Source organism: Pseudoalteromonas sp. MMG013 (genome assembly GCF_018100885.1).
Lineage (GTDB): Bacteria > Pseudomonadota > Gammaproteobacteria > Enterobacterales > Alteromonadaceae > Pseudoalteromonas > Pseudoalteromonas aurantia.
This window is the reverse complement of the sequence record NZ_JAGJEE010000031.1, coordinates 1-57,671: the sequence shown is the minus strand read 5'-3', so window position 1 is coordinate 57,671 and position 57,671 is coordinate 1. Positions and strand designations below refer to the sequence as shown.

At 40.4% G+C, this 57,671-nt stretch carries 47 protein-coding genes and 1 pseudogene (1 of these 48 running past the window's edge); 27 read left to right on the top strand and 21 right to left on the bottom strand.

Features of this window, described 5'->3' with window-relative positions; translation table 11 throughout:
* The 3 genes from J8L98_RS20165 to J8L98_RS20155 form a co-directional block, all read left to right on the top strand.
* A protein-coding gene (locus tag J8L98_RS20165; RefSeq protein WP_210997915.1) for a YHYH protein crosses the window boundary here: on the top strand, nucleotides 1–413 show its 3' end. Its footprint begins 2,095 nt before the window's first position; the window shows 413 of its 2,508 coding nt (coding positions 2,096–2,508); its start codon lies beyond the left edge, outside the window; its stop codon occupies nucleotides 411–413.
* 318 nt (nucleotides 414–731) lie between these two features.
* Nucleotides 732–2,765 (top strand): bifunctional 2',3'-cyclic-nucleotide 2'-phosphodiesterase/3'-nucleotidase, encoded by a 2,034-nt coding sequence (locus J8L98_RS20160; protein WP_210997914.1) that lies wholly within the window; start codon nucleotides 732–734, stop codon nucleotides 2,763–2,765.
* A gap of 117 nt (nucleotides 2,766–2,882) precedes the next feature.
* Nucleotides 2,883–5,060, top strand: coding sequence for a DUF6359 domain-containing protein (locus J8L98_RS20155; protein WP_247682638.1), 2,178 nt, complete (start codon nucleotides 2,883–2,885; stop codon nucleotides 5,058–5,060).
* A 102-nt stretch (nucleotides 5,061–5,162) separates the two neighbouring features.
* Here the strand turns inward: J8L98_RS20155 and J8L98_RS20150 are convergent, their stop codons facing one another.
* A complete protein-coding gene (locus J8L98_RS20150; RefSeq protein WP_210997912.1) occupies nucleotides 5,163–9,158 on the bottom strand; it encodes a rhombosortase-dependent M36 family metallopeptidase in 3,996 nt (1,331 codons plus the stop codon).
* Nucleotides 9,159–9,256: 98 nt separating this feature from the next.
* Between J8L98_RS20150 and J8L98_RS20145 the strand changes: the two genes are divergently transcribed.
* Nucleotides 9,257–9,775 carry a hypothetical protein gene (locus J8L98_RS20145; RefSeq protein ID WP_210997911.1) on the top strand — a complete coding sequence of 173 codons (519 nt, stop codon included), beginning with the start codon at nucleotides 9,257–9,259 and terminating at the stop codon, nucleotides 9,773–9,775.
* A gap of 155 nt (nucleotides 9,776–9,930) precedes the next feature.
* Here the strand turns inward: J8L98_RS20145 and J8L98_RS20140 are convergent, their stop codons facing one another.
* From J8L98_RS20140 to J8L98_RS20125, 4 genes are all read right to left on the bottom strand, one after another.
* Nucleotides 9,931–10,224, bottom strand: coding sequence for a YciI family protein (locus tag J8L98_RS20140; protein WP_210997910.1), 294 nt, complete (start codon nucleotides 10,222–10,224; stop codon nucleotides 9,931–9,933).
* A gap of 110 nt (nucleotides 10,225–10,334) precedes the next feature.
* Nucleotides 10,335–10,742, bottom strand: coding sequence for an MAPEG family protein (locus J8L98_RS20135; protein ID WP_210997909.1), 408 nt, complete (start codon nucleotides 10,740–10,742; stop codon nucleotides 10,335–10,337).
* An 84-nt stretch (nucleotides 10,743–10,826) separates the two neighbouring features.
* Nucleotides 10,827–11,192: an aldehyde-activating protein gene (locus tag J8L98_RS20130; protein WP_247682637.1), complete on the bottom strand. Its 366-nt coding sequence runs from the start codon at nucleotides 11,190–11,192 to the stop codon at nucleotides 10,827–10,829.
* A gap of 8 nt (nucleotides 11,193–11,200) precedes the next feature.
* Nucleotides 11,201–12,085 carry an NAD(P)-dependent oxidoreductase gene (locus tag J8L98_RS20125; protein WP_210997908.1) on the bottom strand — a complete coding sequence of 295 codons (885 nt, stop codon included), beginning with the start codon at nucleotides 12,083–12,085 and terminating at the stop codon, nucleotides 11,201–11,203.
* A 320-nt stretch (nucleotides 12,086–12,405) separates the two neighbouring features.
* Here J8L98_RS20125 and J8L98_RS20120 point away from each other — a divergent pair, with 320 nt between their 5' ends.
* Together J8L98_RS20120 and J8L98_RS20115 are read left to right on the top strand one after the other, a co-directional pair.
* A complete protein-coding gene (locus tag J8L98_RS20120) occupies nucleotides 12,406–12,888 on the top strand; it encodes a hypothetical protein (protein WP_210997907.1) in 483 nt (160 codons plus the stop codon).
* A gap of 346 nt (nucleotides 12,889–13,234) precedes the next feature.
* Nucleotides 13,235–14,446: a hypothetical protein gene (locus J8L98_RS20115; RefSeq protein ID WP_210997906.1), complete on the top strand. Its 1,212-nt coding sequence runs from the start codon at nucleotides 13,235–13,237 to the stop codon at nucleotides 14,444–14,446.
* Nucleotides 14,447–14,534: 88 nt separating this feature from the next.
* Here J8L98_RS20115 and J8L98_RS20110 read toward each other — a convergent pair.
* Together J8L98_RS20110 and J8L98_RS20105 are read right to left on the bottom strand one after the other, a co-directional pair.
* Nucleotides 14,535–14,711 (bottom strand): annotated as a pseudogene (locus J8L98_RS20110) (2OG-Fe(II) oxygenase); the annotation flags it as partial.
* 166 nt (nucleotides 14,712–14,877) lie between these two features.
* Nucleotides 14,878–15,156 (bottom strand): hypothetical protein, encoded by a 279-nt coding sequence (locus J8L98_RS20105; protein WP_247682636.1) that lies wholly within the window; start codon nucleotides 15,154–15,156, stop codon nucleotides 14,878–14,880.
* Nucleotides 15,157–15,430: 274 nt separating this feature from the next.
* Between J8L98_RS20105 and J8L98_RS20100 the strand changes: the two genes are divergently transcribed.
* Together J8L98_RS20100 and J8L98_RS20095 are read left to right on the top strand one after the other, a co-directional pair.
* Nucleotides 15,431–16,171 (top strand): dienelactone hydrolase family protein, encoded by a 741-nt coding sequence (locus tag J8L98_RS20100; RefSeq protein ID WP_210997904.1) that lies wholly within the window; start codon nucleotides 15,431–15,433, stop codon nucleotides 16,169–16,171.
* Nucleotides 16,172–16,207: 36 nt separating this feature from the next.
* Complete coding sequence (locus tag J8L98_RS20095; protein ID WP_210997903.1) at nucleotides 16,208–16,825, top strand: hypothetical protein; 618 nt, start codon at nucleotides 16,208–16,210, stop codon at nucleotides 16,823–16,825.
* A gap of 70 nt (nucleotides 16,826–16,895) precedes the next feature.
* Here J8L98_RS20095 and J8L98_RS20090 read toward each other — a convergent pair whose 3' ends face one another.
* From J8L98_RS20090 to J8L98_RS20080, 3 genes are read right to left on the bottom strand one after another with little or no spacing between them, the layout of a single operon-like run.
* Nucleotides 16,896–19,994: an efflux RND transporter permease subunit gene (locus J8L98_RS20090; protein ID WP_210997902.1), complete on the bottom strand. Its 3,099-nt coding sequence runs from the start codon at nucleotides 19,992–19,994 to the stop codon at nucleotides 16,896–16,898.
* Nucleotides 19,994–21,100, bottom strand: coding sequence for an efflux RND transporter periplasmic adaptor subunit (locus tag J8L98_RS20085; RefSeq protein ID WP_210997901.1), 1,107 nt, complete (start codon nucleotides 21,098–21,100; stop codon nucleotides 19,994–19,996). The genes J8L98_RS20090 and J8L98_RS20085 overlap by 1 nt, the downstream gene beginning before the upstream one ends.
* Nucleotides 21,097–21,840: a TetR/AcrR family transcriptional regulator gene (locus tag J8L98_RS20080; protein WP_210997900.1), complete on the bottom strand. Its 744-nt coding sequence runs from the start codon at nucleotides 21,838–21,840 to the stop codon at nucleotides 21,097–21,099. Before J8L98_RS20080 ends, J8L98_RS20085 begins: the two co-directional genes overlap by 4 nt.
* Nucleotides 21,841–22,043: 203 nt before the next feature.
* Between J8L98_RS20080 and J8L98_RS20075 the strand changes: the two genes are divergently transcribed.
* Together J8L98_RS20075 and J8L98_RS20070 are read left to right on the top strand one after the other, a co-directional pair.
* Entirely contained in the window at nucleotides 22,044–23,843 is a 1,800-nt protein-coding gene (locus J8L98_RS20075; protein WP_210997899.1) for an FAD-binding oxidoreductase, read from the top strand.
* A gap of 184 nt (nucleotides 23,844–24,027) precedes the next feature.
* Nucleotides 24,028–26,340 (top strand): isoamylase, encoded by a 2,313-nt coding sequence (locus tag J8L98_RS20070; protein WP_210997898.1) that lies wholly within the window; start codon nucleotides 24,028–24,030, stop codon nucleotides 26,338–26,340.
* A 44-nt stretch (nucleotides 26,341–26,384) separates the two neighbouring features.
* On the opposite strand, the gene J8L98_RS20065 is transcribed toward J8L98_RS20070, so the two are convergent.
* Nucleotides 26,385–27,188 carry a DUF2145 domain-containing protein gene (locus J8L98_RS20065; protein WP_210997897.1) on the bottom strand — a complete coding sequence of 268 codons (804 nt, stop codon included), beginning with the start codon at nucleotides 27,186–27,188 and terminating at the stop codon, nucleotides 26,385–26,387.
* 29 nt (nucleotides 27,189–27,217) lie between these two features.
* Nucleotides 27,218–27,565, bottom strand: coding sequence for a hypothetical protein (locus J8L98_RS20060; RefSeq protein ID WP_210997896.1), 348 nt, complete (start codon nucleotides 27,563–27,565; stop codon nucleotides 27,218–27,220).
* A gap of 132 nt (nucleotides 27,566–27,697) precedes the next feature.
* Here J8L98_RS20060 and J8L98_RS20055 point away from each other — a divergent pair, with 132 nt between their 5' ends.
* The 3 genes from J8L98_RS20055 to yiaA all read left to right on the top strand — a co-directional run bounded on the left by J8L98_RS20055 (nucleotide 27,698) and on the right by yiaA (nucleotide 30,366).
* Nucleotides 27,698–28,441 carry a helix-turn-helix transcriptional regulator gene (locus J8L98_RS20055; RefSeq protein ID WP_210997895.1) on the top strand — a complete coding sequence of 248 codons (744 nt, stop codon included), beginning with the start codon at nucleotides 27,698–27,700 and terminating at the stop codon, nucleotides 28,439–28,441.
* Nucleotide 28,442: 1 nt separating this feature from the next.
* Nucleotides 28,443–29,804 carry an alpha/beta fold hydrolase gene (locus tag J8L98_RS20050; RefSeq protein ID WP_210997894.1) on the top strand — a complete coding sequence of 454 codons (1,362 nt, stop codon included), beginning with the start codon at nucleotides 28,443–28,445 and terminating at the stop codon, nucleotides 29,802–29,804.
* A 130-nt stretch (nucleotides 29,805–29,934) separates the two neighbouring features.
* Nucleotides 29,935–30,366 (top strand): inner membrane protein YiaA, encoded by a 432-nt coding sequence (yiaA, locus tag J8L98_RS20045; protein WP_210997893.1) that lies wholly within the window; start codon nucleotides 29,935–29,937, stop codon nucleotides 30,364–30,366.
* A 71-nt stretch (nucleotides 30,367–30,437) separates the two neighbouring features.
* Here the strand turns inward: yiaA and J8L98_RS20040 are convergent, their stop codons facing one another.
* Nucleotides 30,438–31,247, bottom strand: a complete 810-nt coding sequence (locus J8L98_RS20040) for a helix-turn-helix domain-containing protein (RefSeq protein ID WP_210997892.1) — start codon at nucleotides 31,245–31,247, stop codon at nucleotides 30,438–30,440.
* 105 nt (nucleotides 31,248–31,352) lie between these two features.
* Here J8L98_RS20040 and J8L98_RS20035 point away from each other — a divergent pair, with 105 nt between their 5' ends.
* The 14 genes from J8L98_RS20035 (at nucleotide 31,353) to J8L98_RS19970 (ending at nucleotide 42,305) form a co-directional block, all read left to right on the top strand.
* Nucleotides 31,353–31,946 (top strand): class I SAM-dependent methyltransferase, encoded by a 594-nt coding sequence (locus tag J8L98_RS20035; RefSeq protein ID WP_210997891.1) that lies wholly within the window; start codon nucleotides 31,353–31,355, stop codon nucleotides 31,944–31,946.
* Between the two features lie 443 nt (nucleotides 31,947–32,389).
* The gene (locus J8L98_RS20030; RefSeq protein ID WP_192509555.1) at nucleotides 32,390–32,524 is read left to right on the top strand and encodes a bacteriocin; all 135 of its coding nucleotides are present in this window, start codon (nucleotides 32,390–32,392) and stop codon (nucleotides 32,522–32,524) included.
* Between the two features lie 559 nt (nucleotides 32,525–33,083).
* On the top strand, nucleotides 33,084–33,218 hold the full coding sequence (locus J8L98_RS20025) for a bacteriocin (protein ID WP_210997890.1): 135 nt from the start codon (nucleotides 33,084–33,086) through the stop codon (nucleotides 33,216–33,218).
* A gap of 214 nt (nucleotides 33,219–33,432) precedes the next feature.
* Nucleotides 33,433–34,449, top strand: coding sequence for a hypothetical protein (locus tag J8L98_RS20020; RefSeq protein ID WP_210997889.1), 1,017 nt, complete (start codon nucleotides 33,433–33,435; stop codon nucleotides 34,447–34,449).
* Nucleotides 34,449–35,156, top strand: coding sequence for a glycosyltransferase family A protein (locus J8L98_RS20015; RefSeq protein WP_247682640.1), 708 nt, complete (start codon nucleotides 34,449–34,451; stop codon nucleotides 35,154–35,156). Before J8L98_RS20020 ends, J8L98_RS20015 begins: the two co-directional genes overlap by 1 nt.
* Nucleotides 35,156–36,025: a radical SAM/SPASM domain-containing protein gene (locus J8L98_RS20010; RefSeq protein ID WP_210997887.1), complete on the top strand. Its 870-nt coding sequence runs from the start codon at nucleotides 35,156–35,158 to the stop codon at nucleotides 36,023–36,025. The genes J8L98_RS20015 and J8L98_RS20010 overlap by 1 nt, the downstream gene beginning before the upstream one ends.
* A gap of 18 nt (nucleotides 36,026–36,043) precedes the next feature.
* Nucleotides 36,044–36,838, top strand: a complete 795-nt coding sequence (locus J8L98_RS20005) for a glycosyltransferase family A protein (protein ID WP_210997886.1) — start codon at nucleotides 36,044–36,046, stop codon at nucleotides 36,836–36,838.
* A 53-nt stretch (nucleotides 36,839–36,891) separates the two neighbouring features.
* Entirely contained in the window at nucleotides 36,892–37,809 is a 918-nt protein-coding gene (locus J8L98_RS20000; RefSeq protein ID WP_210997885.1) for a polysaccharide deacetylase family protein, read from the top strand.
* 18 nt (nucleotides 37,810–37,827) lie between these two features.
* Complete coding sequence (locus J8L98_RS19995; protein WP_210997884.1) at nucleotides 37,828–38,583, top strand: hypothetical protein; 756 nt, start codon at nucleotides 37,828–37,830, stop codon at nucleotides 38,581–38,583.
* Entirely contained in the window at nucleotides 38,547–39,101 is a 555-nt protein-coding gene (locus J8L98_RS19990; RefSeq protein WP_210997883.1) for a DUF6817 domain-containing protein, read from the top strand. Before J8L98_RS19995 ends, J8L98_RS19990 begins: the two co-directional genes overlap by 37 nt.
* A gap of 38 nt (nucleotides 39,102–39,139) precedes the next feature.
* Nucleotides 39,140–39,610 (top strand): hypothetical protein, encoded by a 471-nt coding sequence (locus J8L98_RS19985; protein ID WP_210997882.1) that lies wholly within the window; start codon nucleotides 39,140–39,142, stop codon nucleotides 39,608–39,610.
* Entirely contained in the window at nucleotides 39,607–41,187 is a 1,581-nt protein-coding gene (locus J8L98_RS19980; protein ID WP_210997881.1) for a hypothetical protein, read from the top strand. Before J8L98_RS19985 ends, J8L98_RS19980 begins: the two co-directional genes overlap by 4 nt.
* Nucleotides 41,177–41,608 (top strand): hypothetical protein, encoded by a 432-nt coding sequence (locus J8L98_RS19975; protein ID WP_210997880.1) that lies wholly within the window; start codon nucleotides 41,177–41,179, stop codon nucleotides 41,606–41,608. The genes J8L98_RS19980 and J8L98_RS19975 overlap by 11 nt, the downstream gene beginning before the upstream one ends.
* Nucleotides 41,609–41,789: 181 nt before the next feature.
* Nucleotides 41,790–42,305: a DUF2141 domain-containing protein gene (locus tag J8L98_RS19970; RefSeq protein ID WP_192509567.1), complete on the top strand. Its 516-nt coding sequence runs from the start codon at nucleotides 41,790–41,792 to the stop codon at nucleotides 42,303–42,305.
* Nucleotides 42,306–42,691: 386 nt separating this feature from the next.
* On the opposite strand, the gene J8L98_RS19965 is transcribed toward J8L98_RS19970, so the two are convergent.
* From J8L98_RS19965 to J8L98_RS19930, 8 genes are all read right to left on the bottom strand, one after another.
* Nucleotides 42,692–43,642, bottom strand: coding sequence for a hypothetical protein (locus tag J8L98_RS19965; protein ID WP_210997879.1), 951 nt, complete (start codon nucleotides 43,640–43,642; stop codon nucleotides 42,692–42,694).
* A 92-nt stretch (nucleotides 43,643–43,734) separates the two neighbouring features.
* On the bottom strand, nucleotides 43,735–44,754 hold the full coding sequence (locus tag J8L98_RS19960) for a hypothetical protein (protein WP_210997878.1): 1,020 nt from the start codon (nucleotides 44,752–44,754) through the stop codon (nucleotides 43,735–43,737).
* 136 nt (nucleotides 44,755–44,890) lie between these two features.
* On the bottom strand, nucleotides 44,891–45,847 hold the full coding sequence (locus J8L98_RS19955) for a hypothetical protein (protein ID WP_210997877.1): 957 nt from the start codon (nucleotides 45,845–45,847) through the stop codon (nucleotides 44,891–44,893).
* 46 nt (nucleotides 45,848–45,893) lie between these two features.
* On the bottom strand, nucleotides 45,894–46,817 hold the full coding sequence (locus J8L98_RS19950) for a hypothetical protein (protein WP_192509571.1): 924 nt from the start codon (nucleotides 46,815–46,817) through the stop codon (nucleotides 45,894–45,896).
* Between the two features lie 31 nt (nucleotides 46,818–46,848).
* The gene (locus J8L98_RS19945; RefSeq protein ID WP_210997876.1) at nucleotides 46,849–47,901 is read right to left on the bottom strand and encodes a hypothetical protein; all 1,053 of its coding nucleotides are present in this window, start codon (nucleotides 47,899–47,901) and stop codon (nucleotides 46,849–46,851) included.
* A 57-nt stretch (nucleotides 47,902–47,958) separates the two neighbouring features.
* A complete protein-coding gene (locus J8L98_RS19940; protein ID WP_192509573.1) occupies nucleotides 47,959–49,020 on the bottom strand; it encodes a hypothetical protein in 1,062 nt (353 codons plus the stop codon).
* A 215-nt stretch (nucleotides 49,021–49,235) separates the two neighbouring features.
* The gene (locus tag J8L98_RS19935; RefSeq protein ID WP_192509574.1) at nucleotides 49,236–50,483 is read right to left on the bottom strand and encodes an NAD(P)/FAD-dependent oxidoreductase; all 1,248 of its coding nucleotides are present in this window, start codon (nucleotides 50,481–50,483) and stop codon (nucleotides 49,236–49,238) included.
* A 140-nt stretch (nucleotides 50,484–50,623) separates the two neighbouring features.
* The gene (locus J8L98_RS19930; protein ID WP_348771919.1) at nucleotides 50,624–57,667 is read right to left on the bottom strand and encodes an amino acid adenylation domain-containing protein; all 7,044 of its coding nucleotides are present in this window, start codon (nucleotides 57,665–57,667) and stop codon (nucleotides 50,624–50,626) included.
* Between the last annotated feature and the right edge of the window lie 4 nt (nucleotides 57,668–57,671).

Below are 57,671 nucleotides of genomic sequence, written 5' to 3'. Positions count from 1 at the left end.
CATCAGCAGTAATTGGGTTTGCAGCAGATGGTTATCCAATATACGGTAGCTGTTTCAAAGACCCGGCTACCGGCAATATTCGAAAAGCAACGTCTAGTTATGTTTTAAAAAATAGTGGTGGGGTACGTCAAGCCGTGACTGGCTATACGACTCCTGTCGGTGGCACAGGTGCCGTCTCGAGTAATAATTACGATGGGCAATTTAGAGGTGATTGGGAGTATCAAGTAAATGCGGGTGATCTTGATGAGTGTAACGGTATGAGTATTGATGGGCAGTATGGTTACTATGTGACCAATGCATTCCCATGGGTGCTGGGTTGCTTCAAGGGCAGTTTAGACAGCAGTTTTACAAGGCCTCAAAATTTAGAGAGGCGCAGTCATAGCCATGATGACAGTGCTGAACATCACCATTAGATCATTGCGCTAAACAATGGAGCTGGTGCAACAGATATGCGCAGTTGCACCAGTCTATTTTTGTACCGTTTTTATATATTGCACAAAATAGTGCCATGACTAGATCAATGACGCAATCACGTGGGTCATAGCACACTTTTCTCGCTACTTTAGCTTCGTTATCGAAGGTGTTATTGTAATGTAAATCAAGTGTTGTGCACATCATCGAGCACTATCATTTGTCATAAATCTGGCACCAATTTGCCACGATTTATTAGCCTAATTGTCTTTTTTTCCTTCTATAGTGGTGTCTCTAAAACCGATAAAAGAGAAGGGATTATGAAAACAAAACTACTGCAATTGGCTGTTTTATGCGGTACTTCTGTATTATTTACAGGGTGTTCAGGCTCAGATAATAACCATGAAATAAATGCACCAGTGCCAACCCCAGTACAAGGCACGCAAATAGAGCTGCGTTTATTAGAAACCACGGACTTACACGCGAATTTACTTAACTATAATTACTTTGCGGACAAGCAAGACGATAAAGTAGGTTTGGTAAAAACGGCTGCTTTAATTCATCAAGCCCGGGAGCAGGCGACCAACTCGGTATTGGTTGATAACGGCGATTTAATTCAGGGTAGTCCGCTTGGCGATTATATGGCGAAGGTTAAAAGCTTGCAGGCAGGTGATGTGCACCCTGTCTATAAAGCGATGAACACGTTAAATTATGACGTGGCTAATATTGGTAATCATGAATTCAATTTTGGCATCGACTTTTTAAAAGAAGCAATCAATGATGCTAATTTTCCCTATATTTCCGCCAATGTTTTTATCGATGACGGTGATGCTGACGAGCACAATGACGAGCCACTTTTCTCCCCTTATTTAATTCAAGAAAAAACATTTAAAGATACTGAGGGTAATAGTCACACTGTCAATGTTGGTTTTATTGGGTTTGTACCGCCACAGATCATGCAGTGGGATAAAGCAAATCTAGAAGGTAAAGTGATTGCCAAAGATATTGTTGCGATGGCCAATAAGTATGTACCTCAAATGAAGTTAGAGGGGGCAGACATTGTGATTGCCATTCCACATTCAGGTTTGGATATCGCCGAGCATAAAACCATGGAAGAAAATGCCAGTTATCACTTATCTAAGGTGGCAGGTATTGACGCAATATTATTTGGTCATGCACATGCCAATTTCCCAGGTAGCCGTTATGAGGGGATGAGTGACAAAGGCATAGATATAGAAAAAGGGACTGTGAATGGTGTTGCAGCGGTTATGCCTGGGTTTTGGGGTAATCACCTTGGCGTAATAGATTTGACGTTGCAATATGATGATGGTCAATGGCAAGTGAGTGATTCACAGTCATCACTTAAAGCGATTTATGAGACAGATGATAATCGTCAAACTATCGCATTGGTTGAGAATGATCCTGAAGTTGAAGCCGCAGTGACTCACGAACACGCCGAAACTCGAAGCTGGGTTAATGAACCATTTGCCAAAGTAACGGGACCTGTAAATAGTTTTTTTGCATTAGTAAACGATGATCCATCAATACAAATTGTAACGGATGCGCAGACTTGGTACACACAAAAAATAGTTCAGGGCACAGAGCTTGCCGAATTACCGATTTTATCGGCAGGAGCGCCGTTTCGAGCTGGGCGTGGTGGCGCAGACGACTATACATCCATTGCCCAAGGGGACATTGCATATCGCAATGTTGCAGACCTATATATTTATCCAAATGTGCTTAAGGTACTGAAGCTTAGCGGCCAAGAAGTTAAAGAATGGCTGGAAATGTCGGCCGGACAATTTAATCAAATTGATGTGCACAGTACCACGACACAAGTATTGATTAACCCAGCGTTTCCCTCGTATAACTTTGATGTGATCGATGGGGTAACTTATAAAATTGATGTTGCACAACCCGCTAGATATAACAGCAAAGGAGTGAAAGTATCCGATGGTGAGCGTATTGTGTCGTTACAATATCAAGGCAAACCAGTAACCGCTACGCAGCAGTTTTTGGTCGCAACAAATAACTACAGAGCCTCTGGTGGCGGTAATTTCCCTAATATTGCGGCTAATAAAATTGTCATTGATTCACCCAATGAAAACCGTCAGGTTGTTGCTGATTATATTGCTTACCAGAGTCAGAAGAATGCTGGAAAAGGACTTGACCCATCGGCGGATATGAACTGGGAGTTTGCCCCAAACAGCCACAGTGACATTCAGTTTTTTAGTTCAAACAGTTTAGATGCAAAAGCTTATAGTAATCAATTTGGGCATATTCAAGCTTTGAATGAGACCAATGAAGACGGCTTTGCACTTTATAAACTTGATTTAACCCAACCTAATAATTAGTCCTTATTTTAAGAGCAGATTCAGTGTCTGCTCTTACTTTAATCGTACCGGATGAAGCCGGTATGACAGATATTTTCATTACATAACACACTCAACGGGAATTGAAGAATGATTAGTATGAATAAAACGACGTTGGCGATGATGTTGACTGTAGGTTTGTTTTCATCAATGAGCAGCGTACAGGCAGCAGCATATGACTGGAACAAAACAGCACCAGTAAAAACACCATCCGCGCAGACCAATAATGGTAAAACCATATATTTCGATGTATCTCATGGCGGCGTTGAAGGCAACGCAGACTGGGTGATTGATGGGGCTTTTTCTGACTTTGCAGACGCATTAGTGCAGCAAGGCTATACCGTTAAAGAGTATCGTGGCATCGATTTAAATAATGATGGTGTGATCCGCTTTCATGATGATAGAAGTAATAATAATACGCAAAATGAGGCGGTTATTACTTTTGACGCAATAAAAAATTCTGATGTGTTCGTTTTAGCAGAAACCAATAGACCATTTACTATGGCTGAGCAAGCAGCACTAGAGCAATATGTGGCTGCGGGTAAAGGTGTGTTTTTTGTTGCGGATCATTACGATGCAGATCGTAACCTTAATACATGGGATGCAACAGAGGTTTTCAATGGTTACAACCGCTCTGATTTAAGCAAATATAACTTGGGTGGAGAATATGGTGATTGGCGTAACCCTAAATCAGCAAATGCGGGTTGGTTAGTTGAAAACTTTGGGATCCGGTTTCGATTTAATGGCGTCGACTACAAGCAAGGTGTCAGTGGTGTTGAGCCAAGTACACAAACAGAGGGGATCACACAAGGAGTGCAACCTATTCTAATGGCGGCTGGGGCTACATTGGCGGTTGTTGATCCACAAAAAGCGAAGGGGTTGGTGTATTTCTCAGAATCAGATAATCCAGTTAAATGGAGACATGCAAAGGATCAAGGGTTGTACTTTGGTGGTAAAGCGGAAGGTCCTTACGTCGCCATTGCGAAATCGGGGGCGGGTAAAGCAGCGTTCATTGGAGATTCGTCTCCTATCGAAGATGCAAGCCCGAAATACCGTCGCCAGGATACTGGCAATAGTAAAAAGACCTACCCAGGTTGGACGGATGCAGGTAATGCAGCGACACTTGCTGTGAATATTATTAATTGGTTAGCAACACCTGAAAGTTACCAATATTTTGATAATAATAATGGCCATAATAGTGGCTTTGTAACACCAACCCCAATGGCATCGCAAGAAATGGCGGATCCAAATAATGGCCAGCCATGGGGGACGCCTGCTAGTGGGTTTAATCCTTGGAATACTGATACCTATAAATATAATTCGTTTAATGCACCTAATGGTGATTCACAAACGAACCCAGACCCTGATCCAGATCCGACACCAACCCCAGGTGGCACCCTATCGGTAGTTGAAGCATTAGCCGCAACGCAAGGTGAAGCATTGGTTGTGATGGGTAAAGTAACGGCAGCTGTAAATGGTATTTATGGGTTAGAGCTTAGTGATGTAAATTCACCTTCTAAACATATTTTTGTGAAGCTTGAAAGTAGCCAACGCGCTGATTTCAACCCTCAGTTAAATCCTGCGATTTTGAATAAGAATATTATCGTTACGGGCAAACGCAATAGTTATATGGGTGAAGCGGGAGTTCGCTATGTCAGTGATATTCAAATTGCACCTACAGCTTTATCAATCGAACAAGCATTGAATACCGCGCAGGGGGAGTCTTTTGAGATAATAGGTCGTGTTAAGTCTGGCCTAAATGGTATTTATGCATTGGTGTTAGAGGACATTAATGATGCCAGCTTTACCATTAATGTGAAGTTAGAAAGTGACCAGCGAAACCAGTTTAGTCCACAATTAAATCCGGAGTTGCTTAATGCAATTATGGTTGTTAACGGTGTGCGCGACAGCTATATGAGTCAAGCGGGTGTACGTCAAGTTTCTAAATTACGTATCACCGATGATGCGGGTAGTGACCCTGTAAGCGGTTCTGGTATGTCTGTGAGTGAGGTTTTAGCGTTGGCCAATGGTGAGCCTGTCACTGTGGAAGGTAAAATAACACGTGGCGTCAATGGCAAGTATGCACTTGAGCTGACAGATGACACTAACAATAGTGAATCGTTGTACATCAAACTAGAATCATCCCAACGCACTATGTATAGCCCATTACTCAATGTAGCTTTAATCGGAAAACGGTTACGTGTTGAGGGGATTAAGAACAACTATATGAGTCACCCAGGTGTTCGTAACGTAAGTCAGTTGATGTTAATCGACTAACGATACCCATATGTAAAGGGTTTAGTGTAAACCTTATTGTGAAACAAAAGACAGAGCTGTAATGGGCTCTGTCTTTTTATTTGGTAAATGAATTAAATTTACTTATTTACGGCGTCTAATAAGTCCAGCTGCGGCAAACAATAATGCAAACCAACCCATGGAACCTGAGCTATTACTACTATTATTCGGTAGTGTAGGTGGTGTTACTACAGGCGTCTCATTGGTAACATTCACAACTGTTTCAGCCTTCACGTGCGTTGAACCATCACTCACGGTCAATTCAAATTTTAACATTGTGTCTTCAGTTATGCTCGGTGGTGTTACTGAAAGCGTTGCTGAATCATGCCCACTTAGCGTCGCTTCAGGACCTTCAGTTTGAACCCAAGCGTAAGTCAGTGATTCTGTATCTCTATCTGTTACAGTTGCAGCGATAGTGGCTGTTGCAGTTTCATTTACATCGACAGATGCAGGTGTACTGACAATCGGTGCTACGTTGTCACATGCATTTGCATCGCCCGCCACAGTTGAATGAAACTGTGAAGATGACACATTGTCAAATTTTACTTGGTCAATGAACCAACCTGTTTCGGCTGCGCCACCATCTGCGGAAATGCGGAATCTAAATTTTACCGTTTGGCCATTTAAGTGGTCACCAAAACTCACTTTTTCCATATTTCCTGTGCTTTCTGCTGTGAAGTTTGAGCCAGTAAATGCAGGACGGTCCTGTAGTGCTTGTTGTGGGTTTTCAATCAACGCGGCGGTGTTATAGCCTGTATCGAAAGTCCCACCTGCAATCTCAGATGTCACATCCACCCAATTTCCATTGTTAATGCTGATTTCAAGTACACCACCATCCCAATTGTCTTCTAATAGATATAAGTGCCAGAAGCTGATGGAGAAATCATTACCGAAACCGACTTCAAAGTTTTTAGTTTCAACAGCAACATCTGACTCGAACCCATTATTACGAAGGAACATCGTTTGTTCGCCAAACTCGACACCAGGGTTACCTGCTGAGAAGAGTGCCGTATTGCTTGCGTTGAAGTTTTGCGTGCCTTTCGCTAAGTCACCGCCTGTCATTACATGTTCTTTAAAGTCAGCAAAGAGATTGTAACCTTCCATATCGACTGATGCCGACGTTCCTTGATGTGCTTTGACTTTAAAGTCGTAGTTGACCGTAGATGAAATTTCCATCTTGGTTTCGCCGACAACCTCTTCACCTTCAAAAGTGACTTCAAATGTTAGGTTCTCAGCGGTGCCAGCCTCATTGAGTGTCACCATCAATGGCACACTTGTGGCCGAGGTAAATGGTGCTAAAGCATCAAACGTGATCATACCGTCATTTTCAAGTGTTACGTTGTGACCACTTGTCACGACCACTTTAGCTGAAATACTATTTAATGTGGCATCACCTGCATTCTTAACTGACACGGATAGAGTCCCAGTTTCACCTTTATCCAGGATCTCGTCATTTGAACAGTAACCTAGTTCAACGCCATTATAGTTTGTATTCAAGGATACAGAGGTTGCTTGGAAAGCTGATAATGTTGTTTTGTTCGATTCAATAACACCTGAATTATCATCGCTGTTACGCGGGGGCGCAATGGCTCCTAAACCAAGTCCTCGGTCTGCGAACGCTTTTAAGGCAATGGTGAAATCTTCCATATCTGTGGCATACACCGATGCTAAGATTGCATCACGTGCTTCAACATAAGTTGGAGAAATTGGGGTTGCCTTATAACCTGATATTAAATATGTCGCCATTCTGTCTTGTGCTTCTTGGAAGCCATGCTTGTTTATCAAGCCAACATATACGTTCCATAGCATGTTTGCCCATACTTCACCTGCTGCGTGAGGTGAACCGCCATTTGTTGGTGGGAGGCCATCTACTTCAGCCCCACTGGTAATGTGCTTAAATGTAAGTGGGTTAACCGACATATCTGTAGAATACGGTGCACGACGAATACCGGTTGTGAAGTTCTCAACAAACGTGCCTGTCGCATAAGGTAATTGGAACTGATCGTTGCCTGCAATGGTTAAATCAGACTCTAGAGCAATGAACATTAAGGAATGGAAGTCCCCCCAGCCTTCACCCATCGCACGGCCTTGGAAGTTATTTAAACCAGCACCATTACCTACAAGACGATTCGAAATATAGTGACCCCATTCATGCGCAATAATACCATTATCAAACGTGGAGTCTTTTAACGGGAAGGTGCTCATTAAGTTTACGGTGACCATTTCACCGCTGTCCATTAGGTCGTAAATTTTCTTTCCGTCTTGGAAGCTTAAGCCCATAGATACAACGGTTACGCTGTCATCGGTGCCACCCATAGGTGCCGGTGTGCCGTCATCCACATTATTGATGATGATAACGCCTATTGCTCCAGCTTCTTGTGCGTGTTTAGCTTTCGCTGTAAATGCACATCCTCCTCGATCTATTAAAGCGATTTTTCCAGCGAGTTCAGCACCATTGGTTGCAGGTTCACAGCCATCTGTTGCGGTATCAGTACTATCATTCAGTCTTACTGTCATACCTGACAAGTCATATTGTACAGGTCCAAATGAAGCAACTTTTGAAGATTGCAGTAGTCCTACTTGCGAGTGAGATGTAACAGTCACCGCAAAATCAGTACCGACAATAGCATCTTTGCTATTCCATAAATATTGTTGCATACGTGGGCTTCTGCCGTCAGCAGGGGTAGACATATTCGCGTTGTTTAAGCCGGAATAATCTTGTGCCTGTACATGCAAAGGGTCATTTTCTTCCCCGCCTCGTCCATAATTAGATAATTGCGCATTACCAGAAGCTTCATCAAACCCATAATCATAGAAAAAGTCGTGTAAGAAGTTATTCATGTAAAACAAATTGACGATCGCTGACTTGCGATTATTCAAGCTTGTTGGAGATTGGCTAACTTCATATGGGTAATCGAAGGTATTTGCAGATGTAAGCTCTGCACTGAAATCACCTTCGGTAAAACCATCCGGTGCAACAACATCAGCATAAGCAAATACATTGTTTCCTGATGTCATGGTTGCATCTTCAGCAAGCCATGGGTCTTGTGTGCTGATTTTTGAATAATGCGAAAGGGTAACGAGCGGCGCAGCTTCAATTTCAGTTTTGTCAGGGCCTGTATCTAGTTTTGGGAGCACATCGCCATGTGGACCTTCCATGGGATAGCCGTTTTGGTTTGCATACACGCGATACGTATAATCATTACTATGCGCGATTAAGTTGTTTTTGAATAATACTTTGCCGGAGTTTGATGCTATCACATACCCAAAGGCCTCGGACTCAACACTATTTTTTGGCGCGACTTCTACCTCAACATAGTATGCAGCGACTAATTGTGTTCCATCGTCAAAGAATACTTTTTTAGCACGAGGCGAAAATGCATTGACAGTACCCGAGGCATCTTGCGCTGTAAATGACGTGAATTGACCTTCGAGCTTCTCGTTACTTAGTTGCAGGTCGTTGGTCTCTGCACCAATATTTTTAGCGGCAATACCAATTGCTTTTGCAGCACTACCAAATTGAGTGAAAGCGGGGTTGGTTGAATTGGCAGCTTTAGCATGTGATACAAAACCTGATGAAGCGACAAGATTGTACTCTTTGTCTATCATCACGTTGTACTCACGATTGAAGACTTCTATGCCCCCAACAAGCTGTTTATACTTTGCTATAGCAGGGCCGCGCTTTGATTCGTGTAAGTTTGTTAATTGCGCCCCATCTAAAATAGCTGACTTACTGGTTTTTAATCCTGTCAGCTGTTGTAAGTAATGATCAGCTACAAATTCATTTCGCTGTTCAACGGCAATGTTTGTTAGGTTAGGCGTTGTATGTGCTTTGCTAGCCCACACAAAGGTGGCTTTACCTAGTTCTTTGTCATAGTGGCTAGCCATACCTGAAACAGTGGCCTGTGCTGCAAGAGCTTGTTGTTGCGCTTTTACCTGGTCAGCTTGACTGCTGGTATTGATTTGCGCTTGATCTATTAGCCCTGACTGTGCATTGTAAGTTAATGCAGAAGCCGTATTGGTACCTAAAATTGTAACCATCGAGGCTGCAATTAAAGTTATTTTTGGTATGTTATTCATTATTTACCCTGTTTTATTGTTATAAAGACGTTTATTAAAATGAATCCTTTTTAACGTTATTTCAAAGTTTTTTTACTTTTAAGGTGGTTTTTTAGCTTATGAGCATTTATTCCAATACTTTATTACTTACTTTATTGTTTATGTTGATGCTTGTGTCGGGATGTTCAGCGTTTGTTTATGATCAACCTGCGGAGGTAAAAGTCAGGCAAGAAAAGTCCAATGATTTGGCGAAGCAATCGCACATTGAAGGCGATGCTTACAGTGCAAAAATTAAAAATAGTGAGAGCACTTTGGTACGTCATGTCCAAGTTACGCCGTCAGATAGAATCAAGCTTAAAGGGCATACAATTAAAAAGGGTGATCGAGTTTACAATGTTACAACGGGTCAAATCGGTACTGTCACGGGGGAATTTGTGGTTGAGCTATACGGTTCACAACAAGCACCAGACATAAAGCAATTCGTTAAGCAGCCAGTGACAGGTGTTATCGTACGCTATAAAGTGATATCAACAGACGTTGATTTATTAAGTCGGCTTGAATCACTTCGAGGTTCTGAGGCGATTAAAAGTGTTGAACTACAAATCTTTTACAATGGCAAAGTTAATAGTGAGTATTAGTCTATAAACGTGGCGAGTTAGCAGAAATAGCCATGTGTGGCGGGGTTATAAATATCACTGTTTTGGTATAACAGTTAAAGAGCGCCGTTGATGCTTTGTGGTGCTCTTTAATGATGTTCTTTAACGACTTTATTTAAGGTAGGTGGTGAACGCGATTATGGTATTTGCTGTAAGAAATTTAACTTATGAGTCGTTTTCGAAGGGATGAATTCAGTGACCTCGTAGGTCGCCAATTTGTGCTGCTGGAATGGATCGTCTTTTAACGCTTCTTCTATCTCTATCGTTTGGGTTGTATTAGCAATAATAATGCCCCCCGTTCTTGGTTGTTTTCTACCAGAGATGAGAAATAGACCGCTTTCATAGTATTTATCTAAAAATAGTAAGTGTGCCGCTAAGTGTTTTTCAACTTCATGCAATGGGACTAAATAAGTCATCGAAATAATAAACATCGTGATCCTTATGAATAGTTAAAACATTATATTAACTATAAATATGCGATTTTTAATAGCGCTTTTGTACATTACGGTTGCGTATTAAAGTAATCGTAAACCGTGTTAAGTTATACCCACGCAGTGAGTCCTGTTATTAACATACTAAGTAGTCCAACTAACCCTAATCCGAATGCACAACTGCGCGCAAGTTGCAGGTTCATATAATAGAAACTCATATGTGCAAGCCGAGCAATGCCATAAAGTCCAGATGAAAAAGCCAACCAATCGGGGGCGCTTTGTGATAGAAGTCCGAAAAGTAGCAGTAGTATATAAATGGCGATACTTTCATTGGTATTTGCATGTGCTCTGGTTGCACGAAATACAAAGCTTTGATGATCTGATTCAATAGGATGACCCGCTTGGTGCTTGTTAAAAAACAACACTATGTCGGCAATGATCAACTGCAATAAAAAAAGTGTTGCTATCAATCCGCAAATTAAAATTGAAGTGTGATAGGTGATAAATATATCTGCCATAATACAAAAAACTCCTGTTATCTTGGTCTATGTCGAGTGCTATTTATCCTACCAATATGGCAATAGATTGCTATCTATTTATCGTTATTCATCAATAAATTGCCATGTATTCGCACCATCGAAGTGACGTACTCTAATTTGCTTTAAAAGCTCAGGTTTTATCATTTTGAAATTCATGGCCATGCGTTGTGTATTTCCCATATGGGTTGGTGTGTAATGGGTTGTGCACCCACATAAAGCACAGTGATGAAATTCAATACACTGATCCCCGTGGCAATAGCTGATAGGCGCTGAGCGGTGAAAACTGACAGACACATTGTTGGGGTGGGTGTATCCCCACAGAGCACCAAGTCTATGACAAATACTGCAATTGCAGCTCGTAAGCGAATCAATTGAAGCATCAAATGTAACGTTAATATTACCGCAATGACAGCTTGCTGAAAAAGTCATGGTGTTCCTTACTTTGAGAGGTTAATGACGGGCAACACTTCGGGTAACTCGTTATCGAGCATGGTCAACACGCTTTGGTAACCATGCATTGGTTGCCACTGTAACTCAGTTTGCGCCAATGCTGAATCATAGACCCTGTCGAGTGAACAAGGCATAGACCACTGACGTCGTCTAAACTCTGTTGCTAAGTCGGGCATTTTTTCATGAATAAGAGTGCCTGGATCCGTATAGAGCATTACACAATCTTTCGGCGTAAAGGGAGTTGAACCCGATATAATGTATGTTTTAAAACCCGGTAGGCGCAATTCAACGGCACAGGCATGCGCTTGTGCAACATCCCGTACGTCTATGCCACGAGTTGATCTGTATATACTCATTAAGTCTGCTGTCTCGGGGAAGCATCGAGACATTCTCAGCACAGTAACCGGTAGGTTAAATAAATGAGAGAGTTGCGCTAATTTTTTTTCAGCGGCTATTTTTGAAGTATGGTAGATGCTTTTCGGTTGCGCAGTAATGGTTTCGTCAATCCAACTCGCTTGATTCTCTTTGGTTGAAGCAAAGCCATATAATGCGGTGGTGCTGGTAAAGATAAAGTGCCGTAGGCCTTGTTTTATACCTTCCAAAGCTAATTGCTCAGTTGCCATAATATTAATAGAATTAAAATCTTCATCAGCAGCAATATTCACATGTGGAGCATGTAAGGCCGCACAATGTATCACCACATCAATATTGATTAATGCATGGCGAATCCGTGCCAAATCACGGATATCAGCAACTATATCAACCGTCGAACACGGTGTGATATCTACTCCAATAACATGGTGCAGCTGCATCAGTTTAATGTAAATAGCACGCCCAACGCGTCCAGCAGAACCCGTGATGAGTATTTTCAAGTTATCTCCTAAATATGAGTGCAAAGCATAATATGAATGAAGCAAGGTTTTTTACCTGTACAGCATATTGAAGCTTACACCGTGAAATTTGAAGGCATTATATGCTGTCAGTCAGCATCGTACTATGTATTCCATCAACTCCCCTTCGACGAAAAAGTAAATTTCGGTGTATTTTCTTGTGCTTTGTCTCTTTACTCAAAACGGCGTCTTAGAAGTTTTTAGTGTTACGGAGAATGTATTTCTCACTGTTTTAAAATCATAATTATTATTCGTAATATGTACTGTGGCGACTATTCTTTAATGAAAAAAGGAGCAAAGTTATGAATTGGTATGTGATTGCTTTTAGTTTTTTTATGAGTGCGCAAGTATATGCAAAGTGTGTCAGCGAAGCGTATCGACATTTTGATTTTTGGGTCGGTGATTGGCAAGTAAAGACGCCGGATGGGAAAATTGCAGGACGTAATGTAATCACGATTGACTATGAGGGATGTGTGATTAAAGAGCGCTATAAGGGGTTGTCGGGATATCGTGGGGAAAGTGTGAGTTTGTATGATGTTACGCGCAATTTTTGGCACCAGACTTGGGTTGATAACACGGGACTATTGCTTCAACTAGGAGGAGGCTTGCAAGGCAATAAAATGGTACTTACAGGAACTTCTTTTGATAGAGAAGGTAACTTGCTAGATGAAAGGATAACATGGACCCCTAATGCAGACGGAACAGTACGTCAGGTATGGCGTACCAGATCGCAAGATCAAAAATGGCAAACCATATTTGATGGTTTATATATTAAGAAAAAATAGCACTTTGCCACTAATCTTTTGTTTTATATTTGCTTTTAATACGAGATAGTTGACGAAAACCCATACTGTATATTGGTGATGATGCAATTAGATATCGTAAACCCCCTTTACAATAATTCAGTGGTGAATGTGTGGGTAATCGCGACAAAAAAGAGTAAGGCTGGTTGTGTCTGTGGCATTTTTTAGCGTTTATTGATATGAGCCCCAACCTAGCCTCTAAGTTACGTGTTTTATTAAACTCAATATCTTTAATTAACGGTGAAACACTCAATAATTTAAAAACTTATATATTTTGGGATACTGTGAAATACTGATAGTCTGCAGTGTTTTTAAATGTGTATCGGATATGATAGAAAACGTATTGAGATTATGGACTCGATGTATCGGTGTAAGCTGTGTGTTGTGTACCGTGCTTGTTGAAGCCAGAACCGTGGATATGAGCGCTTCATTTCCTTCATTACATATCTCTCAACAAGCTACTAATAATCAGCATGGTGTATCGGGCTTAGATAATCCTCGGAAAATTGCAACCTCTCGCGATAAGAAATCCATCTTTGTAGTGAGTGGAGATGATGATGCATTATCTGTATTCCAGTTAGACAGTGATGATCAGCTGTATTTCAAACAAACATTTAAAAATATTGATAATAATAGATATAAATTGGCAGGGGCATCTGACGTTATTGCACTTGATAATGGCAAGTGGTTAATCACTGCTAGTTTTTACGATGGCGCACTGTCACTTTTTAGCAAAGTTGAGCAAGGTGGTTATCAATTTGTTCATTCATTAAGTGATGATTTATCAGCAAAACGCGTATTCAAAGACCCGACGCCCGTTGGTGGGCTGGATAACTTAAAGCTACTTGCACCATGGAGTATACTTAAGCTTGATGAGCAGCATTTTGTGGTAGCCAGTTACAAAAGTGACGCAGTACGTTTCTTTAAGTTATCCAATGGACGAATTGTAACGAATGAACCCGCCAATAAAGGGGTCAATAAGCAACAGTTCGGTTCACCCGTCGCTGTGCAACCAATAATGAACAAAGAGACAGGACAGAAGAAGCTCATTGTGGCTGGTTTTAACGACTCTACACTGACCTTATTAGATAAAGGTGATACACAATATTATGCTGTGAGCCAGCGTATAAGTTTAAAAGAGTATGGATGTTTAAATCCTCAAGCAATGCAAGCTGTAGAGGTAATAAATAAATTATATGTAGCCTGTTCAGGTAGCGATAAAATTTTAGTGTTGCAAGAATCACAACGCAATCAATTTAAAGTGATTCAGGTTGTGGCCCATCCGCATTTGCAAGGCGTTAATAGTTTAGCTATGGCGCGCGATGGAAGATGGGGCTATGCGGCTTCCGAAAAAAGCAATGGTGTGATTGTTTTACAAAATAAACCATTAACGGGTTTATCAGTATCAACTGTAGTATTGGATAACACGCCAGTCGTTTCATCTATTTCATCACTGACATTAACACGTCCAGATTTATTAGTTGTGACTTCAGCGAAACAAGATACGCTATATTTATTGAATGTCACTGCACCACATTAGCTATAGCTTGTCCTGATGTATGGATAAGCTCAGTTCCTCACGTATCATAAGGACATATGTTTCCGTGACTTTGTAGCGAGGGCGCGTGCTATTTTGCAGATTTAACCCAGCCGATACTCAATACATAGCGTGTACCTTGCTCTACTTTTGACACCGCATGCTCACATAAATCGGGTCGAAATAACTTAATTCTAGACGTGTTAACTAAAGGGTGTTTGCAAATAAAGTGACCACCTTTTATCGACTTTTTTAGTATGATATTTAGGGGCTGTTGATCTTTTAGGTTCATTTTTGCAGCAGTTTGATTGGCTTTTATACAAGGCAGAGGCTGCGTAGCATGGTTATTCCATGTGAGTCAGCCGATAACATAGTAGAAAAGCCAATCAAGCGCTGCCTACCGGTTCTTTTGAGCATCCCTTTCTCTTTGTTGCTTAATATTCGCTTAGATTACTAGGCCACATATTAAGCGCCGCGATAAAAGCATGCTCAAAGAGAACAAAAATAGAACAGCAAAGTTCAACAGCCCCTAGTCTGTAATGCTTGCCTTTTTCAACTTTATCCGTATGTGGTGGTATGACACTGCCTTTGGGGAATTTGAGTAAGTACACATCAAACTTTATTGGCCAATACGCACCACATAGTAGCATTTTATGGTAACCAGACTGCTGACGACCTTGCTGCCAACGAAAAATAGGTGAGATTATTTTCATCTTATCCTCAATAAAAAACGCAGTACATAAGCTTGGAATATTGCGAGGGAGTACGTGTTCAGTAAAAAGTAACACATTGGTTAACAACTACTTTATTTATATTCCTTTGAGTTAGAGCAGTTGTACAACTGCGCATTTTATTTATATAACCTTAAACTAGATAAAGAGCATATCGTAAAGCGTCATAGTGAGCCATGTTGAGCACAAATAATGTTACTTTTTGTGCCTAAATACATTACTCTACTCCATAATTTTTTTGAACTGTGACTTTATTATGGTAATTACACACCAGACTCACGATATTAAAACGCCTACGGGTGTCATGCGCACGTATCATTATCAGCCCGCCGAGCAAGGCAGTTATCCGTGCATTATTTTTTATTCAGAAATCTTTCAACAAACAGCGCCGATTGCGCGCTCAGCCGCCATTTTAGCTAGCCATGGCTTTCACGTGTTGGTACCTGAAGTGTTTCATGAGTTGAATCCGATTGGTACGGTACTCGCTTATGACGATGAAGGGAAAGATAAAGGCAATGAAGATAAATGGACTAAGCAATTGGAACATCATGATAGTGATACACAGGCCCTCGTCGATTTTGCCGAACAATTAACTGGATGCAATGGACATGTTGGCGCGATGGGCGTGTGTATTGGTGGCCATCTAGCATATCGAGCGGCATTAAACCCCGCTATTAAAGCTGCATTTTGTTTATATGCAACAGACATACACAGTGATTCTCTCCCCAGTGAGATTGGTAACGGATCATTGGAAAGAATGAAAGATATTCAAGGTGAAGTGCATTTCGTATGGGGGAAACAAGATCCGCATGTGCCAATGGAAGGTCGGTTACGGATATACACGTCATGTCAGCGTACGGGCATTAATTTCCAATGGCAAGAAGTCAATGCACAACATGCATTTATGCGAGATGAGGGCGATAGATATGATGCGGCATTGGCTATGTCTATGTATCAAGACGCTGTGGCACTCTTTTCACGATGCTTAACACTGTAAAACGTATTTTCGAGCGTCTGTGGGGGCGATTAAGAAATGGATCGGATTGTAGTGCCAGCTAAACATATCGGGCTTAAGCCAAGACGCCAAGGGTGTCCTACCAAGACGCGTGTTATTGCGATATCAGGGGCATCAGGTGCAGGTAAAACATCGGTTATAAAAAAGCTTGCGCAACAATTTGACGCGCCCTACCTGCTCTTTGACAGCTATGTGGATAATGACACGTATCCAGCAAATATGAAGCGTTGGTTTGCTGACGGTGCGAATGTATCTTTAATACATACACCGAAATTTACGCTAGCACTGAAGCACCTTGCTGAAACGGGGCGCCACCGTTATATTTTTATTGAAGAACCTTTTGGCAGGCAACGATGTGTTATGGATGAGCTAATCGAATCGGTGGTATTGCTCGATACACCATTAGAGTTGTGTTTATCTCGGGTTGTTCGACGCCATACGTCTGCTCAAAGTATAGATTCACTGGCGGCCTATTTAGATAAATATGAAGACTATTTTAGAGATATTTACTGTGCGGTCGTTGAACAGGTTAGGAGTAATAGTGATTTGGTAATGAATGACGTGCAATCGCTTGATATAACAGTTAATCGGGTGCGTAATTGGCTGTTAAGTGTTGACACTAAAATTAGTATCTAACGGGGATTTTCTTGTCGTTTATTGGTTGAGAATGAGGAAGGCAGTACACTTGTACCGCCTTCTCACGTATTTACAGTGCCGTAGGAACTGGGGTCGTGGTTAGTGCGTGCTCAGACTCCACTTCACCACGATGGTCTTTTGCTATGAGTTGATATAATAACGGCAAGATAATCAAGGTAAAGAAAGTACCAATTAGCATACCTGCAACGAGAATGATGCCGATACTGTTCCGTGCTTCAGCGCCAGCACCAGTTACCAGCACCAAAGGAAAATGACCTAACACAGTTGCGCCTGTTGTCATCAATATTGGACGTAAACGGGTACTTGCTGCACCTTTTACAGCATCAAGCTTTGATTTACCTTCTAATTGTAGGTGATTGGCGAATTCGACGATTAAAATTCCATTTTTAGCAATTAATCCAATCAATGTGATTAACCCGATTTGGCTGTAAATATTGATGGTTGTTAATGACAAAAATGGCAACATTAATGCGCCCGATAACGCCAGAGGGGCACAGCCCAACAACACGACGAGCGGGTCTCTAAAGCTATTAAATTGAATGGCGAGTACAAAATATACAATGATCATGGAGACAAACAGCACCCCAACCATGGTATTACCTTCTTTACGCAACTGTCGAGACTCACCTGCATAATCAATTGAATAGTTGGTCGGTAATAAATCATTCGCAATGGCTTCAATATTGGCAAGACCCTGCTCCTTGGTGATATGGGGTAGAACACCCGCAAAAATTCTAAATGATGCTTGCTGGTTGAAAGACCCGAGCACTCTCGGACTCGTGAACGTATCAAGACTTGCAAATGACGAAACGGGTATGAGTTCACCATCTGCTGTGCGAATTTTCATATTTAAGATACTTTCAGGGTTATAACGCTCCCCACTGTCAACAACGGGGATAACGCGAAACGCCTTACCTTCTTTATTAAAGTAGTTAACAAAATTATTGGACATCAAGACACTGAGTTGCTCATTAACTGACGCCAAATTCAGCCCTAAATCGGCCACTAATTCACGGTCTATTTTTAGTTCGGCTTGTGGAAGGTCGAGTTTCAAATCTGTGTTAACAAAGAGAAAGCTGCCACTGGCGTTCGCTTTTGCGATGATCTCATCGGCATACTTTTTCATCGTAATGGCATCGTCATTGGCACGCACCACCATTTCAACATCAAATTGGCCTGCAGTTGGCAATGATGCAGGTAAAATTGGGAATAAACTCAGGCCTGTCACGCTGCCTAGGCGGCCATATAAATCGAATAATAAATCATGAACAGAGTGTTCTCTCTCCTCAAAAGGAGCAAGTTCTACGCCACCAAATCCAGCTGCCGCAGTGATTATTTGCCAAGTGAACTTTCCACCTTCGGTGTTATTCATAACCTCAGCTGTGTCATTCATTTTGCTCGCAGTGTAGGCTTGAGATGATTCAGGCGGCGCCTCAACGACCACTTGAATCGAACTTTGATCTTCAATTGGCGCAAGCTCTTTTTGAGACAATAGATAAAAAGGCACAGCTAATAACGAGAGTATCACGGCAATAAAAATAAGTTGTGGACGCATACTGAACAATGTGTCAAAAAGCTTGAAGTACGCATTTTGTAAGCGGTCAAAATAGCTATTTACTAATCGTGTTAACCGACCTTCCTTACCTCCTTCAGGGCTGACATAGGCACTCATTATTGGAGATAAAGTGACAGCAACGACACCAGAAATTAACACGGCAATTGCCAAAGTAAATGCAAACTCCCTGAATAAGAAACCAGTTAACCCTGTCAGGAAGCCAATAGGTGCATAGACGGCGGCAAGTGTTAAAGTCATTGCGATCACAGGAACTAGCAATTGGCGTGAGCTAATTAAAGCAGCTTGCAACCGAGGTTTACCTTCACGCATGTGACGAGCAACATTTTCAACCACCACAATAGCATCATCAACCACAAGGCCAACAGACAATACGATTGCTAATATAGTGAGAAGATTCAGAGAAAAACCAATCAATGAGATAACAGCAACAGCGCCAAAAATAGAGATAGGAATAGTGATTAGTGGCACGAGCGCAGTTCTAAATGATCCCATCATAGCCACTACGACAATCCCAACCAGCAGCACAGTTTCAGCTAATGTGGTGAATATTTCTTTAATCGAATCACGCATGTATAATGTGCCATCATACCCAATGGTAATTTGCATGCCATGCGGCAATTGCTGATTCAGTTCATCTAGCTTAGTGTAAAGCACATCACCAATGTCAATTTCATTGGCTCCAGGTAGCGGCCAAATAGCGAGGAATACTGTGTCATCATAGTCAAGTCGAGCCGTTACCATCCCTTGTGCTTCACCGATCTCTACATTTGCAACTGTACCGAGTCGTAATTGGCTGCCATTTACTTCTTTAATTATAAGGTTATTAAAGTCAGCGACACTTTTTAAGCTGGTATTGGCCAGCAAATCGATACGTTGACGCTTGTTTTCGCTATAGCCTAAGGTTGCGATGGTGTTGTTAGCTTGTAATGCGGCAAAAATATCATTGGCACTTAGGTCATAAATAGCGAGTTTGTCGTTGTCTAACCAAATACGCATCGCAGGATTACGTCCCCCTTCGAGCGTGACTTTTTGGACGCCTTTGATATCGGTCAGTCCCGGTACCACATTTCTGGTTAAGTAGTCACTTACTTCGCCACGAGGTAAAGATTGAGACTCTACATTGAGATAAAAAACAGCATAAGGGCTGTCAGCTCGAACAATCTCAATCGCAGGGTCTTCGGCGCCAGTAGGCAGCTCAAACTTAATTTGTCCAAGGCGAGTACTCATTTCAGCCAATGCATCGGTGGTATTATGGTTGAGTTGAAGCCATGCTGTGACTTTACTTAAGCCCGATGTAGTTACTGAGTCGACATAATCAACGCCTGGTACTGAGGAGACAACCCGCTCAATAGGTTCAGTGACATAGCCTTTGACGACATCAGCCGAAGCACCGGTATAAACGGTATTAATGACCAGAGAAGCACTTTCTATTTTTGGATATTGTTGTATTGATATTTTATTGGCGGCATTGAGTCCTGCCATAATGATGAGTAACGATAGAACTATCGAAAGAACCGGACGGTTAACAAAAATATCCATAAATGAGGGTTTGTTTTCATGTAGTGCACTCATTACTCCCCCTTAAGCGATGTGTCAGCTGGAACTTGGGTATAAACAAGCAGTTGGTCTTTGAGTTTAAATGCCCCTTCGGTTGCTATAAATTCGTGACCTGCTAAGCCGTTGGTGATGATTTGTAAATCCCCTTGGCGTTCACCGAGTTCAACTTGAATCGATTTAGCGCGCCAATTTTTGGTGTCATCTTGGCTTAATGTAAAGACGAAAGCACCGAGGTGGTTCCGTGCGATAGCATTGGATGGCACAGCAAGAACTTGGTTACTTGGTGTAGAAACGACCACTGATACCATTTGATTATGATGCAGTTTTTGTTGACTATTTTTAAGTTCAGCTCGATAAGCAAGTTGCCTTGCTGATACATCAATCGTGGCGCTCTTAGCGATAACTTTTGCCGTGAGTAATTCAGACTCACTAATGTTTGTCGATACGATACGGATATTAACCTCATCCCCTACAATTAATTGAGGGAGTGTTTGTGGTAATTTAAAGTCGACCCATATCGTGTTATCAAGTGCTACGAGCGATGTGAGCAGTGTATTTACATCTAGAAGTTGCCCAGGTTGATATTGCGTCAATCCGATTTGTCCATTAAACGGTGCTCGGATGGTTTTCTTATCGATAACCGCGGTTAAATTCGCTATTTCAGCTTTGGCTATCGTGACATCAGCGTCTGCTTGGTCAACTTGGTCTGGGCTAACGCGTTTTTGTGCTAATAGTTTAGCAAGGCGTGTTTGCGTCGATTTTGCTAATGTTAATCTTGCATTGGCGGCTGCAAGATTCGCGCGTTCAATACTGGTATCTAGCTCAAACAAGATTTGATCCTGCATCACAAAATCACCCGGTTGATAGTTTATTTTTACAATTAAGCCGGCATACTCATTGCGAATATCTAAGGTGCGTTTTGCTTGTAGTTGGCCAATGACTTTACTTTTTTTACTGTATTCGATGCGTTCCACGTAACTTGATTTTACCGATGCTGACGGCTCAGGGAATGACTCGCCAAAGGCTATCGCAGCTTGTATCTGAGTAAATTTCATAAAGCCTAATGAGGCGATAATAACACCCAAAATGAGTACCGATATTAGCCAACGTTTAATGTTCATAATGCCCCCTTAGGGTCGCGTAAGTGAATGTTTTCCAAACTGGTTTGTATGGTTTTTATGGATTCTTGGGTCAGTGGCTGTTGCCAAGGGTAACTGTTGAGAAATCGCATGGAACTGCGAATAATAGGGTCATTCTCAGACAGCGGTTCAAGTAGGGAATCTGTGCCTTCACCGATTTGCCTAAATTGCTTAACGCGTTGAACTTGTTGATAGCCAACAGACAGAGACCATGAGCCTATCATTATTTCTTCAATGGTCTGCGACAAATTAAGCTCAGTGGTGAGCTCTCCGGAGTTAATACCATCTGTTAAAGCTAACTTAAATAATTGCTCACAGGCGGTATTGGCCATGATCATTTTTTCTGTCCATGTTGTGGAAGCGCGGCTGATCACGGCTTCATTGGTCGCATAAGAAAGCAGATCGTTATCGAACCCAAAGCGCTGCATTTTTTTGGGATCAATAAACTCGATTGCAAGGATTTTCTCTGGTGTGGAAATGGGTAAAGACAAGACTTGATTGAAAATACCGCTGACATGTAAGAATGCTCGGTGAGCGAGCGCAAGCACAATGTCTTCCTTACTTTGCACATGCTTATAAACAGACCCCATAGATAAACCAGCTGTTCTAGCGATTTTAGCCATAGTGAAATCGGTCACGGATGATTCGTTAATGCATTCTTCCGCGGCATTTAAAATCATTTCAAGTTGCTTTTCATGACTGTACTTGGGAGCTGGTGCCATATATACCTCGAAGTTAAATTGCTAAGTAACATCATTCGAATGATATTCGAATGATGTTATTGTAAATTTTACATCCTTAAAGTCAAGCTTTCTTAAATGCACAATTCGAACTAATGTAAGACTGTGTAATATTATTTCAGTTATAAATTTTGAATACTAAAAGAAAAGAACACTGACTATTTAGCCTATAAGGAATTGAAGCCATGCAGAGTGAACAAGATAGAATACAAAAGCTTGTCGATACATTGAGTAACCATTTAGCGCGTTCTGGTACATCAGAAAATCCGGATCCTCAACAGCAACGAAACGCGATTCAAGGTGTATTTGCTACGACGGTAAATAATTTTAACTTGTTTTATCAGTCAGCCATTGAAGGTGGGTTTTCAGCAAAGCGTCTTTTAACTCAAAAGCTAAATGGGCTGAGTGATGTTGCGGGTTTAAACAATTATCAAACAGAAGCTATGGTGTTTAATACGCGTTTCCAAGCTCATCCATTTGCCATTGCATTGTGTGAGACCACACTTGAAGTGCAATTTATTTATAAACTCGCTATTGAATATAACTTACCGATTAGAGTGCGCTCAGGAGGTCATGATCATGAAGGGGAATGTAGTGGCAGCAATACTATTTTGATTGATGTCAGTCGAATTAAGCAATTTTGTTACGATGAAAAAACGGAAGTTGCGACGATTGGCGCAGGTTATCGTTTCTACCAATTAACTCCATTGCTTGCTGCTGAAGGCAGAATGATTGCTCATGGTACGTGTGCAACGGTTGGTTTAACTGGGTTTATTCAAGGGGGAGGTTGGGGACCTTGGACCCGAAAATACGGTATGTGTTGTGAATACCTTGTTGGCGCAACCGTGGTATTGGGCAATGGTGAAGTGGTTGAAGTCTCAGAGGCTTGTCATAGCGATATTTTGTGGGCATTACGTGGTGGCGGCGGTATGAGTTGGGGGATTATTACCGAGCTAAAAGTAAAAACATTTGTGTTGCCAGATGAAATCCATCGATTTGAAATTGTTTGGAATCAGTTCATGAAACCAGATCCGGCGATTGAAGTATGTGTGCCGTTAGAAGATTGTCCAACGATTGATATACTCAAAGCGTGGGAAGCAACGATCCAGTCACAAAAAACGGCAAACTTGTTGGGTACCAATTTAAAAATTAATGCTATTGCAAAAGTATCCCATTCAAACATTAATGAGCTATATCATCCATGCACCATGTTTGGATATTGGGAAGGCACAAAGGAAGCATTGGACAAGTATATCAACGATACCTTCGTTAATCCGATGCACGGTAGGCCTCGTGTTAGTACATCCAAAGTGGGCGGCAAGCGATTGATTCTTAGTCAAAACAATAAGCAACAATACGATTATGATCATGCATTACTCAGCCATTGGGCACGCGAAAGTATTGCCGATTATAATACATTATTACATTCAATTTTAGGGCGGCATCAGCACGCGTTTACCCCTGATTATGATGCGCCTGCACCACATAAAATTACTTCAAAGTTGGTTAAACCCGAAGGTTTAACACAGCGTGGTTATGAACAATTGCTAAGCACGTTGACCTCAGAATTAGTGAAGAGTGAAAATAGTGGGTTAGGGTTGTTTAGCTATGTCACATTAGGGGCGATTGTTGGAGATTTTTATCAGCAATTAGATCAAAATAAGTCACAACTTGGAGTGTCATTTCCGTATCAACATTGTTTATATACGATTCAATATCAAACATGGTGGAACGAAGAGTTAAAGAATAAAGTTGAGCAGCAAAATAATGCTGTTTATGTTGATACAAATAGAGCTATGGACTGGATCTCCGCCAGTAGAAGTGCAGATATTGAGGGAGCATATGGTGCGTTTATTAGTTTCAAAGATGCCTCAATACCGACATCTGAATATTTTCAGCAGAATTATGGAACACTTGTAGAAATTAAAAAATGTTATATTAATGATCAATACAATCACTTGCGCACTCGAAAAACCATTATTTAATTGTTAACAATGTTCACGCCAAGCACGGTTTTGGCGTGAGCACATTCGGTGCATGACCCCATCCTACGTGCGGTTTAATTTACTGCTCTCACCTCTTATGAATACGTATGTAATCCATTGCTTTGTTGTTTTGTTATTCGTTACTGTTGTCGCCTGTCTAAATATTAACCAGGAAGTTAAAGTAATGATTATCAAAGCCCAGTCTCGGTTCTACATTCAGTGTCTACTGTTGTGTTGTAGTATTGTGACTTCTTACTCGGTGTCAGCTGCAATCAACCAACATCAGTTGGGGGTTACCCATCAAGAAAGCAATAACACGTTAACCTTTCGAATATACTCTTCCAGAGCCACTCGAATGGCCGTTTATCTTTATGCTAATGCAACTGGCAGCCATGAGATAGATCACTATGCCTTGACAAAAAACAGTGATGATATTTGGTCTGTCACGTTAGATAAAGCGCGTTTAGATGGTCGTTTACAGGGAACAGTTTATTATGGCTACAGAGCATGGGGGCCTAATTGGCCGTATCACCCTTCGTGGCAAAAAGGGAGCAATATTGGCTTTATTAAAGATGTCGATAGGTATGGCAATCGCTTTAATCCAAATAAACTACTGATTGACCCATATGCAAAGGAGTTGAGCCATGATCATTTAACGCCACAGTGGGATAGTGGCAATATCTATGCTTCGGGCAATCGTTTTCGGAATCTGGATAGTGCGTTAAAAGCGCCTAAAGGCATTGTCGTTGCACATTCACATCAGTCTACCGGAGTGAAACCGACTGGTGCGTTAAAAGATGACGTCATTTATGAGGTTCATGTTCGCGGGTTGACTAAAAATGATGAGAGTATTCCTGCTAATTTGCGAGGAACTTACCAAGGGGCGGCGTTAAAAGCTGGATATTTAGCTGATTTAGGCATTACCGCGGTTGAGTTCTTGCCTGTACAAGAAACACAAAATGATACCAATGACGTTGTAGCATCCACTGAGGGTGACAATTACTGGGGTTATATGACGTTGAATTATTTTGCACCAGATAGACGTTATGCGGCTGATAAGTCTCCTGGAGGTCCGACAAAAGAGTTCAAAAGTATGGTTAAAGCTTTCCATGACAAAGGGATCAAAGTATTCATTGATGTTGTTTACAACCATACTGGAGAGGGAGGTGCATGGAAGCAAGGTGACGCATCAACGTATAACCTATACTCTTGGCGCGGATTAGATAATCCAACGTATTATTCATTAACAGCAGACAGACAACATAATTGGGATAACACGGGTGTTGGAGGGAATTACAACACCTTAAATCCGATTGCTCAGAATTTGATAATAGACTCTTTAGATTATTGGCAATCAGAAATGGGCGTTGATGGTTTTCGCTTTGATTTAGCGTCTGTGTTGGGTAACAGTTGTGAGCATGGCTGTTTTCACTTTGATAAAACACTGAAAAATAATGCACTTAATCGCATCATTGATGAGTTTACGGAACGACCGGCATTGGGAGGGCAAGGCACTGATTTTATTGCTGAGTCATGGGCTATAGGTGGTAATTCATATCAAGTAGGCGGGTTCCCTAAAGGGTGGTCGGAATGGAATGGAAAATATAGAGACACCATTCGCAAAGACCAAAACCAAATGGGGCAAGAGTCAGTCAGTTTAGGACAGTTGGCGAACTTTTTTACAGGCTCTGCGAATTTGTACCAAGATGATGGTAGAGCCCCCTGGAATTCCGTTAATTTTATTGTGGCCCATGACGGTTTCACGCTAAAAGATTTATATTCTTGCAATGAAAAAAACAATCAGCACCTTTGGCCTTTAGGACCATCTGATGGCGGTGAAAATAGCAATCATAGCTGGGCACAAGGGTGGCATAATCAAGCGCAAGAACAGCGTAAAGCGGCGCGAAATGGTTTTGCACTATTAATGCTCAGTGCTGGTACACCGATGATGACGGGGGGAGATGAGTATTTAAGATCGTTAAAGTGTAATAATAACCCATATAACTTAGATTCATCTGCAAACTGGTTGAGTTATCGTTGGAATACGCAACAGCATCACTTTAATGCCTTTGCAAAAGGGATGATTGCATTTCGAAAAGCGCACCCTGCTTTACGTCCAGCTCACTTTTATTCAGATAAAGATAACAATGCGAATGTAATGGAGCAATTACGATGGTTTAAAAGTGATGGTTCAGTTGCAGATATTGGCTACTTTAATGATGCAAATAATCATGCAATAGCTTATCGAATTGATAGCAGCGAGTTTTCTGAGTCAACAGCGGCAATCTACATCGCATACAATGGGTGGTCAGATCAAGTTGAATTTACGCTTCCTTGGCCTGGACAAGGCAAGAACTGGTACCGAGTCACGGATACCGCGAACTGGAATGAAGGGGCTAATTCGGTTAACTCCCCAGGTAATGAAGAGTATATTGGCGGCGAGTATACTCAGTATGGGTTAGCAGGTCGTGCAGTATTAGTGTTGATAGCAAAGTAGTGAGGTGTAGGGCGGGCTTTTTATTTAGCCCGCTTAACAAAATGTTAATTAAACAAAGGCACGGCGCCTTTTTTGTGCTCAAAAATCACGGCGTTTTTAAGCAAACCAAACTCTTGTAAGTATTGAGCAATGCTCGTAAAGCTAGCTGTCTGTATTATTTTGTCGTGATCTTTAGTGGTAACTCCGTCGGCAAACCAATTTCCTAATGCTAATTTGATACGACTGACCTTCACTGGGGTTGCTTGAAAGTATGCTTTTGCATTCGCTTTTAAGCGCGGCATATTATCTGTTTGATATAGCGCTGCATTAATGACATTTAGCGTATGTTCAGTACAGTTTTGATATGCGTTATTAAATGGATTAGCAATCAAAGAGTAATGAGGGTTATGAAGCGACTTATTTACCCCAGATTGAATGGCTGCTATTAGTCGGGTTTGCAATTCAATGGTTGGGATAGCAATACCGGCTGTTAATGAATCAGCTCCCCAAAAAAAATCAACAGGGTAATCCGTAACTAATAAACTTTTGTTTGCATCTGTTTGTTCTTGATAGAGGTTGTGTATTGCATAACCTTTAACGCTTTCTCCGCTGTCTAACTGTATTTGTGAATAAACTGCAATTGCGGTATGAGTAAATTGAAAGCCTGCTGGTAACTTATTTTTTGGCTGTCCACGCCGAGCTATAATGAATGAGCGAGCACCATTTTTTGCCGCGTATTTTTCAACATCTTTTGCAAACAAAGCGATGGTGTTAGCATCAAAGCGAGTTTGCTTGGTTTGCGTGCTGCCTGCATATGTTGAACCGTGATAGAGAAGTATTAAGAACGTTATAGCAAGTCGTGTAGTCATATTACCGCCTTTCATTTTAGTCGCTCGATTTAGTTTTGATTTTTAATCGCTTCATTCGGTGCCCTATCAACCGTAATGGTAATTTCAGTTATTTCTAAAGGTGTATCTTGAGGCGCGTGAGAATGGCGATGAGTGCCACTTGCAGCGTCAATGAGTTTAGTACCGACTGCATGTGACGCTGAAGCTGTGCTGCCAGCAATGAGCAATGGCACAGCAACGATGCCACTGGCAACCTGTCCTGCAGATACAGTGCTATGACCTAATGCTAATGCAGCATGTTTGCTTGCTGTACTGGCATGTTCAGAGGCAGACTCCGCAGCGCAAACAAATGAGGATAGGATATATAATGTGCTGAATAAAAGAGTTGATGTTTTCATGGTAGCTTCCCTGTGATTAAGTTGCACCTAACTTAAATGATGGTATTCATTAGGTAAACCATATTGCTTGATGTATTAGAATAAACGACTTAAAGTATTGTAATAGTATTCTTTTCTGATTTTGGGTGACTGATGAGTCAAATTTCGTTGGTGAGTGACACATTAAAAATGCTGTTGAAACAGCGTAAGATGACCTACAAAGATATTGCAGGTGAGTTAGATATGAGTGAAGCGAATATCAAACGCATTTTTGCAAACCAGAGCTTTACGTTGCAACGCTTAGAACAGATTTGTAATCTATTGCAGATCAGCTTATCCGATTTATTTTCTATTACTCAGAAGCAACAAAGTCAGTTAACTGAGCTGACATTTGAACAAGAACAAGAATTAATCGATAACCCAAAATTGTTATTGGTTGCGGTATGTGTAAGAGATGCGTGGGATTTTCAAGAGATCATAGCGCATTATGAAATTGATAAATTTGAATTGATCCAACTTTTTGCGCGTTTAGATAAAATAAAGTTAATACAGCTACTCCCTAACAATCACTATAAGCTATTGATAGCCCAAGATTTCAGGTGGTTAAAAAATGGGCCGTTAGAGCGGTTCATGGAACAAGAAGTATTACATCGTTTTATGGCGAGTAAGTTTGATGAGCCGAATAGTTTTAGGTTTTATTTGCGTGGTCGATATTCACAATCCTCGATTGAAGTTATTCAACGCAAACTTAATCAATTAACTAAAGAGTCAGCTATTTTGAACCAAGAAGACGCCAGTTTACCATTATCAACAAGGGAACATATGGGATTATTATTTGCTATGCGTCCTTGGGAACCTTCATTGTTTGAACAATTCAGAAGAAAGAAGGATATATAATATGAAGAATACGCTATTTTTTGGGTTCGCTTTACTGTTGTTGAGTTCAGGCGAGTCGCACGCTCAAGCCCATATTGTGGATTGCGTGTCACTTAATACCAATATGAAGCATATTGAGTCTCTGGCTGATTCTGGGCAGTATCGGCAAACATTAGAGCCTGAAAAAAAGCCGTTTTTTGATTTTTCTAAGCAAGGGCCGTTTTCAGATTATTTAGAGTATGAACGCAATAGAATTCTTGCTGAAAATCCTAAAGGTCGCTTGCCTTGCCCGATAGCAACATCGGTTAGCACGCATTTGTATGGCGACAAGTCGCTACAGGTGGTGGACTTAATTTCGCCTTTTCAGCTCAATGCACCGAAAAATAAGTCAGAGCCAACGCATAGGGGTGTCTTGTTGATACATGGTTTAACCGATTCACCTTATTTGTTTCATGATTTAGCTGAACAGTTTTTTCAGCAAGGGATCACTGTACGTACATTGTTACTGCCAGGACACGGTACCGCACCTTCAGCATTGGTGGATGTGTCACAGCAGCAATGGCGTATTGCAACACGCTATGCCGTTGCAGCGATGTTAGAAGATTTTGACACTGTGTATTTGGGGGGATTCTCTACCGGCGGTGCATTACTCATCGATTATCTTAACCAGCACGACTTGACTGTGGCCGAAGAAGCGAAAATTAAGGGGGTGATGTTGTGGTCGCCTGCCAGTCGTGCAAAATCGAGTATGGCGTGGGCGGCGCAATATATGGCATGGTTTAAAGACTATATGGAAAGCAGCGGCGATATTGACTTTGCAAAGTATGAGTCTTTTCCATTTAACGCAGCTGCGCAAGTGCATAATTTAATGCAGCGCATTCAGCCCGAAAAACTTGCTTATGTGCCAGATATACCGCTATTTTTGGTTGCTGCGCAGGCTGATCAGACTATCGATACGCAAAGCACATTGTCATTGTTGACGCATTGGCACCTCAGTGGTGCACGTAAAAGCAAAGAGCAAGATACGCTGATATACTATGGTGAAAACGCTCGGCTTAAATCATTATCCAGAAGTATAACAGTGTATAACCCCACAGAATGTCGAGGTGACGATTATTGTGGTTCTATAAAAGGTATATCTCACACCGCAACGACCAACGCACCAACCAATCCACATTATGGCTGGGGTGGAACATATCGTAGCTGTGAGCATTTAATGGGGACTGATAACTACAGAGTCTGTAAACAAACAGACACGCCAATATTGGGTGAAACTACGGTGGAAACACTGCATGACACCCCCCAATTACAGCGACTGACCTTTAACCCTTACTTTGAACAAATGACTGACGCGCTAACACAGTTTATTAAAACCACGCAATGAAGGTATTACATTAATATACTTAAAGTCGAAAAATATTGACCTTTCTTTAAAGAGGTTTACTTATATGCAGATGTTATCAATACTGACTCTATCGTTTTACAGGGCGTACAATTTAATAACGGAGTAAGTGATGATTATAAGTAAACCAACCAAAGCATTTAGATTGGCATCAATTTTTGCATTATTAGCGGGTGTATTCGGATTCTTAATTGGCCTGATGAATGCCCAAATGCAATTGAACGAAAAAGGCTATTATTTTGCAATTTTGTTATTTGGGCTATTTTCATTTGTGTCCTTACAAAAAACGGTGCGAGATAAACTTGAGGGGCAGACTATTTCTAAGCCCTACCTTTTAATGTGTTGGGTAGCTGTGGGCGCAGCAATTGCTATGCTGGGCGCCGGGCTATATCACGCAGAACTATTATTGAGTGAAAAAGGGTTCTATGCCATGGCGTTTCTATTGAGTGGTTTTTCAGCAATTACCGTACAAAAAAATGTTCGAGATACGATGGTACTGGAAGAATCCCAAGCACCGAGCGTGCTGGTGGAAGAGGCTAAGTAAGGCCATGATAGAACGATACTTACCCGCTAAGTACCGTTCTGAGTAAGTTGAAGCGTTGTTGTGTCAAACGTTTAATCGTGCGTTTGACTTTTATTAGTACGGCGCCATGCAGAAGGGGTTTGCTGATACTGCTTTTTGAACTGTCTTATAAAGTGTGTCACATCTCGCCAACCAGCTTGATAGCCAATAAGTTCTACCTTCTCATCGGTATTTAGCAACAACTCCACTGCCATCTTTAACCGATATTTTAAGATCCACTGACCTACCGAGTACCCCGTAGCTTGCTTCATTTTACTCGCAAGATGGGCCGAGTTGATATGCAGAGCATGCGCAACGTCTTTTAATGAGAGCCCTTCACAGCTATGTGCTTGTATGTAGCGCATCGCTTTATCAATTTTTGTGTGGCCATTGATTTCAATTGCGGTTAATTCTGATGCTTTGTTGGCTTCATTGAGCACGAGATAAATTAAGCTCTCTAATACTTTATGCGATTTGCCTGTGGCGAGCTCCGTTTGGATTTCCAAAAATAGTGAAGTGACATAACTTACCCGCTCTTCAGCAAGTTTGCAAATAGGCAACGCGCCATCCCTTATAGCTGTAAATGATCGCATAAACTCATTTTTTTCATCTAACTGGAAAAAGCGGCCAGAGAAACTTAGCCAATGCACTTGCATGTTTTTTCCTTCTAGTAGCGCGTGCGGCATACCCGCAGGCACGAGCGTCAGCATACCAGGGGTAATGTTGACGCACTGCTTGCCCTTTAGTTTGACATAGCCTGCGACCATGAGAGTGACGATATAATCTTCATGGGCATGATGTTCATCATGACTTAACTCTGATATATCAGAGAAGCCAGAATCTATGTGTATGTATGAGGTCAAAATCAAAAACCAAAAATAAGCCGATTTAAACCAAAGTTTAGCACTATATCGAAAAGGAGAACTAAGCGAAACTTCAGTTACACAAAATGAATTGAGGTTTATCAGATGAGTCACTGGAATAATGAACACGCGTTATCTTATGATGAAAAATGGGGGGAGCTTGCATTTCATACAGAAATACCGACCTTAGCTGGGGTGGCTGACAACTTTCACATTGCTGAAATTGGGTGTGGTGGTGGGTATCTAAGTATGTGTTTAGCACAAAGCGCAGAGGGGGTTCAGGTGCTGGCACTTGATCCAACCGATACGATGATTGAACGGGCAAAAAACAGACAAAAAAAATCTGATTTACGTTTTCCACAACTTCAATTTATTAAAGCAGGTGCTGAAGAGTTGCAGGTAAACACAGGCTCTTTAGATTTGGTTATTGCGGCATTTTCGATACATCATTGGCAAAATGCTGAGTTGGCGTTGTCATTAATTTTTCAAGGACTAAAACGAGGCGGTCGAATTTGGTTATGTGAGGATGTTAATGCGCCTAGTTCGGGGGATTTGATGGTTGACGTAAATTTGAAGACTTTTTCTGGGGTTAAAGAGCGGCTGCAAAGTGTCGGTTTTGAGAGTATTGTGAAAAATGTCCATGTATCAAGTGAAGGAGAGTTTTTGATCATTGAAGCACTCAAACGTACAGACAAATAGGTGGCGCAATGTAAAGTCATAATAGTGCTTTATCGAACCCAAATTTTGGGGTGACGCTAATTTAATGTTTTTTGTTAGGTTAATTCATTATTTGGCTCATGCGAAATTAGCGATATAGAGTGCGAGAAAAATCACTGTATTAAACGATATAGAAGATGGGGTTTTTTAATAAATACGTTCTAAGTGATTATATTTTACTATAAATGTTATTAGCTTACATAAACCTCTGCTTGATACGCTTATTACTATTTATTTTAACTTTTTACTCCAAGCATCACGTCGTTTAACGGGGGGGATGTAGTAACAACGAGATGCTGGTTCAATCTATATATGTGACAGTTATGTAACAAATTAGTGTAAGTAATATTAAGGCGCAAAGTGTTTGACCCTATCTGCTTTTATTGATAATGTTTAGTTTCAATTGTGTAAACAAGGAAAGCAAAATGAAAAAGAATATTGCGTTAAAAGTAAAAAAGCTAACTGCTAAAGAGCTAAAAAGTGTTGTTGGTGGCGATGCAAGAGATGTTCAATACCGTATTGCTGGCGCAGATGGTCAGGAAGGCATGGCTTTTCATTAAGCTAAAGTAACGAATAAGAGGTTTGAACTTTCGTTTAGACTTCTTTTTTAATTAACCGGTATTTTATATTTTGTAATAGTTAACGCACAGTTATTTTGTATAAATATCTTGAATGTGGTTTAGCTTATTTTTCTTATAAGCTTCTGTTAACTCTTATAGAGAGTACTCCTTTGAATTTACCAATGAAGTTGACTGGTTAGTATTTGTTGTTGTATTTCCATTCGAAATTATTTTAATTGTAATTAGATGCTTTTTATATTGTTAACCTTTTCTGTTTTTTTAATTAGTGAAAGTAAGTTTATTTAATTACCTTTCTAACCTCCCAAGCGCAACTAGTATGAGTATGAATCTCTTATGCTGTGTAATCATTAGCGTTTTCATTTTTTATGTATGCTATTTTTTGTAGATGCGAGAGTTTCGTATTTATGAACTATTTATGTGCTTATATATCATTGGACCAAGTCGATTAAATTATCAGTTATTTATGAAGCTATACATTTGACTGAGTATGTTTTTATTGGTAGAGTTTAGTTTCTATTTTGTTAAGAAGGAAACTGGAATGAAAAAAAATATCTCGTTAAAAGTAAAAAAACTAAACTTAAAAGAACTTAAAAGTGTTGTTGGTGGCGATGCAAAAAATGCGCAATATCGCGCTGTAGCCGTAGAAGCCAGTGAATATAACGCTGTTTACTAAGTTGATATAGAACATGGTAGGTTTAAGCTTTGGCTTGAGCCTATTTTTAAACTGTAATATTCCTAATACGAACCCCGCAATTGTAAATTTATAACCAATTAAGCCATTGGCGTTTTGTGGTTTTTTAAGTGGATGATTTTTAAAAATTGAAGTGGAGTGTGCTTCATTTGTTTTTTGACTGAGAGTTTTATTAGGTTTTTTACATGGATTTAAAATGAAAATCTACTTTTATATTACTGGTAACCTAGCTGCTGAAACACTGATGCTTGCATCTGATACTTTAAGAAAAGAGCGAGCAGATTTAGATGTTTATTTGATGACAGATGGAGTGTTACCAACCGTATCAGATGAACATATCTTATCCACCTTGTTAATACATGATTTTGACAATAAAAAGATAGGGCTTTCCCGCGGCGACTTAGTGATTACAGGCATGATGTGGCCAGGTAATACAGAACGAAAAATTTTTAATGAAGCGCAGCAGGTCGGCGCTTTATCTATCGTGATATTGCCGGATATTGCTGGCGATGCTCAGAAGTTTTTTTATAACGATAGATTGTATCTCCCTAATTATATATGTGTTTCAGATAAACTTACTTACAATAATTTACAAGAAATAGGTGTTCCCACCAATATTATCATATCAATCGGTAGCCTCTACTTAGATAATTTATTTAAGAATTGCATTCTTGTGAACGAAAATAAAAAAAGCTTATGTATTGGTTACCTTTCAGTTCCTAATAGAAATGATTTTATTAATTGGGGGCATGATTATGGCTTTAATGAAGTTGAAATTGCAGAGGACCTTATTGAAGTTGGTGTCCAATTAGGCATGAATTTATTAATCAGAAAACACCCTAAAGAACTTCATTCGAAAAAATATGATTTTCTTCAATCAGAGCAATGTGTTGTTTCTAGCCATGATATGGCCTCTATAATAGACTTTATTGAAAAGTGTGATGTCGTAGTAAGCACCTATTCTACTTCTTTAATTGTAGCAAAGAGGATGGGCAGAAAAGCAATATGTTATCAGCCATATTGTAAGCACCCTTTTAGAGCTGATATATATGAAAATATAGGCATACCGATTGTGAAATATCCAGAGCTGTTGCGTGACGCGATAAGCGAGTCTGGCCCAATTTTATTAGATAATAAAATAAGTGATTTATTATATAACTCAAATAACTCTAATGATATGTTTGTTGATTTTATTAATGGTGTGACTTTGTGATGGATATTATAATTCCTGCAACGAATAAACCAGAATTGGAGAAAACGCTTTTACACTTAACCTCCCTCGGTGAACGTATTGGAAATGTTATTGTTGTTGATTTTGATAAAGAAACCCCTTCATTGTCAGAACATAAAATAGAGATGCTTAGAAAGCTTGTAGATATTAAATATATATTTGTTAATGGGTTGGAATATTTTAATAAATCTATCGCTATCAATGTAGGATTTGATTTTGTGAGTAGCGAATATATATTGTTGTGTGATGCAGATGTTTTACTTGATAAGAGTTTTTTTACAATTTCTAAATGCTATTGGCAAGCGTTAGATGCAAAGCCCGCTGTTTTTTCTCCGCAATATGTTGTGGAATCAGATAATGGACAGATTAGAAAAGGGCCTGGTATTTGCTTTTTAAAGTATGAACACTTTAAGGCTATAGAGGGTTACTCAGCAGACTTTACAGGGTGGGGAATGGAAGATGTTGATTTTTTGCAAAGGCTTGAGTATGCGGGTGTGGAGAAAAAACTAATTTCACATGCAATACATTTAAGTCATTCAGATGATGCTAGAACCAGAAATTACCACTCTAAATCAGTTCAAGAGATGCGACTAAAAAATCGCGCGCTGTATAAAATTAAACATGAAAAAAAGCAAATATATGGGTCACTGCGTCATGACATATCATGTATTTCTCGAGAGGAAGCGTAGTGTTAGATAAATTCGAAGAGATTAGAATAGAGAACACGAATCAATGCGGATATAAGTGTTTTTTTTGTCCCAGAGAAGAACTAACCAGAGATAAAGGGTATATGAGTACACAAGATCTTGAGTTAATTCTAGAAAAAATGGACATGTATGACGGAAAAGTTGATTTACATGGGTTTGGTGAGCCACTACTAGATAAAGATCTTGCTGATAAAGCAAGGGTGATAAAAAAAAGGTGGCCACTGTCTTCGTCAAGGATAATCTCGACACTTGGTGTGCCTTTAACGGATAGCTTTATTGATGCTTTAGTACAAAGTGGTTTAGGGACTATAGAAGTTAGCTTTTACGGGGTCGACGCGCAGTCCTATAAAGCAGCGCATGGCGTTAATAAATTTGATCGTGTAAAAAAAAATATTCAAAGGATCATGCACAGAGTTAGTGAGTTAGATTCGGAATTAGAGTTGGTAATTAGAGAGTTTCCAACACATGATGATGTGACTCAGCCAGGCTATGTACAAGATAAAAAAGAACGACTCGCACAGTGGTTACATGATCAAGGGGTCAAAGTATTTAGACAAAATGTTATTCATAACTACGGTGGAGGTCGTGCTTATAATAAACCTGAGACCAAAGGCGTTTGTTCGGTCGCGTGGGGGTTTAGAAAGCGGATCTTACAAATCACTTGGGACCTAGATGTGATCCCATGTTGCTTTGATTCTAATTCAACAGTTAAATTTGGGAATTTAAAAAGCCAAAGTCTTCAAGATATTTTTGAATCACAACAATACAAGCGCTTTATTGACGCGCATATAAATAATGAAATAGCGGATTATGACGTGTGTGTTAAGTGTGAGCGTTGTTTCAAACCATAGATAGTGAATCATTGTATTATGAATAAAACCAATCCTTTAATCTCTTGCTTATGCATAACCGAAAATCGACTGGGGCATTTAAAAAATGCTTATCAATATTACAAAAATCAAACTTACAACAATCGGGAGTTTGTTGTGGTATGCCGTAGTCACGATAGCACTACTGTAGCGTATTTATACGCACTCGAAGCGAGTGATGAGAGTGTCACCTTAATTGTTGTTGAGTCTGATTGCAGAATCACATTGGGAGAGTTGAGGAACCGTTCTATTGATGCCGCCCAAGGTGAGTATATTTGTATTTGGGACGATGATGATACTCATCACCCAGATAGATTGACACTTTGTCTATTTGAAGTCGAAAAGTTTGCTGTACCCGCAGTCGTATTGAGCAATATCATCATGCATGATGTCGGAAATGAAAAATCATATATTTCTCCGTATCGAGGATGGGAAGCAACACTATTTTGCGAAAAACGCTTTCTGATAGCAAATGCGATAGCATATCCGAGTTTGAACCGTGGTGAAGATACGCCGCTTATTGAAGCTTTAGGGGATAACGTTATGCTGATTTTTTATCCTTATTTGTACATTTATAAAATACATAGCCAAAATACTTGCCCAACGGAGCATTTTTCAAAACTAATTTATCGTTCTGTTCCTCTTTTACCGCATGAAAGTGACTGGGTTAATAGCATTTCATCACACCCTAGAGAAGACTTTTTAGATATTGTTAAACTGAAAGAGTTCGATTTTACACCTGCACATAGAAAGCCATTTAAAAAACTAGTAAGCGAACTTGCAATTGAAGTTTGATTTTTTTTATTAAATTAAACTGGAGTTTGTTTTTATTAAAGGATTATAACAAAGTGAAGATTATTTTAATGTTAATTTTGAGTGTGCTACTTTCATTATGTCATGCTGTCGCTGGTGAAATAGCATTGTCATTTGATGACGCCCCTACTCAAGGTAATTCTTTTATGAGTGGTATGGATAAAACCCGGGGGATAATAGAGGGTTTGAAGTCGAACAATGTCAAAGATGCTGTTTTCTTTGTTACAACAGGTAATATTGTTGATGATAAAGGGAAAGAGAGAATTGAAGCTTATACTCAAGCTGGATTTCACTTAGCCAATCATAGCCATAACCATTTATCTGCCAATAAAGTAGATGTAAAAAAATACTTGGCTGATTTTAATAAATCACATCTGGTACTTCAAGATTATAAAAACGTATTGAAGTTGCATCGATTTCCTTATCTTCATTACGGGAGTACGACTGATGTTAGAAAAAAACTTGAAAAACATTTAAATGGTATGGGTTATAAGTTTGGTTATGTCACGGTAGATAACTTTGATTGGTATATAAATGGCCGTCTATTATCAGCGCATCATGACAAGAAAGCTATTGATTTTAATAAACTTCGTCAGTTCTATGTCGAGACAATTTGGCAGTCAATCTACTTTTACGAACAACTCGCCAAATCCCATATTGGGAAACCTGTGAAGCATATTCTTTTATTGCATGAAAATGAATTGGCTGCATTGTTTATTGGTGATTTAGTTAGCCATATACGTAGTCAGGGATGGAAAATAATATCGCCAATTGAAGCATACAAAGATGAAGCTTTAAATGTGTATACACCTGAATTTAGCTTTAATAAGCAAGGTAGAGTGGCTGCAATTGCACACCAAAAAAAAGGCATAGCTAAGACAAAATTAAGACATGAAAGCGAAAATGCGAAATTTTTAGATAAAAAACTAGAAGAAAATGGCATCTTTAAATAGAAATTGGTCGTTGTTTATATGAAAAAGGTATTTCTGATTGGCTTTGATTTATGTGGTGGATTAGCACTACATAGGTATTTTATTGCAAATAAATTTCAATCTACTTTCGAAGATGAAGATGGTTTTTCTAGCTCTGCAATAAGTAATTTTAAACAAGGAATTGAAATTCTCAGTGGCTATGAAGATTGTCAGTTTTTTTCTCAAATACAACATGAAACAGCAGACGGTCAATTTATATATTCGAGTGAAATATTATGGGCGCAGCTATATACAGAAAATCCAAACGCACTATTTATTTTTAATAGTTTACCCGTTGAAAAGTGGTTAGAAAAACGCAAAGCGAGTTATGGTTATCTCCCAAAAGTAATGACAAGTCTAAATTTGGAGGAAGCGCAAGTATTGGCTGTGTGGAGGAAAGCATATGATGACCATAAAAGCAAAGTACTCGGTATGCTTTCAGGCATGAGTACATTTTTTAATTATGACTATTCGGTACACACAATATCGGATTTAAATAACTTTTTTTCTAGACACAACATTAAGTTAGATGGAAAGAAGTTCGAGGCGGATTCTGAGGTGAGAGGAAGTGTTGAACAACGTTTTCATATCCAAAACATCAGGGAGGCGGCGTTGTATTATCGATATCATCGGTTTGATATTGATACGGCGATTAGTTTATTAGAGCAAGCTGAAAAGCATCAACCCTGCCGCTACTACTTCAAAGATGAGTTAGAACAATGGAAATTAGAAAAAAAAACCTGGATGAAAGAATAAAGCAGTTGCAGAGTTTTGGGTCGGAAGAATTCGCTCATATTAATGGGTCACTGACACAGCACTTAGTTGGAACTTACAAGATCCTTGAAGGGTGGGGTAGGGAAGAAGCACTTTGTTTAGCTGGTTTGTTTCATGCTGTTTATGGATCTGACCCAACAAGGGCTGAATTGCTAGGTACAGATCAGCGAGTGGAAATTGCAGAAATGATAGGGCAACGAGCTGAGGCATTGGTCTATTTGTTTTGTTCGTGTGACAAGCCTTACGTATTACCCCAGATTGGCTCAGAGAGTCGTGTTAACTTTCGGGATAGGTTTAGCGGTGCTGTTACGCAGTTCCCGTCAGAGTTATTAAATGATTTTTGTGAGTTAACAATCGCCAATGACCTTGATGTGGCAAGAAACAAAGAACAGGAATATTATCATGAGGATATATTGGATATGTTTCGTCGCATGTATCCAATGGTTAGCACTGAGGTACGGTTAGAACTGGATGGTCTTTTCGATAAGTTTTGCACTTAACGACTCGTATACCGCAATTTACAAGGAGTGAACTGGATTTGATTAGCAATGTGTTTGATATAGAAAGCTTATCTAATTTATCGTGCCGTTATCGAGTAATTAGTGATTATTTAGTCGTCGGAGGAGAGCCCAGCCAAAAGGATGTACAAATACTAAAGCGTCAAGGAACCGTTTTTTTTATTAATTGTTTGCCTGTACGAGAGCAAAGCTGGGACGAATTTACGTATGTAACGCAGCAAGACTTAAACTACGAGAGATTGTCGATAGAGCGCGATAATGGTATCCACCTTTTGAATGCACTGAAGCTACAATCTATATTAAATGCACATGCCCATGAGCAGGTATTTTTACACTGTGCAACGGGGAATCGAATTGGTGCGCTCATTGCTGTATATCAGTATTACGCATTGGGGAGAACCGCGAAGCATGCTATCTCAGTAGGTGAGTATTGGGGTTTAAAAGACAAAGAGAAAATAAGTAACATGTTACTTGAAGGGAAATTAAAGTGAGTAATTATATAAAAATAGAGTCGGTAGAACTGGAGAATGTTAATCGACCAAACAGCTTTATTCTATATCAAAGTAAATCACTACTGGACTTGGACTTTTCGAACCCTGAATTTGAGCGATACGGTGGACGAGGGTTAAACTCACATGGGGGAGGTGCTAGGGCCGCTAATTATGGGCACTATCAAGTAAAAGGAGTTGGCTTAACCCCATTAGCTGGTGTGATTGAAGGCGTCAACTATAACCATGGAACTGTGCCATTAGAAGAAGCATTATTAGAAGCCATATACTCTGAAGTATTAGCAAACGTGCTACCTGTTGGTGTCGCTGACTTTTATGGCGTTATTTATACGGGGCAGAATACCGCATTTGAGTTTAATGAAGACCGAAAAGAGTCACTAGTAGCAACTCATGGGGCATTAATTGTGCGGGAAAAAGCCATTAGGCCTGCTCATTTTATGCGTACAAACAATTTCAAAATTCAAGAAAAATATCAAGCTGAAGTCATTTCGGATGTACACCGGATCCGCAATGTAATTCACGCACTCGCGGATAGTTTCGATTCACATGACCAGTTCATCGAATATGTGGGTGAATTTCTGCAAGGTTGTGCAGAACAGTTTGGCTTTGCCCATATTGCGGGTATTACCCATGGCGCGATGACACCGTCTAATATTTTGATGGATGGCCGTTGGATTGACTTGGTAACACCAAGCTTTATTGATAGGGGAAGAAATTACCGAGTGGCAAACTTGACTTTCTATCATGAGTCGAGCATTGCAATAGAAGTGTCTCAAGAGCTTTGTGACACATATAGTAAATTCACTGGTATCTCATTTGATACCTCTATATTACATGATTATTTTAAATCCTCATTGGCATTGAGCATTGATTATCACTTGCCATACGTTTTGGGCTTAGACAGGGAGATTGCAACTTCTATTGATAATGATAGTAAAGTCGCGCCTCTGTATCATCGACTAAAATCTTTGTTCAAACAGGAAAGTAAAGTCTACTTCACCCATCACTTGGACGATGAGCATTCAGTTAATCTATGTGGTGATATTATCAATGTGGTCGATACAGTTTTATATACTAAGGAGTCTGCAGAAGCGCACCTTTATCGGTATTGTTATCTCCATTATAAGCATAAAGATACAATTAATTTTCGAGGGTTCGTAGCTGTTTGTTTAATAAAAGCGTTAAAGCGAGATTTACTCGCTAAGCTATATTATCGAACCAAAGTCGAATCTTGTTTGCAAAAGCTGTCAGAGAAGGCCATACCTTCTCAGATCAAATTCTTTGTGGAGTCTTATAAAGCCAGTTCACTTTGGGTTTTCGATGATACGTTCTTGGATAGTGAAATATTATATCAAAGTACCGATAAGGCATGCAGTCTTGTTTTTGACGCAGATAAAATGATTGTTAATACGACGCGCAATAAAAACACACACTTTACTGCTTTGGTTGGGAACATAGCGGATCTGCCATGTGATTTCTTTAGAGCGAACTCTCTCATATTTGGTGAGTATTTTGACAATATAGATAAGCTACTAAGGAAGTTATCTAATGAACAATGAACAGCATGATGTAACCCTTGCTGCAGTTATGCGCTTTAGAGCTGCATTAAACCAGTCTACCGATGTGGAAACATTTCGCTTGATAGACTATTCGATTAATCAAGGTACTTGTCACCTTATGAGAGATAAAGCGACCAAGATATTAATGGGGTATGTTATTTGGGCGAATGTAATAGAAGAAACTTGGCAACGGTACGTGGAACAGGATATCACACCAATTTATCGTCATGAGTGGCAAGAAGGTGAAATTGGTATGGTATTAGGCGCAGCTATTAACCCAGTTTACAAATTGAACTTGCTCGAAAGTTTGCCTGAATTTTTCTATGAAAAACGATTTATTTATAAAAAAAGACGAAAAACACATCAACTTTCCAAGGTTTTGAAAAAGTACGCGGGCTATAAAGGCGCTCTGCGTGTGTGAAGCTGTTGCTACAGTTCAGAGTGTTATTTACATTAACACTCTGAGAGACTTTTTAATGAGTGTATAAGCGACTATATAAGGGTCTACAGTTTCTTACAAAATAAGCGGGTTGAAAACATAAAGTTTACAAATTTAACGTGTTATTGTTAGCTGTAAACTTAATTAACGTAAGGAATACTCAATGTTTAAACTACCTTTAATGGCACTGTGTGGGTTACTGATGTTATCGGGTTGCCAGTCAACAAGTTACAAAAGTGTCAATGATGGGAATGGGGAGCCGACACGACTGATTGTTAATATTAGTAATGTACAAAATACGGATGGCCAATTAATAGTGATGATCCATGATAATAGTGGAGACTATCATGCAGACCTAAACATTAATGATCCTGAAGCTAAGTTTTACTTAAAAAAGATAGTTACCCCAACTATGCCAAATACCCTGATTACATTTGAGAATGTGCCTGCCGGACAATACGCCATCAACGTGATCCATGATGAAGATGCTGATGGAGGACTAGATCGCATGCTTTTCCCATTTACAGGAATGCCAAGCGAACCGTATGCGTTATCGAATGATGTTTATGATAATTTTAGTAAAGGGGATTTTGAAGATGCATTGGTTGAGATTGGTGCTCCGACATCTCAAATTGACTTACGTTTAGCCACACATTTGAAAAAAGTCGTCGGCATGTAGTTAACCTCAGCTCTGGATAAGCGAATTTGCCCAATAAAGCTATTTTTCTCACTCTTGGCGTTGCTTTCATTTGTAATAGCCCGCTATTACTGCATAAAAGCGCCTTGATATTGAACAAAATATCATCATTGGATTGTACGTAAGTTTGTTTACAAAATATTTCCTATTCCAAAACCCTTATCTAAACCTGAGGTTAGTTATGTATTTGCAATAGACGCCTTACAGCAGAGCTTTTGTCATGATGGGTGTGAGTTGGTGGAGGTTTATTTGGCTAGATTATTAAGTGGATTTTCTTAGTGAGTTATTTAATTTGTATTTGCAGTTAATTATTTTAAATTACTTGGTTTTTTAATAGGCATGGGTATTTAATACCCATGCCTATTTTGTTACCTCCTTGGGGTATGCATATATTCGATTGAGATGGTGTTGTCACCGTCTTTCATAGAAACAAACCCACGCCTAACATTCAGTTCATACAATACATGCTCACCGACGTTGTAACCATTAAGTGGCTTTATTTGTACAAACGTTTCCGGTTCAATGTTAACGATATGCTGAATAGCTTGTGGAATGCTTTGTGACATATCGACCCCAAAAAACTCAAAAACATCAGTCACGATTCTACCGAACTCAGTTTGGAGTTTATTGAAAATTTCAGGGATTAAGTCATCTAAGATTTTCAAAAAGAAAGGCAATTTCACTTTAGTGTAAACTTCGGGTTGGTAGCTTGAAATGCTTGGGGTCGCAATGAGCTGACCAGTATGCACGTTATACTTTCCCTTTACGACCAAGTTGTTGTATTTAATGTTGATATAAATATGTATTTTCATGCCAAGCTGATATTTTCTGAGCTTACCGACGCCGTGTATACCAAAGTTACTAAAAGTAACAGGTACATAACCTTGTGAGTCAACGACACCATCAATGCGCATTTTCATCAGGCCTGTCAGATTGGCTGATATATTTTTTACATTAGCATCTGCTTGCGCAGCAGCGTTATAGATAAATTGTGTGATAAGTTCTTTATAGTTACTTTCGACTCGTCTAAATTGCGGGAGCACTTGGCCCATAATCGCGTTGTATGTACTCTGTATTGGACCGTTTCGTTCAACAACACACCCATCATCTGAATAGGCTAACATCATAGGGTCGTTGCCCGGACCGCCTTTATCCATTAATTTCCAGATGCCTTTACATGTGTATATATGGGGGGGAGAAGCGGTATTTTGATGGCTCTGCAGTGCGAGAGGTGTTGGTTGGCTGATTTGTGATTCCGGGCCTGATGCATGACTATGGATAGATATAAACAGTAGTATCGATGAAAAAAGGGTTTTCATTTTATATTCCTTTAAAGTTATGGTTTATATGGTGGCATGTTTTTTTATTATGTTTTTAAGAGAGGGTTCATAGGATGAGCCCTCTCTATTTATTAATAGCCTAGGCGGAAAAGTACGATTTGCATGACCGTCGTGTTATGCCCATCTGAGAGTGATGCGTATCCACGATTTATATTGATCTCATAAAAAGCATGGTCGCCTACTTTATATTGATTTAAGGGCTTAATTTCGACCACAGTGTCAGGAATTAAATTGGCAACATGCTGAACCGCTTGAGGTATATCTCGCGACATATCAACTCCTAAAAACTCAAAGATATCAGTGACAACACGACCAAATTCCGTTTGAAGTTTGTAGAATATTTCAGGTGTGATATCGTCAAGAATTCTTAGGAAAAAAGGCAGTTTTACTTTGGTGGATACCTCTGGCTGGTAGCTGGATATATCTGGGTTCGCAATTAATTGACCTGTGTGTACATTGTATTTTCCTTTCATAGTCAGATTGTTATATTTAATATTAATATAAATGTCTATTTTCATGCCAAGCTGATATTTTCGCAGCTTTCCTATACCGTGGATGCCAAAGTTACTGAACGTGACAGGTACATAACCTTGAGAGTCCACTATGCCATCAATGCGCATTTTCATGATTCCAGTGAGATCAGCTGAAACGTTTTTTACATTTGCATCAGCTTGAGCTGCGGCATTGTTGACAAATTGGGTGATCATTTCTTTGAAGTTATGCTCAACTAAATCAATTTGCGGGTTTATTTCCGCCATAACAGATGTATACATATCAATGACGGGGCTGCCGCTACCGTGGAGACCTATGGCACACTCGTTATTTGAGTTGACTAAAATGACCGGATAATAAGGCATGTCATCACCACCAATATTGGACGTGAGATCTCGACAAGATGCTGAATCCCACGAAACCCTGCTTGTAGTGGTGCGTGTAAGCGCTGCGACGTCCTCAAAGTTTTTAGCGCTAATATTTAGCGATTCTAAGTGATTGTCTAGGTGACTAATTGATTGGTAGTCTAGCGTTGCCAAGTCATTGGCTTGGCTACTAAATGCTGCAAACAAGAGCATAGCAGGTAGGGCGAATTTCATTGAATATTCCTTTCGTATTTTAATACATAGTGGACTTTAAGGTTGCTATCTTCCTTGATTGGATAGCTTTGCTTGAAAGTGTGCGCTTTGATAACAAAGCGCACACTGTTATATGGAAGTACTTGGTAACGCTAGATTAGAAAAAAACAGGGACTAACTGCATCGTGGTGGTGTTTTGACCATCACTGAGTGCTGCAAACGTTCTATCGACGCTAATCGTATAGGAGACGCGTTCGCCGACTCTGCTGTCTTCTAACGCTTTAATTGGAATAATGGTACTCGGGATGATATCAGCAACATGTTGTACTGCTTTTGGTATATCTTGAGACATATCAACACCAAAAAATTCAAAAATATCAGTGACGACACGGTTAAACTCAATATTTAACTTTTCAAAAATAGCAGGTGTAATTGCATCAATAATTGCAAACAACCAAGGTAAATCAACATCGCTATATACCTCAGGTTGGAAGCTTGAGATATTGTGCTCAGGAATTAACTCATTAGTGAACACATTGTACTTTCCTTTCACGACCATATTTTTGTATTTGATGTGAATGTATATATGGATCCGCAGGCCTAACTGATACTTACGTAACTTTCCAACACCATGAATATTAAAGTTACTAAAAGTGACAGGTACAAAACCATCTGCGTCGACCACGCCATTAATGCTCATTTTCATTGGGCCATCAAGCTCAGCGGAAATGTTTTTTACATTGGCATCAGCTTGTGCTGCGGCGTTATTGACAAATTGAGTGATCATCTCTTTGAAGTTATGTTCTAATTTATCAATTTGCGGATTTATTTGATTAGCAAACTGCTCGTATGCCTCTCTTGGTGCACCATTGGGAGAAATCAAACATTCACCATTGGAGTTCATTAACACCATAGGAATGATGTGATTGCTACCAGTGCCAATATTGGCGGTTGCACGCCGACAAGAAGGAGAATCCCATGTAATACTTGATGTGCTCACAGACTGGGTTGATGTGGGTTTTACATCACCAGTTGAATACTTTAGGTTGCTTGCATGGATCGTTTGAGTGAAAAGAGACCCAAAAAGCGCCAATGCGGGTATAACTAACTTCATCGTAATTTCCTGTTTTTTTTGATTGTAAATGTTTTATGTCGATTGCTTAGAAACGGATACTGATCAATCCCAGTTTGATCCAATTGCGTTCATCGCGAATTTCAAAATTTTCATGATCCATGATCATGGTGTACTTCACTCGCTCACCAACACGACGGTTATTTAGCGACTTTATAGGCACAATAGACTGCGGGATTGTTTGGGCCACATGTTGAATTGCTTGCGGTACTTTACGGCTCATATCGACCCCTAAAAACTCGAATGTATCGATGACGATTCTATTAAACTCACGGTTAATTTTTTCAATGATAGGTGGCGTTAACTTATCAAGAATACGTAGGAAAAAAGGTAATTTAACATCGGTATAAACACGTGGACGAAAGTGCGATAAATTGTTTTGAATAGTGATTGTATGGGTATTTACATTGTAGTGACCTTTTAAAGAGACATTCTCATACTTAACGTGCAAATAGATTGAAATACCCATACCCAGTTGGTACTTTTTCATTTTTCCAATACCGTGGATATCGAAATTATTCAGTGTCACAGGCACGGTACCATTGCTGCTTACCACCCCATCAATCTTCATATGGATACTCCCTTCAACACGCGCGGTAATACTTTTGACACTTGCATCGGCTTGCGCTGAGGCATTGTAAACGTATTGGGTGATGGTCTCTTTGAAGTTATGCTCAATCAGGTTGATTTGTGGTTTAACCACATCACGCACGCTGTTATAAAGCTCTGCAACTTCTGGCCCTGCAGTAAAGCCAGGCACGTAGCAGTTATTGTTTTGCATTACGATAACGACTTTTCTACCAGGACCGAGAATGGATCCTAATTGATCGCAGGTGCTGGAAGCGCTGGCGTAGTCATTACTGCGCGCTTCTAGCACATCATCCGCGGTAACGGCTAAGGTGGTGCAAGATGTGCACGCAAGTAACGTCAGTATTTTTGATAACAATTTCATGTTAGTCCTTTATGTTGAGTTTAATGATTAATTATTCTGCTAGCGATTTCAAAAATGCGAGCTTCTGTTTTTCATGGGCGGATGGCTGATAATCCTGCCGGTCCAATCCGTCTATGTAAAAATCGTTTATGTCATACTGTTTAACTTTTGAATCTCCAAATTGTGCTTTTTCGCCGGGTAATGAGCTCATTTTTTCAATTACAAACTGAGTCAAAATGAACTGTGTTGCCGTGCTAGCAGAGCTTTGCTGAAAAAATACCGATTGATGGGCCGCCAATTTGATTGTTTGTAAGCCATCTTTTAAACGTGCTTTTGAGACTAAATGAGAAATAGGGTTATTATCTTGGTCTAGTAAGTTTGCTCTTACTCGGTATATGCCTTTTTGGTGAACATCAAGTGTCAGGTCAAACACCATATCAGCGTGTTTGGTATAGGGAGGGTGGACCTTAACTAATGTTGCTGATGGTGCTTGATATTGAAAGTTGGCAACTAAGTTAACTTGGTTTTCCGGCGTTTGTGCCTTTACGGTAAAAGACAAGGATGCTGGCCAGCTTGATTTACCTGCAATTTTACCACTGTAAACCCCGTTTACAGGTGTTACTTGAACCTGACTTAGAACAGTGCTGCTCGTTTGATCTGAAATGATAATTTGTGCCGTGGTAATATCACCAGTTAGTAAGTATTCAATCGTTTCAGGCGGGTGATATCTATATTTACTCAGCGCTAAAGAGACTTCACTGCCGGTATCGTTGGTGGGCATTTTTATCGGATAAAAGTGATTCGGGTTTAGTAACGTAAAGTCATTGTGTGACAATGGTTGTGAGTATGGCGGAAACGTTAATGTATGCGCATACATTGGCACGATATTTTGGGCTGCTTGTGCAAGAGGGAGTGCTTGCTTATTTATTATTTCAGTTGTTTTTAATGCAGGTTGTGCCACTTTAGGCGGCAACGTTATATCTGAATTTGGCGTGTCAACGGTTGATACGTTAGGTGTAGTGACACCGGTATTTTGGTCCAACCACACATAGCCAACAAGTGCCATTATGAATAGCAGAGAAAAAACTAATACGTATTTCTTCATAGTTTGATACTTCGTAAAAAGTGGCAATCATCATGATTGCCACACGGTCCAAATAGATTAAAGCGAGTTCAAAATAAGTGTTGAATAGCTTTGTTGCTTCGATTCACTTACCAAACGGTAAGTTTTTTTCCAAAACCAGCTTCCCGTGGTTTTTTCATATGTGTTGTATGAAATGTTTTTGTAACCCGGTAAGTTGATTTGAGTTGTTGCTGGTGCAACCGTACCTTGGTATGCAGAGTCGGTAATGTTGCCGTGACTATATTCATCACTCATTAGCAGTGGGTAGTGATATGGCATGAACCCTGACACTGCGTCACTTTGTGATTTAAGATGGCCGTCTAAATCAATATTACTTGAGCAGCTACCAAAGCTATCTGCACGGCTTGCACCACATGATGAGTGTGTCGCAACTACACCGTCATCATTACCAGCGATGAAAGGAGAGGTGAGATTTAGGAAGTCGCTGTCATCAGCGACGAAGCGTAAACGAGGTGCATTATCGCTTGGTAGTTGTGCTGTTTGACGTGCATTATTAACTTTCAAATCATGTAATACGCCTAAACCACTTTGTGGGATTTCCCCTAACCACAACTCAATGGCCTGTCTCACTAAACTGCCAACAGCGGACGGATCTGTTGCTGCGTTGACTGCGATATCGGCAAGCTCACTGCCACCGCCTGCGCCTGCTAAGTCAAATGTAGCCACGATATTTAGTGGCTGCATAGATGCATTTTCTAGCCAGTTTGCTTGATTATCTAAAATATAGCGTGCGACAAGGTCGCCCGTTGAATGGGTTACAAATACACACCCTGGGTTACAGACATTGTCACGTGATAATTGCTGTAGTTTTGGCCAAATATAATCAGTGGCTATTTTGCCTTCAAGACGTTCATATGATGGCCAGTCAATACGCTCATCAGCGTGATTTAACCAAAATGATGACCAGTATTGCTCTCCGTCTAACGCAACGTCAGTATTGCTTGCATTTGCTAATTGGTCTGCTTGAAAACCATGAATGAGAATGGTTTTGTATTGACCGGCATAAGCCGTTTGAGTAGCGCAGCTTAGCAAGGCGATTGAGCCAAATATCAGCGTTAAAGGTTTTTTCAGTAAACTCATTTTTAAATCTCCGTATAGTATTTTTAGTTTATTTTTCAATATCCTTTTGCTTTTAGAGCACAGCGAGTCGCCAATAGTGGTCACACTATCGGTATTCTCAGCAACTAAATGCAGTGGGAGGGGAATTCACTAATTACATATGTTATATATTTGCTGTAATTAGTTGTGTTAAATAGCAAGCGAGCAGAGCTTGCTATTTAAGTCTTACACCGCCGTTATGCTGAGCTCGTTTCAGTTTCCCCTGAGGTTAATTCAACAAATAAATCAATGGTGCGCTCGCTACGACTTACGAATGGGTTACTTCTGTCCCATACATAACCAGCTAACACAGAAGTGATTTGGCGTTTGATTTTTTCTGGTTTATCGACGCTAAAAAATAACGATTTAAGCCTGCCGTCGTACCAGCTGTCGATATAAGTACGCATTACATCGATGCCTGACAGCATGTGTTGCTGGTAGTCTTGCTCCCAGTCAACTTGCTCGCCATTAAGCTCTTTTGTGACTAAATCTGCTGCGACCGCACCAGATTCGATGGCAAACATAACACCTGCAGAAAACACGGGATCGATAAACTCACTGGCATTACCGGTTAACACGTAGTTTTTACCGTATAGCTGTTTGATGCCTTTTGAGTAGCCATGGATGGCTTTTGGCGCCATACATAGAGTAAGCCCTTCGATCATTTGTGAGGCATTTTCATTTTGCGACAGTAGTGTGAGGAAATGCGTTTCATCATCACCGTCTGGACTTTTTAATACCTCAGGGTTTCCAACAAAGCCGACCGATACACGGCCATCAGAGAATGGAATAAACCAAATCCACACATCTTCTGCATGCACTAAAATGGTCACTTTGCCATTTTCTTCACCTTCAACAACCCCATTTTCAGGCTTGAACTGGGCAAAGATAGTCCCTCTGACAGGCGATGATGACGGTTCATTGAGGTCTAAGTGATTGGCTAAGACTCGACCATAGCCACTCGAATCTACAACAAATTTACTTTGGACTTCTTTATGAGTACCAGCTTCATCAACCACTTGAACGATAGGGTGCTCTGGTTCGAAGTTAACATTGGTCACAGTGGTACCAAATTCGATATTAACCCCCATTTTTTGAACTTCTAGTGCGAGTACGTTATCAAAGTCATCACGTGGTACTTGCCAAGTCCATGTCCATCCCTCGGTATAGTTATTCGAAAAATCAAAAAACTCTTGAAATGGGCCCTGCTTAAAGTTGGCGCCTATCTTTTTTTGATAACCGCGTTCAAGTAACGCAGGCATAAAGCCAGCATCTTCAAGGTGTGCCATACTTTGTGGTAATAAGCTTTCACCGATCACATAGCGGGGAAAGTGACTGCGTTCAACTATTTTGACTGTTAAGCCTGATTTGGCTAATTTAGCCGCTGTCATAGTTCCTGCTGGTCCAGCACCAATAATGAGTACGTCTACGAATTCCTTGATCATTAAGTATTCCTTAATCGCTTGAATATTATTAAAAATAAATACAACAAATTAAATACTGTGGTGTGGAATAACTAACCTTCTTAAAACTTGAAATGCTAGCCATCCCACCATGTTTGTTGTATTAATGTCCTGTTGCCCTGTTAAGAGGCGAGTGTGTTTAATAGTGTTGTAACTTGTATGATGTCCTCTGGATTTTTTATCCAATCATTATGATTGGATTTCAAAGTCAAAATACTCGGCTGTGAAGTGTCGACGACTTCATTCAAAAAGTTATCAGGGACTGTTAAGTAGTAATTAAGTAAATGCTCCACTAATAACTGCTTATCCCGATCTTCAGCGTCTTCGTTTGGTATCACTTTGCTGGTCGCCTTAAGCACAACCGTATGAGCGTTGGTTATTAACTTGTTAGCGGGGGTATATTCGTAGTTAATCTTGTCTGGTATCACATCGGCTAAATGAGGGTGAGTGTTGAATATCTCATTATTTACCATGTGGTAATTGAAACACGGGTCTGCAAACACCAAATGACTGACCTTATCACCTGCATATTCTAATTGTTTCGCGATTTCCACAGCGAGCGTTGCACCAAAGCTCCAACCAAATAATCGATATGGACCTTGTGGCTGGAGTTGCTTGATGTGCTGTACATATTGGCTTGCTAGCCTTGAAAAGTCATAAAATTGAACGGCAAACCCGCTATCTTGCTGAGTCTGAGCGGCATAAATATTGTTAAAACAATGGCAAGGGCCTTGTAGTTTTGGTACAAGCGAGTTGATATAGCTTTCTGCACCACCCCCTCCAGGAGGAAGTAAGAACCAAGGAGTAGAGGGCTGTTCGAGATTATAGCTTAGCACTGAGTCAATATCTGATAAGGTGGTTAAGCCGCCTTGAGCAGCTGCGTCACATGCTTCTTTGATAACTTGCTCTAACGCGGTTTTAAACTGGTTTTTAAATGTGTCACTTTGCACATCACTGAGTCGACTGGCAATACTAACTTGCAATTGACCAACTCGAACTTCTGCATTGATAATTAAGGCCATTAAATCGACATTACGCGGATCACTGGCCAAACCGGCGGACTCGGACAGCAAGGATAGCCCCTCACTTTTTGATGATTTCTTCGTATCCAATTGGCCTAAATAGTTAAAACTAATGTTTGGTAGCGCACTGATATTTAAAAGCTGTTTAGAATTTAACACACCAAACCCAATGCCCTTATCTGGAATGTTTCTCAGCATCTCTTTGGTATTAATAATGGTGTCGGCGATTGTTTGTTGTGACGAGAGCCGCACAGGGTACATGCTAGTAAACCAGCCAACGGTGCGAGAGATATCGATATTCTCTGCTAATTGCTCTCTACCGTGACCCTCCAAGGTAATATGACTTGATGTTTGCTCAAACGTTTTATTGAGTGCCAAAGATAAGGCTGCTAACAATAAGTCATTAATTTCGGTGCTAAAGCCTTTAGGGGCTTCTCTAAGGAGCTTACTCGTCAGGTGAGTATCAAAGCTAAAATGTGTGCGTACCACTTCTTGTGCAATTGGTGCTGTAGATATGTTTGTACACACGTCGTTCCAATAAGGCTGTTGTTGCTCAAAAGGGTATTGCTCTAACGTCGTTGCCCATTGTCTATAGCTGCTGGTTTTTTCCGAGATAGGCGCATTTAACAGAAACTTACTGAGATCTTCAATTAAGATCCGCCACGAAATACCATCAATAATTAAATGGTGAAAAGCCAGATACAGTTTAGATGTGTTATCGACATGGTTATTGAGCACAGCACAACGCCACAATGGCCCCTTTTGCAAGTCAAATTGGCTTTGCATCGTGGTTAACTTGGTTTGAACATCGTTGTCATCAAGGTGAGTCACATCCACAATTTCTAAGCTTGGAGACGGGCAACATTCTAGATTTTGGTAGTTTTGGATGACCCCTTCGTTGTCAAACGTATACTGTGCGCGCAACATATCATGGTGAGAATGTAACCATGATATGGCGTCATTAACGCGCGTTATGTCTGTCTGTTCGGGTAGCTGTATCAAACAAGATTGATTGAAATGCGCTGGCTTTGCGAATTGTTGTTCAAAGAACCACTTTTGAACTGGCAGTAAGCCTGCTTCTCCTTCTAACACCCCTTCTTCACGCTCTATGTCAATACACGGGTCTTTCGAATTGATCTGCTGCGTTAATTGGCGAATAGTTGGCTGCTCAAATATATCTCTTGTAGTGAGCTGGTAGCCACTTTGTTTGATTGCTGACATCAATTGAATACTGATAATTGAGTCGCCGCCGATTTGGAAAAAATTATCATCAATACTGACTTTATCCAGGCCCAACAAATGGCACCAAATTTTAGCAAGCGTCTGTTCTACTTCATTGCGTGGTGCAACGAATAATGCTTCAGTTGAGAAGTTGGGTTCAGGGAGTGCACGTTTATCAATTTTTCCATTCACAGTCATTGGTAATGAGGGAATCGCTTGAATGGCCGAGGGCATCATATAACTCGGAATTTTTTGTGTTAATTGTTGTGAGATGACGGCAGCATCAAATGGTGCATTGTCGTCTATCACGACATAAGCGACAATACGTTTAAACTCCTCATTAGAGAAGACTTGCACCGTTGCTGTGAGGATGTTGTCACATTGTTGTAGTGCGTTTTCGATTTCGCCTAATTCAATACGATAGCCGCGAATTTTTACTTGAAAATCATTTCGGCCAATATATTCTAGCTGCCCATCTAGACTCCATTTAACTAAATCACCACTTTTATACATGCGGTTCATACCGCGCTGCAGATGTTCCGGTGTTGCAAATGGATTGATTAAGAAAACGGTGTCAGTCAAATCAGGCCTGTTTACATAACCACGTGCCATGCCAACGCCGCCTATATACAACTCGCCAACAACACCAGGTGGTAGTAGGTTGCCAGCAGGCGATAACACCAAGGCTTGTTTATTGTTAAGCGCACGACCAATAGGCGCTGATGATGTATTACTGCTGAGCTTGCAGATGGTGGCGTAAACAGATGTTTCTGTTGGGCCGTAAGCATGGTACATCGTGAGTTTAGGCGCAATTTCTTGAATTAACTTCACTTTATCTAAGTCTACTTGTTCACCACCAAAATTGATTTGCTTTAATGGGGTATCGACAAAAAAGGTGGTACTGGCAAAACGGTTTAACAAGGCGGTTGTCATGAACAAGGTGTCAATGTCGTTTTCAAGACATCTGATTTTTAACAAGTCAGGGTCAACAACGTTACCATGGTCAATCAGATGCATTGTGCCCTGATTACAGAGGGTTACAAAGCAGTCAAAGATGAAAGCGTCAAAGGTTATGCTCGACAAGCTCGCAACATTTTGTAGTAGGTTACGGTCTATAATGCTTGAATCGGTGGCAAAGGAAACGAGGTTTTGATGACTTATTTCGACGCCTTTTGGATTGCCAGTAGTCCCTGATGTATAGATTATATAAGCAAGGTCGTGTGGGGCCCTAGGTATACTCAAAGGGGTTAATTGTGTGTATTCCGATTCATGGTGAGTATCAGATAATATGCTTATTACTGTCTGACTTTCACCCGCCAAGCAGCTTTGTAAAGACGCTTGAGTGTCGTGTTGGGTTATCGCAACTTTTGCCTGACAATCATTTGCGATGTACTGCACACGCTGTGCGGGAAAATCAGGTGAGATAGGCACATAGCAGCCACCGGCTTTTAATATCGCTAATATGGCGACAATCGAGTCTATTCGCTTATTATGAAACAGTATAACTGGGAAGTCGTCATTATCAGAAATCGCTTGAGCGCGCTTAACCTCAATTAAGCGATGTGCTAAGCGGGTAGAGCGTATTTCTAAATCTTCATAGCTTATTCGATCGTTATTGCAAACCACTGCGTCACGCATTTGTGACTGTCTACTAAGGTGTGTTATTAATTCATGCGCGGTGGTGTCATGTGGGAACTCTGCGAAGGTATTATTCCAATCAGCTAAAATCTGAGTGTGTTGTTCAGCCGTGCATATGTCAATTTGTGCATGCTCTAGGTTAGGCTTTTGCCCTATCTGAGCAAGAATAAGTAACAATTGATCTATTAGTACTGTCGCCTGTGATTGTGCAAGCCACTGTTGGTTATACTGCAAAGTAATATCAAGACTTTCGGTCTCTTTTACCACAAGCGTTAACGGAAATTCTACACGTTCTGCGCTGGCTGAAAACTGCCACTTTTTCGCTTGTTGCTGCGCTTGTGGATCATCTATGCTGGGATAGTTTTCAAATACAAGCAGACTATGAAATAAACGTTCGCCGTTATTTTGTAATTCAGCGAGACCAACATTACTGTGGCTATTTAATTCTAAAATCGCATTTTGGATAGTGGTGAGCTGTTCAGAAATACTGAGCTTGTTATCCCAATTAATCGCCAATGGTAGGGTATTAATATAGGCACCAACACTTTGATCAACATTAGGCACAGGCATTTCTCTGCCGGCAACGACAGTGCCTACAATTGTTTGTACGTCCCGTGTGTAAATTTGCACGAGTTTGTGCCACGCCAATTGAATTGCACTATTAAGCGTCACCGCTTGTTTACTACAGATATTTTGTAATGCGGCGTAGTGATGATTGGGTAAACGAGTGCTAATCTCGTTTGCCGTAGTATTTACCCGTGATTTCTCCAAGTCGACCGTGATGGAAAACATACTGTTTAAATCATTTGCTGCAACGAACTCTTTCGTCTTCTTTTGCCAGAATTTACGCGTTTGGGTTTGCGTATCTCTCAGGTGAGCTTGCGCTAAATGGTAGGCTTCATCAGGTATCACCGAAGGTACAACATCACGCAGTAATGCGCTGTAATACTGATGCACGCATTGCATGAGTATTGGACCACTCCAGCCATCACAAATGCTATGATGCTCGGTTTTTAAAAGTCTGTAGTGTTGCTCGGTATGCTTGATTAGTTTGAGTTTTAATAGCCCAGGTTGAGAGAAATCAAATGGGGTATGTAACATCTCATACTCTAACTTCTCTATTTCTTGGTTATGTAGCTCTGGCGAGAGATGAGTTAAATCAACGACGTCATAATTGTGTGTATTAACACCCGCCTCTTTACTGATGATTTGCACAAGTGCTTGCTGATAATCATAAGCGGTGCGCAATGCGGGGTACCGCATAGAAGTCAAAACCCAAGCTTGACGATATTTTTCTAGATTAATTTCGTCAAAATATTGCATTTGAGATTGAACTCGATACGCCACATCTTCGGGATAGCTCAGTTGATGCAGCACAAAGCCCTGCTGTAAATTATTGGCAGGATAGAGGGCTTCAATAGCATAGCGGTGCTGTAAAGACTGTAAGTGTGACATTGATATGTTGGTTAACTTATAGTCACTTGGGGTGTTTGTACTACCTAGCTTGGCTTGCTCACAACAGAGTTCAATCGTTGTCAGTAACTGCTGTTCGAACTCAGCAAGGAATTGTTGCGTTTGGTTATTATTAAGCTGACTATTGACGTTAATGGTCAAAGTATCGGCGATCACTGCGGCATTGATATCCAGAGCGAATTCAGAGGTGTTTATTGGTGAAATTGCACTGCCAGAGTGCTTATCTACTAAGTATGCACCGTCAGGTTTTTTCTGTTTGCTGTTACTCCCTACTTGACCAAGATAGTTAAAGCAAATGGTGGGTAATGAGCCAGTAAGTTGTTCTGAGAAATAACATGGACCAAAACCAACGCCGTTGTCAGGAATTGCACTTAGCGACTCTTTTATGTCAATAATCGTTTGTGTTTCACTGTCACGGGTTGTTAACAGTACGGGGTAAATCGATGTAAACCATCCAACGGTACGAGAGACATCTAGCGCGTCATCAATGGCTTCACGTCCATGTCCTTCCAGCATCACTAAGTTGTCTTTATTGCCTGTTAATTTGGTCAATGTGCTAGAAAGTGCACTTAGGATCAGATCTCTAGGTTGCGTGTTAAAGCCATGGTTAGCTTGCGTAACAAATAGGTTAGATGTGGTTTGGCTTAAAGTTAATTGCACTTGCTGTTGCGATGCAATTGGCTGCAATGGTGCGCTATTATGATCTAATATTTTTTGCCAATACACGCGCTGCTTAGAATGCTCCGTAAGGTAGTTATTGAGACCTGTTTGCCATTGGCGGTAACTACTGGTTTTGTTATTAGCTAGGTTTTTACCCGTTAACAACGTGTTGAGGTCCTCAATAATGATTCGCCAAGATACAAAGTCGATAATGAGATGATGAAAAGCACACAATAGATAATCAGTATTGTTTGCGGTGTCAGACAGTTTGGCCACCTGCCATAATGGTCCCGTTTTTAAATTGAATTCACTCTGCAGCTGTGTGGCTAATGCCTGATATTGATCGTCATTTAACTCTGAGATATCTCGTTCGATAATATCCGGTACAGAGAAATGCGCTTGATATTGTTGTACCACGCCCTCATCAGAGTCTTGAAATTGGCACCGAAGAATATCATGTTGCTCTGCGAGTTTAATGAATGCGTTATGCAGCGTTTCACAGCTGACTAAAGGCGGCAGCGCTAACATAAAAGTTTGGTTCCAGTGATTCTCATTGGCTAACTTTTTATTGAAAAACCAGTGTTGAATGGGGAGCAATTCAAATGTGCCAGTGAGCATACCTTGTTCAGCATCAATATGACGCTGGGTTGTATTACTTGTTTTTAGCAAGTACGCAAGACGTGCTGGTGTAGGTGCGTTGAAAATATCTTTTACTTGCAGTTGTATATCTTGCTCTCTTAACTGAGACACAAGTTGGATACTGACAATGGAATCTCCCCCAATTTGGAAGAAGTTATCTTCAATGCCAACTTGTTCAATCCCCAAAACCTCCTGCCAGATGTCACACAGTTGTTGCTCTAGCTCATTACGAGGTGCAACGTAGTTGTTCTCATCAGTGAAGGTGGGTGTAGGGAGCGCTGCTCTATTGAGTTTCCCGTTGCCAGTTAATGGCAGGTCTTCAATTATAGTGAAGCTACTAGGCACCATATATTCAGGCAGTTGCTGGGATAAACTGACACGTAATTGTGCAATGTCTACCTCGTCAGCATTGTGCGGCACGATATAGGCAGCTAAAGCTTGGCCGGCATTGTGTGCTACATCAATCACCACCGCATTTTTAAGTTCAGGAAGTGCACTTAATACGGCACTTATTTCG

Bases quoted from the DNA above. Each gene is read 5' to 3' on its own strand.
- J8L98_RS20160 (WP_210997914.1), top strand. From the start codon at position 732: ATGAAAACAAAACTACTGCAATTGGCTGTTTTATGCGGTACTTCTGTA.
- J8L98_RS20155 (WP_247682638.1), top strand. From the start codon at position 2,883: ATGAATAAAACGACGTTGGCGATGATGTTGACTGTAGGTTTGTTTTCA.
- J8L98_RS20150 (WP_210997912.1), bottom strand. From the start codon at position 9,158: ATGAATAACATACCAAAAATAACTTTAATTGCAGCCTCGATGGTTACA.
- J8L98_RS20145 (WP_210997911.1), top strand. From the start codon at position 9,257: ATGAGCATTTATTCCAATACTTTATTACTTACTTTATTGTTTATGTTG.
- J8L98_RS20140 (WP_210997910.1), bottom strand. From the start codon at position 10,224: ATGTTTATTATTTCGATGACTTATTTAGTCCCATTGCATGAAGTTGAA.
- J8L98_RS20135 (WP_210997909.1), bottom strand. From the start codon at position 10,742: ATGGCAGATATATTTATCACCTATCACACTTCAATTTTAATTTGCGGA.
- J8L98_RS20130 (WP_247682637.1), bottom strand. From the start codon at position 11,192: ATGACTTTTTCAGCAAGCTGTCATTGCGGTAATATTAACGTTACATTT.
- J8L98_RS20120 (WP_210997907.1), top strand. From the start codon at position 12,406: ATGAATTGGTATGTGATTGCTTTTAGTTTTTTTATGAGTGCGCAAGTA.
- J8L98_RS20115 (WP_210997906.1), top strand. From the start codon at position 13,235: ATGATAGAAAACGTATTGAGATTATGGACTCGATGTATCGGTGTAAGC.
- J8L98_RS20105 (WP_247682636.1), bottom strand. From the start codon at position 15,156: ATGAAAATAATCTCACCTATTTTTCGTTGGCAGCAAGGTCGTCAGCAG.
- J8L98_RS20100 (WP_210997904.1), top strand. From the start codon at position 15,431: ATGGTAATTACACACCAGACTCACGATATTAAAACGCCTACGGGTGTC.
- J8L98_RS20095 (WP_210997903.1), top strand. From the start codon at position 16,208: ATGGATCGGATTGTAGTGCCAGCTAAACATATCGGGCTTAAGCCAAGA.
- J8L98_RS20090 (WP_210997902.1), bottom strand. From the start codon at position 19,994: ATGAGTGCACTACATGAAAACAAACCCTCATTTATGGATATTTTTGTT.
- J8L98_RS20085 (WP_210997901.1), bottom strand. From the start codon at position 21,100: ATGAACATTAAACGTTGGCTAATATCGGTACTCATTTTGGGTGTTATT.
- J8L98_RS20080 (WP_210997900.1), bottom strand. From the start codon at position 21,840: ATGGCACCAGCTCCCAAGTACAGTCATGAAAAGCAACTTGAAATGATT.
- J8L98_RS20075 (WP_210997899.1), top strand. From the start codon at position 22,044: ATGCAGAGTGAACAAGATAGAATACAAAAGCTTGTCGATACATTGAGT.
- J8L98_RS20070 (WP_210997898.1), top strand. From the start codon at position 24,028: ATGATTATCAAAGCCCAGTCTCGGTTCTACATTCAGTGTCTACTGTTG.
- J8L98_RS20065 (WP_210997897.1), bottom strand. From the start codon at position 27,188: ATGACTACACGACTTGCTATAACGTTCTTAATACTTCTCTATCACGGT.
- J8L98_RS20060 (WP_210997896.1), bottom strand. From the start codon at position 27,565: ATGAAAACATCAACTCTTTTATTCAGCACATTATATATCCTATCCTCA.
- J8L98_RS20055 (WP_210997895.1), top strand. From the start codon at position 27,698: ATGAGTCAAATTTCGTTGGTGAGTGACACATTAAAAATGCTGTTGAAA.
- J8L98_RS20050 (WP_210997894.1), top strand. From the start codon at position 28,443: ATGAAGAATACGCTATTTTTTGGGTTCGCTTTACTGTTGTTGAGTTCA.
- yiaA (WP_210997893.1), top strand. From the start codon at position 29,935: ATGATTATAAGTAAACCAACCAAAGCATTTAGATTGGCATCAATTTTT.
- J8L98_RS20035 (WP_210997891.1), top strand. From the start codon at position 31,353: ATGAGTCACTGGAATAATGAACACGCGTTATCTTATGATGAAAAATGG.
- J8L98_RS20030 (WP_192509555.1), top strand. From the start codon at position 32,390: ATGAAAAAGAATATTGCGTTAAAAGTAAAAAAGCTAACTGCTAAAGAG.
- J8L98_RS20025 (WP_210997890.1), top strand. From the start codon at position 33,084: ATGAAAAAAAATATCTCGTTAAAAGTAAAAAAACTAAACTTAAAAGAA.
- J8L98_RS20020 (WP_210997889.1), top strand. From the start codon at position 33,433: ATGAAAATCTACTTTTATATTACTGGTAACCTAGCTGCTGAAACACTG.
- J8L98_RS20015 (WP_247682640.1), top strand. From the start codon at position 34,449: ATGGATATTATAATTCCTGCAACGAATAAACCAGAATTGGAGAAAACG.
- J8L98_RS20005 (WP_210997886.1), top strand. From the start codon at position 36,044: ATGAATAAAACCAATCCTTTAATCTCTTGCTTATGCATAACCGAAAAT.
- J8L98_RS19995 (WP_210997884.1), top strand. From the start codon at position 37,828: ATGAAAAAGGTATTTCTGATTGGCTTTGATTTATGTGGTGGATTAGCA.
- J8L98_RS19990 (WP_210997883.1), top strand. From the start codon at position 38,547: ATGGAAATTAGAAAAAAAAACCTGGATGAAAGAATAAAGCAGTTGCAG.
- J8L98_RS19975 (WP_210997880.1), top strand. From the start codon at position 41,177: ATGAACAATGAACAGCATGATGTAACCCTTGCTGCAGTTATGCGCTTT.
- J8L98_RS19970 (WP_192509567.1), top strand. From the start codon at position 41,790: ATGTTTAAACTACCTTTAATGGCACTGTGTGGGTTACTGATGTTATCG.
- J8L98_RS19965 (WP_210997879.1), bottom strand. From the start codon at position 43,642: ATGAAAACCCTTTTTTCATCGATACTACTGTTTATATCTATCCATAGT.
- J8L98_RS19960 (WP_210997878.1), bottom strand. From the start codon at position 44,754: ATGAAATTCGCCCTACCTGCTATGCTCTTGTTTGCAGCATTTAGTAGC.
- J8L98_RS19955 (WP_210997877.1), bottom strand. From the start codon at position 45,847: ATGAAGTTAGTTATACCCGCATTGGCGCTTTTTGGGTCTCTTTTCACT.
- J8L98_RS19950 (WP_192509571.1), bottom strand. From the start codon at position 46,817: ATGAAATTGTTATCAAAAATACTGACGTTACTTGCGTGCACATCTTGC.
- J8L98_RS19945 (WP_210997876.1), bottom strand. From the start codon at position 47,901: ATGAAGAAATACGTATTAGTTTTTTCTCTGCTATTCATAATGGCACTT.
- J8L98_RS19940 (WP_192509573.1), bottom strand. From the start codon at position 49,020: ATGAGTTTACTGAAAAAACCTTTAACGCTGATATTTGGCTCAATCGCC.
- J8L98_RS19935 (WP_192509574.1), bottom strand. From the start codon at position 50,483: ATGATCAAGGAATTCGTAGACGTACTCATTATTGGTGCTGGACCAGCA.